The sequence below is a fragment of the Bradyrhizobium sp. NBAIM03 genome, from assembly GCF_020194055.1.
GTDB classification, from domain to species: domain Bacteria; phylum Pseudomonadota; class Alphaproteobacteria; order Rhizobiales; family Xanthobacteraceae; genus Bradyrhizobium; species Bradyrhizobium yuanmingense.
This window is the reverse complement of record NZ_JADYVS010000003.1, coordinates 112652-169177: the sequence shown is the minus strand read 5'-3', so window position 1 is coordinate 169177 and position 56526 is coordinate 112652. Positions and strand designations below refer to the sequence as shown.

51 protein-coding genes and 3 pseudogenes (1 of these 54 running past the window's edge) are annotated in these 56526 nt (G+C 64.7%); 34 read left to right on the top strand and 20 right to left on the bottom strand.

Translation table 11 applies throughout. The annotated features are described in order from the left end of the window. Positions 1 to 56: 56 nt before the first annotated feature. Both I6F21_RS05695 and I6F21_RS05690 read left to right on the top strand, forming a co-directional pair. Positions 57 to 665: a S24 family peptidase gene (locus tag I6F21_RS05695; protein ID WP_036045323.1), complete on the top strand. Its 609-nt coding sequence runs from the start codon at positions 57 to 59 to the stop codon at positions 663 to 665. A gap of 100 nt (positions 666 to 765) precedes the next feature. After that, positions 766 to 1041: a hypothetical protein gene (locus I6F21_RS05690; protein ID WP_225182876.1), complete on the top strand. Its 276-nt coding sequence runs from the start codon at positions 766 to 768 to the stop codon at positions 1039 to 1041. Between the two features lie 164 nt (positions 1042 to 1205). Here the strand turns inward: I6F21_RS05690 and I6F21_RS05685 are convergent, their stop codons facing one another. Beyond that, the gene (locus tag I6F21_RS05685; RefSeq protein WP_225182875.1) at positions 1206 to 2180 is read right to left on the bottom strand and encodes a quinone oxidoreductase; all 975 of its coding nucleotides are present in this window, start codon (positions 2178 to 2180) and stop codon (positions 1206 to 1208) included. A 223-nt stretch (positions 2181 to 2403) separates the two neighbouring features. Between I6F21_RS05685 and I6F21_RS05680 the strand changes: the two genes are divergently transcribed. From I6F21_RS05680 to I6F21_RS05670, 3 genes are all read left to right on the top strand, one after another. Further along, positions 2404 to 2604: a hypothetical protein gene (locus I6F21_RS05680; RefSeq protein ID WP_036007702.1), complete on the top strand. Its 201-nt coding sequence runs from the start codon at positions 2404 to 2406 to the stop codon at positions 2602 to 2604. Between the two features lie 147 nt (positions 2605 to 2751). Next, on the top strand, positions 2752 to 3693 hold the full coding sequence (locus tag I6F21_RS05675; RefSeq protein WP_192893127.1) for a MoxR family ATPase: 942 nt from the start codon (positions 2752 to 2754) through the stop codon (positions 3691 to 3693). Positions 3694 to 3698: 5 nt separating this feature from the next. Continuing rightward, positions 3699 to 5078 (top strand): VWA domain-containing protein, encoded by a 1380-nt coding sequence (locus I6F21_RS05670; RefSeq protein WP_036007773.1) that lies wholly within the window; start codon positions 3699 to 3701, stop codon positions 5076 to 5078. Positions 5079 to 5097: 19 nt separating this feature from the next. On the opposite strand, the gene I6F21_RS05665 is transcribed toward I6F21_RS05670, so the two are convergent. Then, positions 5098 to 5274: a hypothetical protein gene (locus I6F21_RS05665; RefSeq protein ID WP_192893126.1), complete on the bottom strand. Its 177-nt coding sequence runs from the start codon at positions 5272 to 5274 to the stop codon at positions 5098 to 5100. A gap of 351 nt (positions 5275 to 5625) precedes the next feature. Here I6F21_RS05665 and I6F21_RS05660 point away from each other — a divergent pair, with 351 nt between their 5' ends. The 3 genes and pseudogenes from I6F21_RS05660 to I6F21_RS05650 all read left to right on the top strand — a co-directional run. Then, positions 5626 to 5847, top strand: a complete 222-nt coding sequence (locus I6F21_RS05660; protein ID WP_225127624.1) for a hypothetical protein — start codon at positions 5626 to 5628, stop codon at positions 5845 to 5847. A 135-nt stretch (positions 5848 to 5982) separates the two neighbouring features. After that, the gene (locus tag I6F21_RS05655) at positions 5983 to 6996 is read left to right on the top strand and encodes a formamidase (RefSeq protein ID WP_036007710.1); all 1014 of its coding nucleotides are present in this window, start codon (positions 5983 to 5985) and stop codon (positions 6994 to 6996) included. A 39-nt stretch (positions 6997 to 7035) separates the two neighbouring features. Further along, positions 7036 to 7169, top strand: a pseudogene (locus I6F21_RS05650) (C4-dicarboxylate transporter DctA); the annotation flags it as partial. An 11-nt stretch (positions 7170 to 7180) separates the two neighbouring features. Here I6F21_RS05650 and I6F21_RS05645 read toward each other — a convergent pair. Both I6F21_RS05645 and I6F21_RS05640 read right to left on the bottom strand, forming a co-directional pair. Beyond that, positions 7181 to 8554 (bottom strand): hypothetical protein, encoded by a 1374-nt coding sequence (locus I6F21_RS05645; protein ID WP_036007712.1) that lies wholly within the window; start codon positions 8552 to 8554, stop codon positions 7181 to 7183. 107 nt (positions 8555 to 8661) lie between these two features. Next, entirely contained in the window at positions 8662 to 9918 is a 1257-nt protein-coding gene (locus I6F21_RS05640; RefSeq protein WP_225152358.1) for an allantoate amidohydrolase, read from the bottom strand. 384 nt (positions 9919 to 10302) lie between these two features. On the opposite strand from I6F21_RS05640, the gene I6F21_RS05635 reads away from it, so the two are divergent. From I6F21_RS05635 to I6F21_RS05590, 10 genes are all read left to right on the top strand, one after another. Next, positions 10303 to 11415 (top strand): BMP family ABC transporter substrate-binding protein, encoded by a 1113-nt coding sequence (locus I6F21_RS05635; protein ID WP_225182874.1) that lies wholly within the window; start codon positions 10303 to 10305, stop codon positions 11413 to 11415. Next, complete coding sequence (locus I6F21_RS05630) at positions 11412 to 12524, top strand: ABC transporter permease (RefSeq protein ID WP_225182873.1); 1113 nt, start codon at positions 11412 to 11414, stop codon at positions 12522 to 12524. The genes I6F21_RS05635 and I6F21_RS05630 overlap by 4 nt, the downstream gene beginning before the upstream one ends. A gap of 1 nt (position 12525) precedes the next feature. Further along, positions 12526 to 13452: an ABC transporter permease gene (locus tag I6F21_RS05625; RefSeq protein ID WP_225182872.1), complete on the top strand. Its 927-nt coding sequence runs from the start codon at positions 12526 to 12528 to the stop codon at positions 13450 to 13452. Positions 13453 to 13469: 17 nt separating this feature from the next. Continuing rightward, the gene (locus tag I6F21_RS05620) at positions 13470 to 14153 is read left to right on the top strand and encodes an isochorismatase family cysteine hydrolase (RefSeq protein WP_225182871.1); all 684 of its coding nucleotides are present in this window, start codon (positions 13470 to 13472) and stop codon (positions 14151 to 14153) included. Further along, positions 14150 to 15682 carry an ABC transporter ATP-binding protein gene (locus I6F21_RS05615; RefSeq protein WP_225182870.1) on the top strand — a complete coding sequence of 511 codons (1533 nt, stop codon included), beginning with the start codon at positions 14150 to 14152 and terminating at the stop codon, positions 15680 to 15682. The genes I6F21_RS05620 and I6F21_RS05615 overlap by 4 nt, the downstream gene beginning before the upstream one ends. An 11-nt stretch (positions 15683 to 15693) precedes the next feature. Then, entirely contained in the window at positions 15694 to 16179 is a 486-nt protein-coding gene (locus I6F21_RS05610) for a nucleoside deaminase (RefSeq protein WP_225111995.1), read from the top strand. Between the two features lie 358 nt (positions 16180 to 16537). Further along, entirely contained in the window at positions 16538 to 18109 is a 1572-nt protein-coding gene (locus I6F21_RS05605; RefSeq protein WP_225182869.1) for an ABC transporter ATP-binding protein, read from the top strand. Further along, a complete protein-coding gene (locus I6F21_RS05600; RefSeq protein WP_225182868.1) occupies positions 18093 to 19187 on the top strand; it encodes an ABC transporter permease in 1095 nt (364 codons plus the stop codon). The genes I6F21_RS05605 and I6F21_RS05600 overlap by 17 nt, the downstream gene beginning before the upstream one ends. Further along, positions 19174 to 20091, top strand: coding sequence for an ABC transporter permease (locus I6F21_RS05595; protein WP_036007791.1), 918 nt, complete (start codon positions 19174 to 19176; stop codon positions 20089 to 20091). The genes I6F21_RS05600 and I6F21_RS05595 overlap by 14 nt, the downstream gene beginning before the upstream one ends. Before the next feature lie 76 nt (positions 20092 to 20167). Beyond that, positions 20168 to 21244, top strand: a complete 1077-nt coding sequence (locus tag I6F21_RS05590; protein ID WP_225182991.1) for a BMP family ABC transporter substrate-binding protein — start codon at positions 20168 to 20170, stop codon at positions 21242 to 21244. Positions 21245 to 21344: 100 nt separating this feature from the next. Here the strand turns inward: I6F21_RS05590 and I6F21_RS05585 are convergent, their stop codons facing one another. Then, complete coding sequence (locus I6F21_RS05585) at positions 21345 to 22694, bottom strand: 8-oxoguanine deaminase (RefSeq protein WP_225182867.1); 1350 nt, start codon at positions 22692 to 22694, stop codon at positions 21345 to 21347. A 146-nt stretch (positions 22695 to 22840) separates the two neighbouring features. On the opposite strand from I6F21_RS05585, the gene I6F21_RS05580 reads away from it, so the two are divergent. The 3 genes from I6F21_RS05580 to I6F21_RS05570 are packed head-to-tail and all read left to right on the top strand — an operon-like array spanning position 22841 to position 27810. Next, the gene (locus I6F21_RS05580; protein WP_225182866.1) at positions 22841 to 23668 is read left to right on the top strand and encodes an FAD binding domain-containing protein; all 828 of its coding nucleotides are present in this window, start codon (positions 22841 to 22843) and stop codon (positions 23666 to 23668) included. Beyond that, positions 23665 to 26388, top strand: coding sequence for a molybdopterin cofactor-binding domain-containing protein (locus I6F21_RS05575; protein ID WP_225182865.1), 2724 nt, complete (start codon positions 23665 to 23667; stop codon positions 26386 to 26388). Before I6F21_RS05580 ends, I6F21_RS05575 begins: the two co-directional genes overlap by 4 nt. Before the next feature lie 24 nt (positions 26389 to 26412). Beyond that, positions 26413 to 27810: a nucleobase:cation symporter-2 family protein gene (locus tag I6F21_RS05570; RefSeq protein ID WP_225182864.1), complete on the top strand. Its 1398-nt coding sequence runs from the start codon at positions 26413 to 26415 to the stop codon at positions 27808 to 27810. Between the two features lie 98 nt (positions 27811 to 27908). On the opposite strand, the gene uraD is transcribed toward I6F21_RS05570, so the two are convergent. The 4 genes from uraD to I6F21_RS05550 all read right to left on the bottom strand — a co-directional run bounded on the left by uraD (position 27909) and on the right by I6F21_RS05550 (position 31785). Continuing rightward, positions 27909 to 28796, bottom strand: a complete 888-nt coding sequence (gene uraD, locus I6F21_RS05565) for a 2-oxo-4-hydroxy-4-carboxy-5-ureidoimidazoline decarboxylase (protein WP_057028791.1) — start codon at positions 28794 to 28796, stop codon at positions 27909 to 27911. A 4-nt stretch (positions 28797 to 28800) separates the two neighbouring features. Next, positions 28801 to 29736 carry an allantoinase PuuE gene (puuE, locus tag I6F21_RS05560; RefSeq protein ID WP_109142962.1) on the bottom strand — a complete coding sequence of 312 codons (936 nt, stop codon included), beginning with the start codon at positions 29734 to 29736 and terminating at the stop codon, positions 28801 to 28803. Next, complete coding sequence (locus I6F21_RS05555; protein ID WP_036045261.1) at positions 29737 to 30150, bottom strand: DUF3830 family protein; 414 nt, start codon at positions 30148 to 30150, stop codon at positions 29737 to 29739. Between the two features lie 1224 nt (positions 30151 to 31374). Further along, on the bottom strand, positions 31375 to 31785 hold the full coding sequence (locus tag I6F21_RS05550; protein ID WP_225182990.1) for a hypothetical protein: 411 nt from the start codon (positions 31783 to 31785) through the stop codon (positions 31375 to 31377). Positions 31786 to 32075: 290 nt separating this feature from the next. Here I6F21_RS05550 and I6F21_RS05545 point away from each other — a divergent pair, with 290 nt between their 5' ends. Then, the gene (locus I6F21_RS05545) at positions 32076 to 32327 is read left to right on the top strand and encodes a DUF2798 domain-containing protein (protein WP_036042074.1); all 252 of its coding nucleotides are present in this window, start codon (positions 32076 to 32078) and stop codon (positions 32325 to 32327) included. Between the two features lie 6 nt (positions 32328 to 32333). On the opposite strand, the gene I6F21_RS05540 is transcribed toward I6F21_RS05545, so the two are convergent. From I6F21_RS05540 to I6F21_RS38970, 3 genes and pseudogenes are all read right to left on the bottom strand, one after another. Further along, complete coding sequence (locus tag I6F21_RS05540) at positions 32334 to 34121, bottom strand: chloride channel protein (protein ID WP_057026746.1); 1788 nt, start codon at positions 34119 to 34121, stop codon at positions 32334 to 32336. A gap of 13 nt (positions 34122 to 34134) precedes the next feature. Next, a complete protein-coding gene (locus I6F21_RS05535; RefSeq protein ID WP_225182863.1) occupies positions 34135 to 34788 on the bottom strand; it encodes a class II aldolase/adducin family protein in 654 nt (217 codons plus the stop codon). A gap of 129 nt (positions 34789 to 34917) precedes the next feature. After that, a pseudogene (locus I6F21_RS38970) lies at positions 34918 to 35004 on the bottom strand (MarC family protein); the annotation flags it as partial. Between the two features lie 252 nt (positions 35005 to 35256). On the opposite strand from I6F21_RS38970, the gene I6F21_RS05530 reads away from it, so the two are divergent. The 6 genes from I6F21_RS05530 to lon all read left to right on the top strand — a co-directional run bounded on the left by I6F21_RS05530 (position 35257) and on the right by lon (position 41155). Next, positions 35257 to 36075, top strand: coding sequence for a gamma-glutamyl-gamma-aminobutyrate hydrolase family protein (locus tag I6F21_RS05530; RefSeq protein ID WP_244608944.1), 819 nt, complete (start codon positions 35257 to 35259; stop codon positions 36073 to 36075). A 3-nt stretch (positions 36076 to 36078) separates the two neighbouring features. After that, entirely contained in the window at positions 36079 to 37266 is a 1188-nt protein-coding gene (locus I6F21_RS05525) for a carboxylate-amine ligase (RefSeq protein ID WP_225182862.1), read from the top strand. 86 nt (positions 37267 to 37352) lie between these two features. Continuing rightward, positions 37353 to 37559: a hypothetical protein gene (locus I6F21_RS05520; protein ID WP_036007833.1), complete on the top strand. Its 207-nt coding sequence runs from the start codon at positions 37353 to 37355 to the stop codon at positions 37557 to 37559. A 103-nt stretch (positions 37560 to 37662) separates the two neighbouring features. Continuing rightward, a complete protein-coding gene (locus I6F21_RS05515) occupies positions 37663 to 38229 on the top strand; it encodes a ferritin-like domain-containing protein (protein ID WP_036007836.1) in 567 nt (188 codons plus the stop codon). Positions 38230 to 38384: 155 nt separating this feature from the next. Continuing rightward, on the top strand, positions 38385 to 38768 hold the full coding sequence (locus tag I6F21_RS05510) for an Hsp20/alpha crystallin family protein (RefSeq protein WP_024342525.1): 384 nt from the start codon (positions 38385 to 38387) through the stop codon (positions 38766 to 38768). Between the two features lie 8 nt (positions 38769 to 38776). Further along, entirely contained in the window at positions 38777 to 41155 is a 2379-nt protein-coding gene (lon, locus tag I6F21_RS05505; protein WP_225152334.1) for an endopeptidase La, read from the top strand. Between the two features lie 231 nt (positions 41156 to 41386). Here the strand turns inward: lon and I6F21_RS05500 are convergent, their stop codons facing one another. The 4 genes from I6F21_RS05500 to I6F21_RS05485 form a co-directional block, all read right to left on the bottom strand. Continuing rightward, positions 41387 to 41689: an HU family DNA-binding protein gene (locus I6F21_RS05500; RefSeq protein ID WP_018320691.1), complete on the bottom strand. Its 303-nt coding sequence runs from the start codon at positions 41687 to 41689 to the stop codon at positions 41387 to 41389. A gap of 345 nt (positions 41690 to 42034) precedes the next feature. Further along, complete coding sequence (locus I6F21_RS05495; protein ID WP_225112010.1) at positions 42035 to 43267, bottom strand: acetyl-CoA C-acetyltransferase; 1233 nt, start codon at positions 43265 to 43267, stop codon at positions 42035 to 42037. A 248-nt stretch (positions 43268 to 43515) separates the two neighbouring features. Then, entirely contained in the window at positions 43516 to 44976 is a 1461-nt protein-coding gene (locus I6F21_RS05490) for a GH1 family beta-glucosidase (protein ID WP_225112011.1), read from the bottom strand. A 157-nt stretch (positions 44977 to 45133) separates the two neighbouring features. Next, on the bottom strand, positions 45134 to 46087 hold the full coding sequence (locus tag I6F21_RS05485; RefSeq protein WP_225182861.1) for a LysR family transcriptional regulator: 954 nt from the start codon (positions 46085 to 46087) through the stop codon (positions 45134 to 45136). A gap of 79 nt (positions 46088 to 46166) precedes the next feature. On the opposite strand from I6F21_RS05485, the gene I6F21_RS05480 reads away from it, so the two are divergent. After that, the gene (locus I6F21_RS05480; RefSeq protein WP_036007869.1) at positions 46167 to 46742 is read left to right on the top strand and encodes a nuclear transport factor 2 family protein; all 576 of its coding nucleotides are present in this window, start codon (positions 46167 to 46169) and stop codon (positions 46740 to 46742) included. 75 nt (positions 46743 to 46817) lie between these two features. Here the strand turns inward: I6F21_RS05480 and I6F21_RS05475 are convergent, their stop codons facing one another. After that, complete coding sequence (locus tag I6F21_RS05475) at positions 46818 to 47225, bottom strand: hypothetical protein (RefSeq protein WP_225112013.1); 408 nt, start codon at positions 47223 to 47225, stop codon at positions 46818 to 46820. A gap of 61 nt (positions 47226 to 47286) precedes the next feature. After that, on the bottom strand, positions 47287 to 47454 hold the full coding sequence (locus tag I6F21_RS05470) for a hypothetical protein (RefSeq protein ID WP_192893123.1): 168 nt from the start codon (positions 47452 to 47454) through the stop codon (positions 47287 to 47289). 382 nt (positions 47455 to 47836) lie between these two features. On the opposite strand from I6F21_RS05470, the gene I6F21_RS05465 reads away from it, so the two are divergent. The 3 genes and pseudogenes from I6F21_RS05465 to I6F21_RS05455 all read left to right on the top strand — a co-directional run bounded on the left by I6F21_RS05465 (position 47837) and on the right by I6F21_RS05455 (position 51364). Further along, complete coding sequence (locus I6F21_RS05465) at positions 47837 to 48790, top strand: sugar-binding protein (protein WP_036007875.1); 954 nt, start codon at positions 47837 to 47839, stop codon at positions 48788 to 48790. A 33-nt stretch (positions 48791 to 48823) separates the two neighbouring features. After that, positions 48824 to 50342 (top strand): annotated as a pseudogene (locus I6F21_RS05460) (sugar ABC transporter ATP-binding protein). Then, positions 50339 to 51364, top strand: a complete 1026-nt coding sequence (locus tag I6F21_RS05455; protein WP_225182860.1) for an ABC transporter permease — start codon at positions 50339 to 50341, stop codon at positions 51362 to 51364. The pseudogene I6F21_RS05460 and the gene I6F21_RS05455 overlap by 4 nt, the downstream one beginning before the upstream one ends. A gap of 4 nt (positions 51365 to 51368) precedes the next feature. Here I6F21_RS05455 and I6F21_RS05450 read toward each other — a convergent pair whose 3' ends face one another. Continuing rightward, positions 51369 to 53837, bottom strand: coding sequence for a TonB-dependent receptor (locus I6F21_RS05450; RefSeq protein ID WP_225182859.1), 2469 nt, complete (start codon positions 53835 to 53837; stop codon positions 51369 to 51371). 164 nt (positions 53838 to 54001) lie between these two features. Then, complete coding sequence (locus I6F21_RS05445; RefSeq protein WP_192893121.1) at positions 54002 to 55354, bottom strand: histidine kinase; 1353 nt, start codon at positions 55352 to 55354, stop codon at positions 54002 to 54004. 201 nt (positions 55355 to 55555) lie between these two features. On the opposite strand from I6F21_RS05445, the gene I6F21_RS05440 reads away from it, so the two are divergent. Further along, entirely contained in the window at positions 55556 to 56176 is a 621-nt protein-coding gene (locus tag I6F21_RS05440; protein ID WP_225182858.1) for a response regulator transcription factor, read from the top strand. 69 nt (positions 56177 to 56245) lie between these two features. Next, positions 56246 to 56526, top strand: the start of a protein-coding gene (gene fghA / locus I6F21_RS05435) for an S-formylglutathione hydrolase (protein ID WP_225182857.1). Its footprint extends 565 nt past the window's final position; the window shows 281 of its 846 coding nt (coding positions 1-281); its start codon is at positions 56246 to 56248; the stop codon falls past the right edge of the window.

Here is a 56526-nt window from a genome sequence, read left to right as displayed (position 1 = left end):
CAATTCCGAATTTCGGATTACAAGAGGCGAGACGGTGCGCAATCGAGGGAATCACCATGTTGGACGTAGCAATGATCGAGCGGGGCCTGGAGAAGACGGGCAAGAGCAAGGGCGGCCTGGCTGCGGCCATGGGCGTGCGGCCCGGCGCGGTCTCGGAGATTCTCGGCGGCGAGCGCCTGGTGAAGGCCTCGGAGATCATTCCGATCATGGAATATCTCGAGCTCAATCTCGCGCCGATCATGGGGCGCGTCGGAGCCGGCGCCGTGATCGAGCCGGACTACGAACAGGTTCCGCCGGAAGGTCTCGGCGACGTCGCGTTGCCCTTCCCGATCATGGAAGAGACGATCGCATTCGAGATCGTGGGCGATTCGATGCTGCCCAAATACGAAAGCGGCGACGTGATCGTCGTCTACAAGGACCAGCGCCACCCGCTGTCGAGCTTCTACGGCGAAGAGGCAGTGGTCCGCCTCAAGACCGGCGAGCGCTATCTGAAGACCATCGAGCGGGGCAAATCTCCCTCAGTGGTCAACCTCACGAGCTTCAATGCCAAGCCGATCGTCGGCGTCAAGCTTGACTGGGTCGGGGAGATCTGCCTGTCCATGCCCAAGGGACAGCTTGAGCGGCTGCGTGCGAAGTCGGCGCGGCCGCGCAAGAAGGGCAAATGAGAGCCGCCGCTTCTGATTAATAGAAATCACACTTGACATAGTTCCGATTTTCGGAAATAATGTGCCGCGTCCCGACCATGGGGCGCGGCAGGGTCGTTTCATGCAATACTTCGTCGTGATGATCGATTACGGACGGCGGGGCCGCGAGGCGGTCGTCGATCCCGAAATCACCCGGCGCGAGGTCATTTCCCGCCTCGCCTCGGGTGAGTATCGGAACGTCTCGTTCATCCACGAGATCGTGGAGAACTCGGTCGAAGATGTCACCGCGGCCATCCTGGCCGAGGCGGCCCTCCCACGGATCGAGCCCGAGGACGTCGATCTCGAGGCGATCCGCCTCGATCACGTCCGCGATCTGCGCAAGCACGAGAGGACGTGACGCAGGCCTAGAGCATGATCCGGACCTGAAGGGCCGCGTTAGCGCAAAGTGTGCAGCGGTTTTCCGAAACGATCATGATCAATCAACAGCCTAAAGCGCGATGACGTGACGATTCATCCTAATCGCATCGCGCTTTAGAGCTCGCGCCACCGTCCCGTTGGGCATTACACCAGGAGAACGGTCGATCCCGTGGTCTTGCGTGCCGCAAGATCGGCATGCGCCTTGGCGGCGTCCTTCAGCGGGTAGGTCTGGTGCACCTCGATCTTGACCGCGCCGGACTTGACGACGTCGAACAGCTCATTCGCCATCGCCACCAGATTTTCGCGCTTGGCGGCGTAGGTAAACAGCGTCGGACGCGTGACGTAGAGCGAGCCCTTCTGGGCGAGCAGGCCAAGATTAAGCGGCTCCACCGCGCCGGAGGACTGGCCGAACAGCGCAGCGACGCCGAGCGGGGCGAGGCAATCCAGCGATTTCAGGAACGTGTCCTTGCCGACGGAGTCGTAAACCACTGGCACTTTCTTGCCGCCGGTGATCTCGTCGACCCGCTTCACGAAATCTTCCCTTGTATAGATGATGACATGGTCGCAGCCATGCGCCTTGGCGAGCTTCGCCTTCTCGTCGTTGCTGACGGTGCCGATCACGGTCGCGCCGAGATGCTTGGCCCACTGGCTCAAGATCAGGCCGACACCGCCGGCGGCCGCATGCAGCAGGATGGTATCGCCGGCTTTCACCCGATAGGTCTGGCGGATCAGATATTGCGTGGTGAGCCCCTTGAGCATCATCGCCGCCGCCGTCTTGTCGTCGACGCCGTCGGGCAATTTCAACAGCCGGTCGGCGGCGATCAGCCGCGCCTCCGAATAGGCCCCGAGCGGCGAGGCGCCATAAGCGACGCGATCGCCCGGCTTCAGATCGGTGACGCCAGGCCCGACCTCCTCGACGACGCCAGCCGCCTCGCTGCCGAGCCCGCTCGGCAGTTGCGCCGGATAGAGGCCGGAACGGTTATAGATGTCGACGAAATTGAGGCCGACCGCGGTGTGGCGGATGCGCGCCTCGCCGGGCCCAGGTTTACCGACGCTGACCTCCTCCCAGACCAGGACTTCCGGACCGCCGGTTTTGTGAAAGCGAATGGCATGCGTCATGGGCGTGCTCCTTTATCGTTGAAATGAAAGTTCGAACACCGGATCGGCCTGTGAAATAGGCATTTGGTCCGCCCGTTACAGTATAGAAGCCGTAACAAGAATGTCACAGCGAACCACAAACAGCCGCCGTTCCGCCTCCGTTCGAAAGAGTTGATGAGGGCCCCGCGGCGACCCGCAGTAGCCTTGCGCGGGGTTTGATGGTCGCCTGCGAAGGAGAGCCGAGATGCCAGCTTACGTTCAGCATCATCAGGACGTCGAAATCGCGCCAGTGAATTGCCCTACCTGTATGGGGTTCCTGCCGATGTATGTGCGCGAGGTCGAGCCGCATTGGAGCCTAGCCAAGATCGACTTCGTCTATGAATGCGCCGATTGCGGCGCCGAGCTGAGGCAGACGATCCGCAAGCCGGAGCTGCTGCGGCACTGATCGCGCCAACAGCGAAGCGCTTAACTATTTGCGCTTAGCGGAAAAAACGCCGTTCACGCGGGTCAGATGTCTCCCAAACGTGGCTTGTCCTTTGCCTGGAACGCAGGCAGAACAAGCCTCACGCAAGACCTTTGGGAGCGCCCTTTCGTGGCTGATCAGAAGACCTCGATCGAGGCAGTGGAGAGCGGCCTCGCCGCGCAGGGCTACATCGCGAGCCGGCAGATCGCGACTGCCGTCTATTTGTCGCAGCAGATCGAGAAGCCGATCCTGGTCGAGGGCCCCGCGGGCGTCGGCAAGACCGAGCTCGCCAAGGCGATCGCGGCTTGGCGCGGCATGAAGATGATCCGCCTGCAATGCTATGAGGGCCTCGACGAGGCCAAGGCGCTCTACGAGTGGAAATACGCCAAGCAGCTTCTCTACACGCAGATCCTCAAGGACAAGCTCGGCGAGGTTCTCGGCGGCGCGCAGACGCTGCATGCCGCGCTCGACCAGCTCCACGATTTCGGCGACGTGTTCTTCTCCAAGGAATTCGTCGAGCCGCGGCCGCTGCTCCAGGCGCTTGAGCAGCCGGGCGGCTGCGTGCTCCTGATCGACGAGATCGACAAGTCGGACGCCGAATTCGAATCGCTGCTGCTGGAAATCCTGTCCGACTTCCAGGTCACGATCCCCGAGCTCGGAACCGTTTCGGCGATCACGCCGCCGACGGTGATCCTCACCTCCAACAGCGAGCGCGACCTCGGCGATGCCCTGAAGCGACGCTGCCTGCATCTGCATATCGGCTTTCCCGAGCAGCGGCTCGAGGAGCGCATCGTCGAAAGCCGCGTGCCCGGCATCTCGCAGACGCTGCGGCGGCAGATGGTCGGCTTCATCCACGAGATCCGCTCGCTCGACCTGAAGAAGCTGCCCTCGGTCAGCGAGACCATCGACTGGGCGCGTGTGCTGGTGCTGCTCCAGGCTTCCGAACTCGATACTGAGATCGTCAAGGACACGCTCAACGTGCTCCTGAAATACGAAGCCGACATCGAGGCCGCGACGCCGCAGGTGACGACCTTCATTGCCAAGGCGGCCCGGTCCAACGTCTTCGGTTGACGCCGATGCGCGAAAATCTCCATCGCTTCTTTCGGGCGGCACGCGGGGCTGGCGTTCACGTCTCGCCGGCCGAAAGCATCGATGCGATGCGCGCCGTCGCGCAGGTCGGCATCTCCGACCGCGCCGTGCTACGCGATGCGCTGCTGCTGACGCTCGCCAAGTCGCAGGACGAGAAGCTCGCGCTCGGCGACTGCTTTGATCTGTTCTTCAGCCAGCCGGAGCCGCGACAGGAGCAGCCTGAGGCTGCCGGCGAAGACGATGCTGCGCAAGGCGAGGATCAGCCGCCCTCCGCCGGCTCGGCGAGCGAGGCGGGCGAAGGTCAGCCTTCCCAGGGCCTGGGTCCCTTGGCGCAGATGCTATTGTCGCAGGATCGCAACGCGATCGCTGCCGCGATTGCCAGCGCCTCCGGCGCGGCCTCCCTGTCCGACATCCGCTACTCCACCCAGCGCGGCATATTCTCCAGCCGCATCCTCGACGCCATGGGCCTCCAGCGCCTGCGCGACGACCTCGACCAACTGACCGCGACCAACCCGTCGCTGGCCGAGCGCCTGCGCGCCGCGCTCGATGCCTTGCGCGAAGCCGTGCGCGATACGGTCTCGCAAGGGCTCGCACTCTATGCCCGCGAGGAGGCCGAAAACCTCCGCAACGAGATCCTGCGCAACGCGCCGCTTGCCCGCATCGAGCGGCGCCAGGTCGCCGAGATGCGTGCCCTCATCCGCCAGATCGCACGCCGGCTGCGCGAGCGCTATTCCAAGCCGCGCAAGCGCCAGCGCCGCGGCCATCTCGACGTTCGCCGCACGCTCCGCCGCAACGCAGCCTGGGGCGGCGTGCCCTTCCTCACGGCATGGAAGCGCAAGCATCGCGACAGGCCGAAGATCGTCGCGCTGTGCGACGTCTCGGGCTCCGTTGCGCAAGTCTCGGACTTCTTCCTGCTGCTGATCCACTCGCTGCACGAGGTGGTCGACGACGTCCGCTCCTTCGCCTTCTCTTCGCACCTGATCGAGGTCAGCGAGATCCTGGAGACGAAGTCGCCGGAGGAGGCGATGTCCGAGATCATGTCCAAGGTCGGTTTCGGCTCGTCGGATTACGGCGCCTCGCTGGTCGATTTCGAGAAGGAGTTCATGAGCGCGCTGACGCCGCAGACCACGGTGATCGTGCTCGGCGATGCCCGCAGCAACAATCTCGACCCACGCGCCGACATTTTGCGCCGGATCTCCGAGCGTTCGAAGCGGTTGGTCTGGCTCAATCCCGAGGGGCGGCTCGCCTGGGGCTTTGGCGATTCCGAGATGCCGCGCTACGCAACCTTTTGCAGCGTCGTGCGCCAATGCGCCACCGCGCAACAGCTCGAACGCGCTGTTTCCGATATTGTGGCGACTTATCAATAAGCAATAACAGCCGCCTCCGTCAGGCGGCGTTCAGCTCGGCCTGATTGCATTCCCGAAAGTGACGCGCGATTTCGTCGAGCGCGCGCTGCTCCCATTCTTCTGCCTGCGCCAGCCAGAACGGCCGGCGCTTCGAATCGAGCGCCGCGCGCTCTCGGCAAAGGAATTCCTGACTGCGAATTTCCACCAGCCTGTTCATGCACTCCACTCCGGCCGTGTGAAGCCATTCCCCGCAGGCCAAGGTAACAGAGTCCTCAATCTCCCGCCTCATCATTTCTGTGCATATCGCGACGCCAAATAGGACAGTGATGCTTGCCGTGCACTGCGGCAGCTCGCATCGCAACATCAAGTGCGGATCATCAATTAGTGATCGGAGAACGTGACGGTGGTCGTGCACTAACGACGTTAACTCTTGTGGCGCAACGAAGTGCCGCAATTTGTGAAGAGATGTTCTAAACAGCTGACCGAATTCCCGACTCATTGTCGTCGCATGGTCTTCATGCGGCGCCGCTAACAGGGGCACGCGAACCGGACGATCGGCTGAGGCACCATGAGCAACGATTTCGACCTTGATCTATCGACCGACCAGTGGGAAGCGCTAAAGGCGCTTCGCAACCCGGTGTCGAACGGTCGCCTCGCGAAGGCCTATCTCGTCGAAAGCCTCGCCAAGCTCGGCCTCGTTGTCATGAATGACGGCGTGCCTGCGATAACATCCACAGGACGCAAGGTGCTGGTGCGCGGCTCATGCCGGCTGCTCGATCTCGTGGCGTGACGAGATCGCCTGCTGCCGCGTAACTGCGCCATCGCCTGAAAAATAACCTTTAGCTCTTCATCGAAATCGGATTTGCTTCTTGCGACAAGATCTGGCGCGCAACGACGCTGCGCCAGACAGGCAAGGGAGCTGATCATGAACGGGCTTGGCGGGCTGAACAAATCCCCCAACGGTGTGGTTATCGGACTTGTGCAGCTGCAGCTGCCTAGCGTGGTGAGCGCGGCCGATCTCGCCAGGCAGACCGAGCGCATCGTCTGGATGGTCGGCAAGGCCCGCCGCAATCTCTCCACCATGGATCTGGTGGTCTTCCCCGAATACTCGCTGCACGGCCTGTCGATGGACACCAATCCGGAGATCATGTGTCGGCTTGACGGACCGGAGGTTGCGGCCTTCAAGCAGGCCTGTGTCGATAACAAGATCTGGGGCTGCTTCTCCATCATGGAGTTCAACCCGCATGGCAATCCCTACAACTCGGGCCTGATCATCGACGATCACGGCGAGATCAAGCTCTACTATCGCAAACTTCATCCCTGGATTCCGGTCGAGCCGTGGGAGCCCGGCGACATCGGCATTCCCGTGATCGAGGGACCGAAGGGCGCGAAGATCGCGCTGATCATCTGCCATGACGGCATGTTCCCGGAGATGGCACGGGAATGCGCCTACAAAGGCGCGGAGATCATGATCCGCACCGCCGGCTACACCGCGCCGATCCGCGAAGCCTGGCGCTTCACCAACCAGGCCAATTCGTTTCAGAATCTGATGATCACCGCAAATGTCTGCATGTGCGGCTCGGACGGCTCGTTCGATTCCATGGGCGAAGGCATGATCGTCAATTTCGACGGCACGGTCCTGGCGCATGGTACGACCGGCCGTGCCGACGAGATCATCACCGCAGAGGTCCGGCCGGATCTCGTGCGCGAAGCCCGCATCAACTGGGGCGTCGAAAACAACATCTACCAGCTCTGGCACCGCGGCTATGTCGCGGTGAAGGGCGGCGCGATGGACTGCCCCTACACCTTCATGCAGGACATGGTCGCCGGCACCTTCCGATTGCCGTGGGAAAATCAGGTCAAGGTCACCGACGGCACCTCGTGCGGCTTCCCGGCCCCGACGCGGATGTTCGGCAAGACGGCGAAGGCGGCGGAATAACCCGGTTCTCCGGTGAAACCGCGACAATCTGGCACCGTGGCCTGCGCGCTCGGCAACCTCGTCGGCAATTGCGTCGCAACCGTCGCGGTCGCGGCCTGGGAAGGCGATCTCGCCCGGCCAAGGCGGCCAAGGTGCTGGAGGGTGGCGAGGTGGTCGACGTGACGGCGGGATAGAGGTTCGGCGATCAATCGTTCCACTGGAGGAGTGGCGTGCCGTAGGCCCTCCTCCAGACCGACAGAAAGCGCGGAAACCACGAGTGGGCCACGGCACCCTTATAGGCCCAGGTGCGATACTTCAGACCCTGCTCCGAAATCAGCTCCTGATAGCCGCCGTGGAGTTCGGTCGCGGCGCGAATGTCCTTCAGGATTCCTTGCGCGCAGGCCCGATAGGTATCGCCACCCGAGAACTCATCGTAATCCAGCATGCGGTCGGCAAATTCGACGTTGAACGTCGGCCAGGAGGAACGCCCCTGATATGCGGGAGCTGCAATCTTGTGGATCATCTTGGTCCGCGGGTTGTCCGCCGAAACCAGGAAGTGGAACGTGCTCGGAATGCGAAACCGTGGCTCGGCGATGATCAGATCCGTCGTGGCCGCGAACAGCGCGCGCTCGCTCGCCTCGCTCATATCCCAGAAGCCGCGATGCACGCTGACGAAATCCAATGCGACCGACGATGCCGGTGAGCTCGCCGGGCCGTCCAGGGAATGCCTGATGTAGCCGTTCTTGCCGAAGAGGCGGAGCAGATCCCTCTTGTACTGCGCAAGGTCGCGCCCGAGCAGCCGCTTCAGCTCGTTCTCGCCGACGATCCCGAGCTGCACGCCCCACACGAAGGTCGTGTAGACGCAGGCATTGGTGACGAAACGCCGGCGCTCGGCGCGGGTATCCGTCGCCGCGGAGCGCGGGCCGCTGGCGTCGCACAGCAAATATCTGGTGCCGTCAGCGTCGAAGGACTCCAGCTCGCTCGCAAGCTTCAGGATCGCGCGCTTCAGGTCTCCGCCATATTCGGCCAACAACAAGCGGCCGGCATGCGCGCATTGCGACATCGCAAGGTAGGACGACGCCCTCTCCTCGGCAGAGATCATCTGCTGCAGACCGGCGAGAATGCCGAGCAGCGTATCCGAGGGTCGCGAAAAATAGTTCACGCCGAGATACCGGCCGCGCCCGGCCGGTACGATGGTCGTGGTGACCACGTCGGCGCGGACGGCCTCCAGCAGCAGGCGCACGCTCTTCTCGAGCAGACGGACCCGTCGCACGGCGTCCTGCGCATCCATGATGGTTTCAGGATCGAGAACGTCGGGATAGAACCAGGCGAAGTCGCGGGGGTAATAGGCCGAGGCGTGCGGTGCGCCGGTGACGAGGAAGGCCTCGGTCACCGAAAAGGCGCTGTCCATCGAGTGCCGATAGAGGTCCTCGATCGCCGACAACGAATGATGCGATTGTCTCAGGAATCGATCACCGAGGAAATTGACCGCCTGAAGGGCGTTGGCGACGAAGGTCGCAGCCATCCCCTGATAGAACCGGTTTTCACGATGTGATGGAAAAGAGATGTCGCTGTTCATGTCCGTCAATCGGCTGATTGTCTCGTGACCCTCGCGATGATGGCCACCGTTTTAAGCATGACTGATTCGTATCTCTACCCGGTGACTTGCGGGTTCGTGACGCTCGCCTAGGCCTTACGCGGCCTGAAATTCTCGATCACCCTGAGCAGCACACGCGCGCCGGCGTCGGCATCGGCGAGCGCGACATGCTCGTCCGGGTGATGGCTGATGCCGCCGCGGCAGCGGACGAAGATCATGCCGACATCGGCGATGTCGATCATGGCCATGCCGTCGTGCCCTGCCCCGCTCGGCAGCTCGAACACGGAGACGCCTTCGGCTTCGATCGCCTGCGCGATCTGCTGCTTCAGCCAAGGCGCACAGGGTGCGGTGCGGTTCTCGTGGGTAACGTCGAGCTGAAGCGCCAGCTGTCGCCGCTTGGCGATCGCCTCGATCTGGCGGACGATATCGGCCACCGCGCGCTTGCGATGCATGTCGGTCGGCGCGCGCATGTCGATGGTGAAAGATACTTCGCCCGGAATGACGTTGGTCGCGCCGGGCCTCGCCTGGATGTAGCCGACGGTGCCGACGAGGCCGCCCTCGTCGGTGCGGCAAAATTGCTCGATCGCATTGATGCATTCGGCCGCACCGGCGAGCGCGTCACGGCGCAGCGCCATCGGCACGGTGCCGGCGTGACCGGCCATACCGGAGAGCCGTGCCGCAAGGCGCGTGGCCCCGGCAATGGCGGTGACGACGCCCACGGGCAGGTTCTGCGCTTCCAGCACCGGGCCCTGTTCGATGTGCAATTCGAGATAGGCAAGCAGTTCGCGCCGCGCGCGCGCGGCCGCATCGACATGGTCGGGATCGAGACCGAACTGCACGAGCGCCTCGCGCATCGACACCCCGTTGCTGTCGCGCGTATTCAACACGCTCTCATCAAAGGTGCCGGCCACCGCACGGCTGCCGAGCAAGGTCGAAGCGAACCGCACCCCCTCCTCGTCGGCAAAACCGATCACCTCGATCGCAAATGGCAGGCGCTTGCCGCGGCGGTTCAGATCAGCGACGCAAGAGATCGCCGTGATCACACCCAGCGGTCCATCCCATTTGCCGGCATCGCGCACGGTGTCGTAATGCGACCCGAGCATCAGGCAGGGCATGCCCGGCCGGTCGCCTTCGTACCGTCCGCAGACATTGCCGATGGCATCGAGATGGGCGCTCATGCCGGCCTCGCGCATCCACCCCATGATGAGGTCCGCGGCCTTGCGTAGCTCCTTGCTGAGGAAGATGCGGGTGAGTTTTTCGGGCTCTTCCGAGATCGCGCCGAGCTCGTTGATCCGGCGAACGATCTCATTGCCGAGCGATGCATCGTGAACGGTACCAGCGCCCATCTCGGCGAGCTTTCCATCTTTGAGGACACGGCGGTCCTGACGACAATCGATACAAGTTCGGTGCCAGCGAACATCCTCCGTCAGCGCGTGGTTAGCATGAATGCGCCTTGCCGGCCGACCGTCCGACGACCGTCATGCACATGCGCGAGCAGGTTCGGGCTGCTCAACTCCACTGCATACAATGCTTTTATATTGCCCATAAATTAGTCTGCCGCCTTCCTCGCCAAGTTCAGCACACTGATTATTTCATATCTATTTCAAGCACTTATCGCAAACTGCATGCTTCATAGTCTCTGGCACGAAGCTTGCGACATCTGACCCCGGCTCCGCCACGCCGGCGCAGCCGTGAGATCAAGGCGGAACATCCGCCAAGGGGAGCGAGCAATGGATTCTGGCAGGATTTCACGACGTCATGTGTTGCAGGGCGGCGCGGCCCTCACCCTCGGCGCGGCAGCGGGCCTGCGCCCGGCCGTCGCGGCCGAGACCACCATCGGCTTCATTTATGTCGGCTCGCGCGACGACTACGGCTACAATCAGGCGCACGCGCAGGGCGCGGCGGCGCTGAAGAAGATTCCCGGCCTCAAGGTGGTCGAGGAGGAGAAGGTGCCGGAGACCGATGCGGTCGAGAAGACGATCGAGTCCATGATCAATCTCGATGGCGCCACCCTGCTCTTCCCGACCTCGTTCGGGTACTACAATCCGCACATGATCAAGATGGCCAACAAGTACCCGAAGCTCCGCTTCGAGCATTGCGGCGGCCTCTGGAGCGAGAAGGACCCCAAGAACGCCGGCAGCTATTTCGGCTATATCGACGAGGCTCAGTTCATCTCCGGCATCGTCGCCGGCCTGACATCGAAGAGCAGCAAGCTCGGCTTTGTCGCGGCCAAGCCGATCCCTCAAGTGCTGCGCAACATCAACGCCTTCACGCTTGGCGCCAAGTCCGTCAATCCAAAGGCCACCACGCAGGTGATCTTCACCGGCGACTGGTCCATGCCGGTCAAGGAGGCCGAAGCCACCAACAGCCTGATCGATCAGGGCGTGGACGTGCTCACCTGCCACGTCGATGGGCCCAAGACCATGGTCGAGAACGCGGCGCGGCGCGGCGCCTTCGTCTGTGGCTATCACACCAACCAGTCGGCGCTGGCACCCAAGGCCTATCTCACCGGCGCGGAGTGGAACTGGGAGGCGCTCTATCCGAAGTTTGTCAAGATGATCGCCTCCGGCGAAGGCATCCCGAATTTCTACCGCGGCGGCCTGAAGGAAGAGATCGTCAAGACCTCGCCCTATGGCGAAGCGGTCTCGGCCGAAGCGCGCAAGGCGGCCGACGAGGCCAAGGCCAAATTCCTGTCGGCAGAAGGCTACGCCATCTTCAAGGGTGGGCTGGTCGACAACAAGGGCAAGACAGTGATCCCTGCCGGCACCGACCGCGGCCAGAAGGATCCTGAACTGGAGAAGATGGACTACCTGGTCGAGGGCGTGCTCGGAGCCACTTCGTGACGACGGAAGCGGCGGATTCCACGGACGCGGTCGGGACAGTCGCCCCGGCCGCCGATCCCGGTTTCCTCCAGCGTCACGGCGGCACGATCGAATATGTCCTGATCCCGGGCGCGGCGCTGGTCGGCGCGCTCGCGGTGTTCGGCATCTTCGTCGCGATGTTCGGCAAGAATCCGCTCGATCTCTATTTCTACATGTATTACGGCGCGTTCGGCACCTGGTTCTCCTGGCAGAACACGCTGACGCGCGCAGCGCCCCTGATCCTCACTGCACTCTGTACCGCGCTGCCGGCGCAGCTCGGCATGGTCATCATCGGTAGCGAAGGCGCGCTGTTGATCGGCGCATTGTCCGCAACCAGCGCCGCACTCGCGCTTCAAGGCATGCCGCCGCTCGTGGTGCAGGTCGCCATGGTCTGCGCCGGCGTGATCGGCGGCGGGCTCTGGATCATGCTCTCGGGCGGCTTGCGGCAATATCGCGGCGTCAACGAGACCATCTCGAGCCTGCTGCTCGTCTACATCGCGCTCGCGATCCTCAACCATCTCGTCGAGGGGCTGATGCGCGATCCCGCCAGCCTCAACAAGCCGTCGACCCGCGAGATCGGCGCCGCCAACATGATCGGCTCCATTCCCGGCACCGACGTGCATTGGGGCCTCGTGTTCGGCCTGATCGCTGCGATCGCCTCCTACATCCTGATCTATCACACTGTGTTCGGCTTCGCCGCGCGCGTGGCTGGCGGCAACATCCGCGCTGCGAAGATCGTCGGTCTCGGCGTCGACAAGCTGATCCTGACCGTATGCTTCCTTGCCGGCGGCGCGGCTGGCCTCGCCGGCATGGTCGAGGTCGCCGCCGTGCAGGGACGCACCAACGCCAACCTCGCCGCCGGCTACGGCTTCACCGGCATTCTCGTCGCCTTTCTGGCGCGGCAAAATCCGCTCGCCATCATCCCCGTCGCGATCCTGCTCGGCGGCATCAGCGCCAGCGGCGGCCTGCTGCAACGCCGCTTGGGGCTGCCCGATGCGTCCGTGCTGGTGCTGCAGGGCATCATCTTCGTCTTCGTGCTCGCCAGCGATGCGCTCTACGGCCGCATCGGATTCCTGAAGGGAAAATCCTGAGATGGCAGACGGATCGATCGGCCTCTGGACCGTCCCGCTCGCCGTCCTCGGCGGCGCCATTCGCGTCTCCACCCCCTTCCTGTTCGTGAGCCTGGGCGAATGCATCACCGAGCGTGCGGGCCGCATCAATCTCGGCCTCGAAGGCACGCTGGTGATGGGCGCGATGAGCGCCTATGGCATCTCCTATGTCACCGGCTCTCCGTGGCTTGGCGTGCTTGCCGCCGGCGTCACCGGCGCGCTGCTGGGTGCGCTGCATGCCGGCATCTGCTCGCTGCCGCGCGTCAATGACGTTGCCGTCGGCATTGCCTTGATGCTGTTCGGCACTGGCCTTGCGTTCTATCTCGGCAAGCCGCTGATCGAGCCGACAGCGCCGCGGCTGCCCGCCATCGACTTCGGCTGGTGGAGCGACATCCCGCAAGTCCAGGCAGCGCTGCGCATCAACGTGCTGTTCCTGATCGGCGTGGCGCTGGCGCCAAGCCTCTATTGGGCCTTCCGCACCACCCGCTGGGGCTTGCTCATCCGCACCGCCGGCGAGAGCGCGGATGCCGCACGCGCGATGGGCCATTCCGTGCTGCTGATCCGCCTGCGCGCCACCATGGCCGGTGGTTTCCTCGCGGGCATCGGCGGCTCGTTTTTGTCCCTGTTCTACCCCGGAAGCTGGAACGAGGGCCTTTCCTCGGGCCAGGGCATTACCGCCGTTGCGCTCGTGATCTTCGCGCGCTGGGATCCCCTGCTCTGCCTGTGGGCCTCGCTCGCCTTCGGCGGCGCGGCGGCGCTGGGGCCGGCGCTGCAATCGGTCGGCGTCACCTCCGGCTATCACCTCTTCAACGCCGCGCCCTACATCCTGACGCTGGCGATCATGATCATCACCTGCTCGCCGAAGCGGACGCTGACCGGCGCGCCCGCCGAACTCTCGATCACACGGTAACACGCACGAGGTCGTCCATGCCCGAGCGCTACATCAAGTCCGAGCCCTATGCCTGGCCCTACAATGGTGATCTCCGCCCCGAGAACACCGCGCTGATTGTCATCGACATGCAGACCGATTTCTGCGGCGTCGGCGGCTATGTCGACAAGATGGGCTACGACCTCTCGCTGACATGGGCACCGATCGAGCCGATCAAGCGGCTGCTCGCAGCGATGCGAAGCCAAGGCTTCCATATCATCCATACCCGCGAAGGCCACCGCCCGGATCTCTCCGACCTGCCCGCCAACAAGCGCTGGCGCTCGCGCCAGATCGGGGCCGGCATCGGCGATCCCGGCCCGTGCGGACGCATCCTGGTGCGCGGCGAGCCCGGCTGGGACATCATCGAGGAGCTGGCGCCGCTGCCGGGCGAGCCGATCATCGACAAACCCGGCAAGGGCTCGTTCTGCGCCACCGATCTGGAGCTGATCCTGCGCGTGCGCGGCATCGAGAACATCGTGTTGACCGGGATCACGACCGACGTCTGCGTCCACACCACGATGCGCGAGGCCAACGACCGCGGCTTCGAATGTGTCCTGCTGCACGATTGCTGCGGCGCGACCGACAAGAGCAACCACGACCATGCGCTGAAGATGATCAAGATGCAGGGCGGCGTATTCGGCGCGGTCTCGACCTCGGATGCTTTCATCGGAGCGATTTCGTGATCATCGGCGAAACGCCACCGCCCTCGGGCGCCTTCGGCGTCGACGCCGTCGCCATGACCATGCGCTTCGGCGACTTCCTGGCGCTGGACAATGTCGAGCTGAAGGTGCGGCCGGGCTCGTTCCACGCCCTGCTCGGCGAGAATGGCGCCGGCAAATCCACCCTCGTCAAATGCATCATGGGCTACTACCACGCGACCGAAGGCGACATCATCGTCGGCGGCCGCGAGCAGGCGATCGCCAACCCGAAGGATGCCCACGCGCTCGGCCTCGGCATGGTCTACCAGCATTTTACGCTGGTGCCGGCGATGACGGTTGCCGAAAACCTCGTGCTGGCGCGCGATGACGTGCCGGCCGTGGTGAACTGGCCGAACGAGATGAAGGAGCTGGAGGCGTTCTTGGGCAGCATGCCCTTCAAGGTACCACTCTCCGCAAAGGTCTCCGACATCTCTGCCGGCGAACGGCAGAAGTGCGAGATCCTCAAGCAGCTCTATCTGAAGCGGCGCTTCCTGATCCTGGATGAGCCGACCTCGGTGCTAACCCCGGCGGAAGCCGACGAGGTGCTCGGCATGCTCCGCGACATGGTTGTGAAGGGCGAGCTGACCATCCTGATGATCACGCACAAGTTCCGCGAGGTCATGGCGTTTGCCGATGACGTCACCATCCTGCGCCGCGGCAAGCTCGCTGGAGCCGGCAAGGTTTCCGAGCTGACGCCGGACGCGATGGCCCGCACCATGATCGGTGCCGAGGAGTTGACGGTGCAGCCGCCGCGCACCGGCGAAGCCGGTCAGGCCAGGCTGGAGCTGCAAAAGCTCCGCGCCCTGGACGATGCGGGCGCCGTTGCCGTGCACGATGTCTCGCTCACCGTTCGCGCCGGCGAGATCGTCGGCATCGCCGGCGTTTCCGGGAATGGCCAGCGCCAGCTCGTCGAGGTGCTGGCCGGCCAGCGCGAGGCCGAGAGCGGGGAGGTGCGCGTCGCCGGCGATCTCTATCACGCAAGCCGCGAGGAGATGCGGCGGCACAGGATGTCGCTGCTGCCCGAGGAGCCGCTGAAGAATGCCTGCGTCGGCGGCATGAGCGTCGCCGACAACATCGCCTTCCGAGAATTCGACCGCGCACCCTTTGCAAGTGGCGGCTGGTGGCTCAATCGTAGCGCCTTCCGGAGCGACGCCAGGAAGAAGATCGGCCAGTACAAGATCAAGACCCGCACGCCCGATACGCCGATCTCGGCGCTATCGGGCGGCAACGTACAGCGGGCTGTGCTGGCCCGCGAGCTCGGCGGCGACGTCGAGGTGCTGATCGCCGCCAATCCCTGCTTCGGCCTCGATTTCGCGGCGGTGGCGCAGATCCATGCCGAGATCATGGCCGCGCGCAACCGCGGCGCCGCCGTCCTGCTCGTCAGCGAGGACCTCGACGAGCTGCTCGAACTGTCGGATAGGCTCGTGGTGATGTTCCACGGCGAATTCGTGTATGAAGCGCGGACCAGCGAAGCCGATCTCACGGTGGTCGGCCGCCACATGGCAGGGCACTGAACGGAGGATCGATGGGCGATGCATCAGGGCGGGACGAGCACTTTCTGCGCCTGTCTTTCGCGGTCGCCGGCCGTTCCCTCACCCATGGCAACCATCCCTTCGGCTGCATTGTCGTCGATGCCGACGGCAAGGTGCTGATCGAGACTGAGAACGGCTACATGCCGGATCGCGACGGCACCGCGCATGCCGAGCGTCTCGCAGCCACCCAGGCCTGCCGTACGCTCGATCGCGAGGTGCTGGCGAAGGCCACGCTCTATTCCTCAGCCGAACCCTGCGCGATGTGTGCCGGCGCGATCTACTGGGCCGGTATTGGCCGTGTCGTCTATGGCCTCAGCGAGCATCGCCTGCGCGGCATCACCGGCAACCATCCGGAAAATCCGACGCTCAACCTGCCATGCCGCGAGGTCTTTGCCAGCGGCCAGCGGCCGACGGAGGTCGTCGGCCCACTGCTCGAAGACGAAGCCGAAGCGCTGCACGACGGCGTTTGGACGAAGTAGCAGCACATCCCAAAGGGGACGACACCGTGGAGTGCCGCATTGAGGCAGCCATTGCGGCCGCTGCGCTCCGCGCGATGGACGACCGACGCGTCCATTGCTCAACATGGCGTCAGGTCTGCACAGCGGGTTCCGATTTGCCTTGGACCGTCACAAATTTGCAACAGGCACCGCTCGCAGACGCGATCGCCCCCACCGTCCAGGTGCTGTTTGCGGGATATGATTGCTCGGAGTCGATGACCGGCGCTGGGCCGAGAGCCTGCCGACGCGTTGAGCAAGGGATGATGCTTTTTCACATCTTACGCCGGGGTTCAAACTGGCCCAGTATTGAGGCACGTCACCCATGCAAGCGCATCAACGAATGTTAGATCCGACATCCAACGGCCAGCATTCCGGCGAGTCCCCGCTCCTGAGGACCATCGGCCTCACCAAACGTTATGGCGATTTCCTCGCCAACGATTGCATCGATATCGAGATCCGACCGAGGGAAATCCACGCCCTGCTGGGCGAGAACGGCGCTGGCAAGTCGACGCTGGTCAAGGCGATCTACGGACTGATCCAGCCCAGCGCCGGCGAAATTCACTGGCAGGGCGAGCGGATCGTGCTGTCCGGTCCGTCCGAAGCGCGCAGCCGCGGCATCGGCATGGTGTTCCAGCACTTCTCGCTGTTCGACAATCTCACGGTTGCCGAGAACGTCGCGCTCGGCCTCGACGGCAAGGAATCATTCAAGGACATGTCGGCCCGGCTGGAACAGGTGTCGAAGACTTACGGTCTGCCGCTCGATCCCAGGCGTGAGGTGTGGCAACTCTCCGTCGGCGAGCGTCAGCGCATCGAGATCGTCCGCGCCCTGATGCAGGATCCGAAATTCCTGATCCTGGACGAGCCCACCGCGGTGCTGACGCCGCAGGAGGCTGACCAGCTCTTCATCGTGCTGGATCGCCTCAAGGCCGAGGGCCGCGCCATCCTCTATATCAGCCACAAGCTGGAGGAGGTGAAGCGGCTCTGCGACACCGCGACGATCCTGCGCGGCGGCAGGAAGGTCGAGACCTGCAACCCGCGGCTCGAAACCGCCGCCTCACTTGCGCGGATGATGGTCGGCGGCGAGGTCAAGGAGGTGAAGGGCGCATCCGGCCGCAAGACCACCGTGCCGCGGCTCGTCGTCAACGATCTCTCGCTGGCTCCCGTCGAAGCGCACGGCGTACGGCTCGAGCACATCTCATTCGAGCTGAAGGGCGGCGAGATTCTCGGCATCGCCGGCGTCGCCGGTAACGGCCAGGACGAATTGTTCGCAGCGCTCTCCGGCGAGCGCCTCGCGAAGGCCCCCGGGACGGTGGTGATCGAGGGCATCGCCGCCGGTCACCTTTCGATCACCCAGCGGCGCAAGCTGGGGGCGGCCTTCGTTCCCGAGGAGCGACTCGGCCACGGCACCGCGCCGCGGATGAGACTGTCGGAGAACGCGCTGCTCACCGGCCATGCCGCCAGCGGCATGGTCCGTCGCGGATTCATCGATACGGCGGCTACGCTGAGAACGGTCGACCGCGCCACCGAAACCTTCGACGTCCGCAAGGCCAAGCGCGATCCCGAGGCCGCCAGCCTGTCCGGCGGCAATCTGCAGAAGTTCATCGTGGGACGTGAGATCCTGCGCAATCCCGCGGTACTGGTGGTGAGCCAGCCGACCTGGGGCGTCGATGCCGGCGCCGCCGCCGTCATCCGTCAGGCGCTGCTTGATCTCGCCACCGCAGGCGCCGCGGTACTCGTGACCAGCCAGGATCTCGACGAGCTCGCCGAGATTGCCGACCGCATCGCCGTGATGTTCCACGGCAAGCTGTCGGCTCCGCTCTCGGCACGCGAAGCAAGCCGCGAGAAGCTGGGCCTTCTGATGGGCGGCAGCAGCCTGCAGCCAAAGGAGATCGCGCATGCAGCTGGTGCTTGAGAAGCGTGCCGAGCGCTCTGGCACGATCGCGCTGGTGTCCCCCCTGATCGCGATTGGCCTCACGATCGTGACCATGGTCATCCTGTTCGCGATCCTTGGCAAGAATCCACTGCTTGCCCTGCACGCCTATTTCATTGCGCCCCTCACCGATGGCTATTCGCTCCAGGAGATCGCGGTGAAGGCGACGCCGCTGGTGATGATCGCGATCGGCCTGTCGCTGTGCTATCTCGCCAACGCCTGGAACATCGGCGCCGAAGGGCAATTCCTGATCGGCGCAGTCGCGGGAAGCTGGATCGCGGTGAAGACGCAAGGTACTGATGCCGGCGCCTGGGTGCTGCCGGCTATGCTCGTCCTCGCCGCCGCTGCGGGCGCGCTCTATGCGCTGATCCCGGCGATCTGCAAGGTGAAATTCGGCGCCAGCGAGATCCTGACCAGCCTGATGCTGGTCTATGTCGCCGACCTCTTCCTCGACTATCTCGTGCGCGGCCCCTGGCGCGATCCGCACGGCTTCAATTTCCCGACCACGGCCGAGTTCGATCCGGTAGCGACCGTGCCGTTGCTGATCGAAGGCGGCCGGCTGCATCTCGGCTCCATCATCGCCCTGCTCGTCGTCGCGGCAGCCGCGATCCTGCTCGGGCGCACCATCAAGGGTTTCGAGATCCGCGTGGTCGGCGCTGCGCCGCGCGCCGCGCGGTTCGGCGGCTTCAACGCCAACCAGCTCATCATCCTGACCTTCGCCGTCTCCGGGGCGCTGGCCGGGCTTGCCGGCATCATCGAGGTGGCGGGTCCAGTCGGACATCTCCAGCCCGGCATCTCGCCAGGCTACGGCTTTTCCGCGATCATCGTCGCTTTCCTCGGCCGGCTGAACCCGCTTGGAATACTAATTGCAGGCCTCTTCCTCGCGTTGACCTTTATCGGCGGCGAGCAGGCGCAGATCGCGATGAAGATTCCGCTTGATGTCACCAAGGTCTTTCAGGGCATTCTGCTGTTTTACGTGCTCGCCTGCGACTCCCTCATTCTCTACCGCTTCAAGCTGGTGTTCCCGAACCGAAAGGTGGTGGCCCGTGGAGCTGGTTGAGGCCATCATCCTGGCGGTGCTTGCCGCATCGACGCCGCTGTTGATTGCGGCGACCGGCGAGCTCGTGGCCGAGCGTTCCGGCGTGCTCAATCTCGGGGTCGAGGGCATGATGATCGTCGGCGCGGCCTGTGGCTTTGCCGGCGCCTGGCTGACCGGATCGATCTTTATCGGCGCGCTGTTCGGCATCGTCGCGGGCACGCTGATGTCGCTCGTCTTCGCGCTGATGGCACTCGGGCTTGCCGTCAACCAGGTCGCAACCGGCCTCGCGCTGACCATCCTGGGTGTTGGCCTCTCGGGTCTGATCGGCGCCGGCTTCGTCGGCGAGCGCATCACGCCGGCCGTGCAACTCGTCATTCCCGGTCTCACTAATGTCCCCCTGATCGGCCGCGTGCTGTTCGGCGAGAATGGCTTCGTCTATTTCTCGATCGCGCTGATCGTCGCGGTGTGGTGGTTCCTGTACCGCACACGGGCGGGATTGATCCTGCGAGCCTGCGGCGACAATCACGCTTCCGCGCATGCGCTCGGCTATCCCGTCCTGCGCATCCGCACCTTGGCCGTGATGTTCGGCGGCGCCTGCGCGGGTCTTGCGGGCGCCTATCTGCCGCTCGCCTATACGCCGTTCTTCATTCCGGGCATGACCGCAGGCCGCGGTTGGATCGCGCTGGCGCTGGTGGTGTTCTCGTCCTGGCGGCCGGGCCGGCTCGTCGTCGGCGCCTATCTGTTCGGCGCGGTGACGATCCTGCAACTGCATGCGCAAGGATGGGGCGTCGGCATTCCCTCGCAATTCATGTCGGCGCTGCCTTATCTCGCGACCGTCATCGTGCTGGTCCTGCTCTCCCGCGCGCGCACGGGCGGCTCGACCGCACCGGCCGCGCTCGGCACGGTGTTCGTGCCCGACCGCTAGATTTCGTTTCCGCAGTGTGCACGATGGGGCGCGCATGCTGCGGATCGTGGCTTCCCCCGAAGTTTGGAGATCGATGATGAGGAAATCACTTCTTGCACTGGCTGCCGGGCTCTTGCTCGCTGGGAGCGTCAGTGCGGCCTCCGCCGCCGACAAGCTGAAAGTCGGCTTCGTTTATCTCGGTCCGATTGGAGACCTCGGCTGGACCTATCAGCACGACCTCGGTCGCCAGGCGCTGGTGAAAGAATTGGGCGACAAGATCGAGACCACTTATCTCGAGAACGTGCCCGAAGGCCCGGACTCCGAGCGCGCGATCGAGCAGCTCGTCCGCGCCGGCAACAAACTGATCTTCACCACATCGTTCGGCTACATGGATCCGACGCTGAAGGTCGCCAAGAAATATCCGAACGTGCATTTCGAGCACGCCACCGGCTACAAGCGCAACCCGAACATGTCGACCTACTCGGCGAAATGGTATCAGGGCCGCTACATTCAAGGCCTGATTGCGGCGAAGATGACGAAGTCGGGCGTGCTCGGCTATATCGGCTCGTTCCCGATTCCGGAGGTCGTCTCCGGCATCAACGCGACGATACTGGCGGCGCAGACCATCAATCCGAACATCAAGGTCAAGATCATCTGGGCCAATACCTGGTTCGACCCAGGCAAGGAGGCCGACGCCGCCAAGGCGCTGATCGACCAGGGTGCCGACGTCATCATGCAGCACACGGATTCGCCCGCCGCCATGCAGATCGCCAGCGAACGCGGCAAGCTGGCCTTCGGCCAGGATTCCGAAATGATCCAGTTCGGGCCAAAGGCTCAGCTGACCTCGATCATCAACAACTGGGGGCCCTACTATATCGAGCGCGTCAAGGCCGAGCTCGCCGGCACCTGGAAGTCCGAGGACACCTGGGGTGGCCTCGACAGCCGCATGTTCGCGATGGCGCCCTACACCAACATGCCTGACGATGTGAAAAAAATGGCTGAGGATGCCCAGGCCGCGATCACCGCGGGCAAGCTGCATCCGTTCAAATGCCCGATCGTTGGGCAGGACGGCAAGCCGGTCGAATGCAAGGGCGGCGGTCACCTGGATGACGGCCAGATCCTCGGCATGAATTTCTACGTGAAAGGCATCGACGACAAGCTGCCGGGCAAGTAGCACGCTTCTTGCATTGACTAAATCACCTGCTCCTCCCGGAGGAGGTTCGGAGGGGGTGGCCAGAAGCACCCGGCACTTGTGGCTGCCCCCTTTCGCCCGGCTATCCAGCCTGCATGGCCCGCGCCGCGGAACTGTGGCGGCGGATGAGGTCTGCCACATCGAGACCCGGGATCGCACCGTCGATCACCGCCCATTTTCCAGCCACCATCACCCGGTCGGCGCGATGCGCCCCGCACAGCACGAGCGCGGCGAGCGGATCGCCGTGGCCCGAGAAGCGCAGCTCGTCGAGCCGGAACAGCGCAAGATCGGCGGCCTTGCCGACGGCGATGTCGCCGAGTTCCGGCCGGCCCACACATGCCGCCGAGCCCTTGGTGGCCCAGCGCAGCGCATCCTTGTGGCTGACCTTCATGACGCCATAACGCGCGCGTTGCAGCAGGAACGCGGCCCGCACCTCCTGCATGAGGTTGGATCCGTCGTTGGAGGCCGAGCCGTCGACACCAATGCCGATCCCGACGCCGGCCTCTTCCATGTCGCACACCGGGCAACAGCCCGACGCGAGCAGCTGGTTGCTGCACGCACAATGGCTGACGGTCGTGCCGGCCTTGCCGAGCCGTCTCATCTCGTCCGGATTGAAGAAGATTCCATGGGCGAGCCAGGTGCGCGCATTGAGCCAACCGCATTGCTCGAGATAGTCGAGCGGACGGCAGCCATACATCTGCTGGCAGAAGCTGTTCTCGTCCTCGGTTTCGGCGAGATGGGTGTGCAGGCGCACGTCGAGCTTGTCGGCGAGATCGGCCGTGGCGCGCATCAGCGACGTCGTCACCGAGAACGGCGAGCATGGTGCGAGCGCAATCTGCACCATCGCATCCGCGCCGCGCTGGTGATGCTTGGCGACCACGCGGGCGCTATCGGCGAGAATGGTGTCCTCGTCCTGCACGACGCTGTCGGGCGGCAAGCCGCCGTCGCGCTGCGACAGGTTCATCGAGCCGCGCGTGAGCAGCACGCGCACGCCGAGTCGCTTCGCCACCGCCACCTCGATATCGACGGCGTCTTCGAGTCCGGCCGGGAAGACGTAGTGGTGATCCGTCGTGGTGGTGCAGCCGGAGAGCAAAAGCTCGGACATCGCCACGGTGACGCCGAGCTCGAGCGCTTCCGGCGTCAGCCTCGCCCACACCGGATAGAGCGCCTGGAGCCAGGTGAACAGCTCGCGGTCCATCGCGGCCGGCAGCGCCCGCGTCAGCGTCTGGTAGAAATGATGATGGGTATTGATCAGGCCAGGCAGCACGACGTGTTCGCCCGCATCGAACACTGCGACATCGGCGGTTGCGGGCACACCGCCCGCCGGCACGAGCTCGACGATCCGGCCGCCCTTCACGACAATGCCGCGCTCGGCCCCGTCGGCGAGGATGGCCAGGGGATCCCTGATCCAGGTCGAACTTGCCTCAGTCATGATCCTGCTTCTCCTCGCCCACGCTGACGGCGGGCCTGCAAGGCCGAGGACGATTGCGTCCTTGCTTCGACTTGTTGTTGCCACTTGGCTCCCGTCTTGCAACACTTCGCTCGGACCATTCAACCGTCGGAAGCGTTGGCGCAGCCATGGACTTGAATACCATCACAGCCGTCGCCCATCCGCAAACGCGCGCGCAGCTGCCCGTTTGGACGGCAGGTGATGCTTGGCTCGCGGGCGGCACCTGGCTGTTCTCGGAGCCGCAAACGCATCTGACGCGACTGATCGATCTCACCGATCTGAAATGGCCGGCACTTGCGATCACAGAGAGCCACCTCTCGATCGCCGCCACTTGCACCATCGCAGAGCTCGATGGACTCGCCTGCCCCTCTGATTGGCTCGCAGCGCCGCTGATCAACCAGTGCTGCCGGGCCTTCCTTGCCTCGTTCAAGATCTGGAAGACCGCGACCGTCGGCGGCAATCTCTGCATGTCGCTGCCGGCGGGACCGATGATCTCGCTGACGTCGGCACTCGACGGCGTCTGCACCATCTGGAAGGCCGGCGGCGGTGAACAGAGGCTTCCGGTCACCGAATTCGTCACCGGCAACCAGCGCAATCGCCTGACGCCAGGCGACCTGCTCCGGCAGATCGACATCCCGCTTCCCGCGCTGAAGCGCCGCACGGCCTTCCGCCAGATCTCGCTGGCGCCCGTCGGCCGCTCCGCGGCGCTGCTGATCGGCAGTCTCGAAGCCGATGATACGCTGACACTCACGGTCACCGCGTCGACGGTGCGGCCGATCCAGCTGCGCTTCCGCAAAGCCCCGGACGCAGGCGCGCTGCGCGCCGCGCTCATGCAGGAGATTACCGATGATCTGTACCACACGGACATCCATGGCGCGCCACTCTGGCGCAAGCACATGACGATGCGCCTGGCCGAGGAGATTCGCGGCGAACTCTCGGGAGCGATACCCGCATGAGCCTGGAGGTCAACGGCAAGGCGTTCTCCCAGGAGCCACGCGCCGGCCAGTGCCTGCGCACGTTCCTGCGCGAGCTCGGCCATTTCGGCGTGAAGAAAGGCTGCGATGCCGGCGACTGCGGCGCCTGCACCGTACTGCTGGACGGCGAGCCGGTGCACAGCTGCCTGATCCCGGCGTTCCGGGCCGAGGGCCGCAGCGTGACCACGATCGAAGGCCTTGACGGCGATCACGGCACGCATCCGATGCAGCAGGCCTTCCTCGATGCGCAGGGCTTTCAATGCGGGTTCTGCACCGCCGGCATGATCCTGACCTGCGCCTCGCTGAACCAGGCGCAGCGCACCGATCTCGGCACGGCGCTGAAAGGCAATATCTGCCGCTGCACCGGCTATCGGTCGATCGAGGACGCGATCCTCGGCAAGACCAATGTCGAGACGAGCGTCGAGGCCGGCGCCGCCTTCGGCCGCAGCCTGCCCGCCCCCGCAGGCCCCAATGTGGTCCGCGGCACGGCACGCTACACCTTCGACACCGCAATCGATGGCTTGCTGCACATCAAGCTGCTGCGCTCGCCGCATGCGCACGCCAGGATCGTCGCTATCGACAAGTGGGACGCGCTGAGCATCCCCGGTGTACACGCCGTGCTGACGCACGAAGATGCGCCGTCCGTCCTGATCTCGACGGCACGGCATGAGAAAGACTGGATGGACCCGGAGGACACCCGCGTCCTGGATGACGTCGTGCGTTTCGTCGGCCAGAAGGTTGCCGCCGTCGTCGCCGAGACCGAAGCCGCCGCGGAGGCTGCGTGCCGCAAGCTGAAGGTCAGCTACGAGATCCTGCCGGCGCTGATCGATCCCGAGCAGGCGATGGCCCCGGGTTCGCCGGTCGTTCATCCCGACCGCACAGCTGCGAACCGCGTTGCCGATGCCCAGCGCAACCTGGTCGCGGAGACGCATGGCGAGTTCGGCGATGTCGCATCGGCGCTTGCAACATCTGCCGCCACCTATGAGGCTACTTTCCACAGTCACCGTGTGCAGCACGCCGCGCTCGAGACCCATGGTGGCCTCGCCTGGCTCGATGATTCCGGCGTGCTCAACGTTCGCACCTCGACGCAGGTGCCGTTCCTGACCCGGCGTGCGCTGTCGGACATCTTCCAGCTCCCCATGGACAAGGTCCGCGTGTTCTGCGAACGCGTCGGCGGTGGGTTCGGCGGCAAGCAGGAGATGTTCGTCGAGGACATCCTGGCGCTTGCCGCGCTGAAGACCGGGCGGCCGGTCAAGCTGGAGCTGACACGCGAGGAGCAGTTCATCGCGACCTCGACGCGGCATCCGATGCGGATCCAAGTCAAGGCCGGCGCCGATGCGGGCGGCAAGCTTACCGCGCTCCAGCTCGACGTGCTCTCCAACACCGGCGCCTACGGCAATCACGCCGGCCCCGTGATGTTCCACGCGCTGGCGGAGTCCGTCGCCGTCTACAATTGCCCGAACAAGCGGGTCGACGGCGTCGCCGTCTACACCAACACGGTGCCGGCGGGCGCGTTTCGCGGCTATGGCCTGCCGCAGGCGCTGATCGCGGTGGAAGCGGCGATCGACGAACTGGCGGAGCAGCTCGGAATCAGCCCCTACGAGATGCGCCGGCGCAATATCGTGAGGCCTGGCGATCCCATGCTGTCGCCGCCGCCGTCCGAATATCACGACGTGCTCTACGGCTCCTACGGGCTCGACCAGTGCCTCGATCTCGTCGAGCGCGCGATGCAGGCCGATACCCCGCAGCCGGAGCTGTCGCCGGATTGGCTGATCGGCGACGGCATCGCGCTGACCATGATCGACACCGTGCCGCCGGCCGGCCACTTCGCCGATGCGACGATCGCGCTCAACGACGACGGCGGCTTCGACCTCACCGTCGGCACGGCCGAGTTCGGCAACGGCACCAGCACCGTGCATCGCCAGATCGCGGCGACCACGCTGGCGACCACCGTCGACAAGATTCGTCTGCGCCAGTCCGACACCGCCCATGGCGGCCACGACACCGGCGCGTATGGCAGCGCCGGCACCTTCGTTGCGGGCAAGGCGACGCATGCGGCCTCCATGCAGCTTGCGAGCGAGCTGAAGGCGGCAGCCGCCGACGCCTGGCTGTGCGATGTGGAGACTTGCGCGCTCGATGCGGACTCCGTCGTCAGCGGCGTCCGCCGCATGCCTTTTACGGAGCTGGCGAAGCTCGCCCGCGAGCGCGGCTGGCCGTTCGCAGGCAGCGGCACGTCCGGCGGCACGCCGCGATCGGTGGGGTTCAACGTGCAGGGCTTTCGCGTCGCGGTGAACAAGGCGACCGGCGAGCTCCGGATTCTCAGGAGCGTGCACGCCGCCGACGCCGGCGTCGTCGCCAATCCCATGCAGTGCCGCGGTCAGGTCGAAGGCGGCGTGGCGCAGGCGCTCGGCGCTGCGCTCTACGAGGAGATGGTGATCGACGCGAGCGGCCGCGTCACCAATCCGAAATTCCGCGACTACCACCTGCCCTCTTTCGCCGACGTGCCGCGCACGGAAGTGTTCTTCGCCGAGACGTCCGACACGATTGGCCCGCTCGGCGCGAAGTCGATGAGCGAGAGTCCCTACAATCCGGTCGCCGCCGCGCTCGGCAACGCGATCGCGGATGCCACCGGCATTCGCTTCACCGCGCCGCCCTTCAAGCCGGACCGGCTGTTTCCGGCGCTCCATGACGAATTCGGCTAGATGCATGTTTCGGGGGATACATCCATGAGCAACGACGTCCATCCCGTCGACGAGGTCCTGCCGGTCCCGCGCCTGCTCGCGCTCGGGCTCCAGCACGTGCTGGTGATGTATGCCGGCGCGGTCGCGGTCCCCCTCATCATCGGCCGCGCGCTGAAGCTGCCGCCGGAGGACGTCGCCTTCCTGATCAGCGCCGACCTGTTCGCCTGCGGACTTGTGACGCTGGTCCAGTGCCTCGGCTTCCCCGGCGTCGGCATCCGCCTGCCCGTGATGATGGGCGTGACCTTTGCTTCGGTCGGCCCGATGCTGTCGATGGCGGCTTCACCGGAAATCGGCCTGCTCGGCATCTACGGCTCCGTGATCGCCGCCGGCCTGTTCGGCATCGTCGTTGCGCCGTTCGTCAGCCGGCTGCTGCCGCTGTTTCCTCCCGTCGTCACCGGCACTATCATTCTCATCATCGGCATCTCCCTGATGCGCGTCGGTATCAACTGGGCCGGCGGCGGCCTGCCGACGCTGACGAAGGTGGTCGACGGCGTTTCCGGCAGCTTTCCCAATCCAGCCTATGGGCAATTGCAGGGGCTCGGCATCTCGCTGTTCGTGCTGCTCTTCATCCTCGGCCTGATCAAATGGGGCAGCGGGTTTCTCGCCAACGTCGCCGTGCTGCTCGGCATCATCGCCGGCGCGGTGCTCGCGAGCATTCTGGGCGTGATGCATTTCGACAAGGTCGCCGCCGCCTCCTGGGGCGCACTCGTGATTCCCTTCCGCTTCGGCATGCCGCAATTCCACCTGGTGCCTGTCATCACCATGTGCATCGTCATGATCGTGGTGATGATCGAATCGCTCGGTATGTTCCTGGCGCTCGGCGAGATCACCGGCAAGGCCGTCGACCGCGAAGCCCTGAGCCGCGGCTTACGCGCCGACGGGCTCGGCACGCTGCTCGGCGGCATCTTCAACACGTTTCCCTATACCTCGTTTTCGCAGAACGTCGGCCTCGTCTCGGTCACGGCCGTGCGCTCGCGCTGGGTGACGGCGACGGCCGGCTGCATCCTGCTCGTGCTCGGGCTGTTGCCGAAGCTCGCCGCGCTGGTGGAAGCGGTGCCGCTGGTCGTGCTCGGCGGCGCCGGCCTCGTGATGTTCGGCATGGTGGCGGCCACCGGCGCACGCATCCTGGCCTCGGTCGATTTCCGCAACAACCGCTACAATCTCTTCATTGTCGCGATCTCGATCGGCTTTGGATTGATCCCGCTCGTTGCTCCGGGTTTTTTCCGCAATCTGCCGCACAATCTGCACCCGCTGCTGGAGTCCGGCATTCTGCTCTGCGCGGTCGTGTCGGTGCTGCTCAATGCCTTCTTCAACGGATTGAGCGGTGGCGCTGCCGCGGAGGCCGACGCGGCGTCAGCCGCCGCATCGGCACAGCATGTCTAAAGCGCGATGCGACTAGGATGAATCGTCATCGCGCTTTAGGTTATTGTTTTGAGCATGATCTTGTCGGAAAACCGCTACGCACTTTTCCGGATCGTGCTCTAGCTGCCGCGATAGGTCGAGTAACTCCAGGGCGTGACCAGCAGCGGCACGTGGTAATGGCTTTCCGGCTCGCTGATCGCAAAGCGCAGCGGGATCTCGTCGAGGAACGGCGGATCGGACAGCGGCACGTTGCGCGCGGCGTAATATTTCGCGACGCTGAAGCGCAGCTCGTAGCGGCCGATCGGCAGCGGACGGCCGCCGATCAGCGGCTGGTCGGTGCGGCCATCGGCATTGGTCACCGTGCGCGCGATGACGCGGTTCTCGCCAAGGCTCGCGAGCTCCACGAGCTCGATCGGGATGCTAGGTGCGGGCTTGCCGATCTGGTTGTCCAGCACATGGGTCGAGAGCCGGCCGTGCACCTTCAGCCTGTCGTCGGCGGCGACCAGCTGGTCGAGCCGCAGCGCCGAGATGCGGCCGATCTCCTCGATCGCACGCCTTATCTCGGTCTTGGCGATGTTGAGCAGCCGCGCCTCGAAGTCGCGCAGCACGGAATCCTTGGTGTGACGGCGCACACAGACGATGTAGGGGAAGCCGAACTTGTCGCGGTAGGCGTTGTTGGCCCGCTCGAACGCGGAATATTCGGCATCCGACAGCCGGTCGAGCCCGGCGCTGTTCTGCTCGTCGGTCGATTCCGCGGTGAGGCCCGCGGCGCGCTGCGTCTTGTTGGCGAGATCGGGATGCGCCCGGATCAGCGCCAGCTGCACGTCAGGCTCGGCACTCTGGATCGCGGCCATCAGCGCGGCGTGCAGCTCGTTGATGCCGGCGAACGGCCGCTTTGCCGCGAGCTGCTCGGCGATCCACGGCGAATATTCGACGACGTTGGCGAGCGCCGCGACGAAGTCGGCCGTGCTTGCAGCGTTGAGATCGGCGAGTGAAATCTGCGACATCATCTCACCCGATCTCGAATGCGTCGGCGGCAAGATGGGCGTGCTTCTCGTGCCAGTGCTGCGCGATCTGAAGCCGCGTCGGCACCCAGACGCGCTCGTGCTTGCCGATATAGTCGAGGAAGCGGATCAAGCCCGCTGCGCGGCCGGGCCGGCCCGCGAGGCGGCAATGCAGACCGACCGACATCATTTTTGGCGCGGTTTCGCCTTCCGCATAGAGCACGTCGAAGGCGTCCTTCAGATAAGTATAGAACTGCTCGCCCTCGGCAAACCCTTGCGGGTTGATGAACCGCATGTCGTTGGCATCGAGCGTATAGGGAATGATGAGCTGCTTGCCGCTGGCGCCCTTGACCCAATAGGGCAGATCGTCGGCATAGGAGTCGCAGAGATAGAGGAAGCCGCCCTCCTCCATCAGCAGACGGTTGGTGTTGATCGAGGAGCGCCCGGTGTACCAGCCGAGCGGACGTGCGCCGGTCGCCTCGGTATGCACGCGGATGGCCTCGGCGATCTCGGCGCGCTCCTGCGCCTCGGTCATGTCCTTGTGCTCGATCCATTTCAGGCTGTGGCTGGCGATATCCCAGCCCGCCTCCTTCATCGCAGCGACAATCTCGGGATTGCGCTTGAGCGCGGTGGCGACGCCGAACACCGTGGTCGGCCAGCTCCGCTCGTTGAACATCCGCCACAGCCGCCAGAAGCCGGCGCGCGAGCCATATTCGAACATGGATTCGATGTTGGCGTGGCGCTGGCCGGGCCAGGGCTGCGCGCCGAGCACGTCGGACAGGAAGGCCTCCGAGGCGCGGTCGCCGTGCAGGATGTTGTTCTCGCCACCCTCCTCGAAATTGACGACGAACTGCACCGCGACCCGCGCGTCACCAGGCCATTGCGGATGCGGCGGGTTGCGGCCGTAGCCGCGGAGATCGCGCGGGTAGCGGGGCTCGGTCACTCAGACTTCCTCGAAGCGGATCGGCAGCGCGCCCTTCCACAGCACGCTCTTGCCCAGCGTTGCGAGGTTCTCCAGGCCCGAGGTCAGCGTGATGAAATGGTTGCCGGCGAGCTGACCCATCTTGCTCGCGAAATGCACGCCGCCATAGGCCAGCAGGATCTCGGTTTCGCTGATGCCGCCGGGATAGAGGATGATCTGGCCGGGGGCGGGATAGCTGGTGTGGTTCTCGTAGCCGACGCCGAAGTCGAGGTCGCCGAGCGGCATCCACACGCCCTCGCCGCTCCAGCGCACATGGATGATGTGGCTTTCGAACGGCAGCGCCTTGCGGAAGGCGGCGACAGTCTTGGGCGCCGCCTGCTCCTCGAAACGGGCATCGAAGGTGAAATCGCCGGCGCGGATAACGAGTTTGCTCATCTCATCTCTCTGGATCGGGGGCGATGCGCCCCGCGGGGAACTTTCAGCAAAAAGCACTCCCGACCGTGTCGCGCAAGTGGCGCGAGAGGCTCTCGTATGAGTTGGGCTCGCCACCCGGCCTGCCCGAACGCCTGAAAGCTCGGTGCCATTGAACCGGATTGCAGGAGGTGAGTCCACCGGCAGAATTGCCGGGCAAAGGGGCGCCGGCGCGGATGCGCTGCGTCCGGGGCACGAGAGCGGAGCGTGGTGCTGCGCTCTGAACGACGAAGATGGGGCGATGGTGCGTTCTCCAAGTAACACTGTCATTCCCCGCCTTGTACGCAATCGCGCACTGGAGCGGGGAATCCAGTACGCCGCGGCCTCTCGATTCAATCACTGGCGTCTCGGAGTACTGGATCGCCCGGTCAAGCCGGGCGATGACACCGAATGTGTGGACGCAGACGTGCGTACTCGGCCTCGCGGCTGCTTCGCCCGAGCTTTGCTTCGTCTCGCCGCCCTCATAGCCAAGAGGGCGCAGGGAAGGCCGGGTGCCGGCGGCACCCGCGGTCCGCTGCGCGAAAAGCACACGCAGGAAGAACCGCACAGCAGCATACAGGTGAAGCCCAACACACGGCCTTCCCTGCGCGATGGTCGGACGGCTTATGCCGCGCTCTCCCGGGAGCCGAGTTCCCTCTGGCCTCCCTCGCTCCCGCGAAAGTCGCCGGCACCGCGCCGGTTGACGCCAATGCCGCATTCGCCAGAGCTTGACCGTAGCAACGACGGCCAGGACCACACGGTTTTGCCGTACGCGCGGTCCGTTGGCGCCGCAGGGTTCGACGGCGTTGTGCACGTTGCCATCGAAATGCCGGCGCGACGAACCTGACAGCGCCGCTCGTCCGTACGAAGCCTCGGGCTCACGGAGAGCAATCCGCCCCGCCCTCAGCTCTCGTACACGACGCTGCCGCGTCCACCGCAAGCCCGGCTCGCGGCAATGACGACCTCATGATCGCCCCTCGAGATTGAGCCGGGATGGGCGATACATACGCCATTTCCGAATTTCGGTAAAGCGGAATATTTTCGCGCGAGCGGGTTGACAGCGCCGCGACACACCTCGGTCCCGTAGCCTGGATGGAGCGCCAGCGTAATCCGGGACAGCGCAAGATGCCGAGCGCGCAGCCCCGGATTACGCTTTCGCTCCATCCGGGCTACGAGAGACGAGATTGAGCTCGTCGAGACCTGGAGAGCTCAGTACGGTGCGTAACGATAGCCCGGATCGTAGTAGTAGCCGGAACCGCCGTAGTAACCAGGGCCGCCGTAGTAACGCGGGCCATAGCCATAATAATAGCGGTTTTCATAATATTCGCGGCGGCGGCTCTCGGCGATCGCGCCTCCGATCAGACCTGCGGCCACGCCCATGAAGGCGAGACCCGCGGCATTCGGCCCGCGTCGATAGTAACGCCGCCGGTGCGAGCTGAAATCGGTGACGTCGGAGGCAGCCTGGCCGGTAACGGCCGCCTTGACAGCCGACTTGGCGGCCGGGCTCCCGGCCGACGCCGCTGCAGACGGGGATGCGGAAGCCGCAATCAGGGCGAGGCCTGCGAGCGCGACCACGATCGTGTTGCGGCCGGCTGCGGAAATCACGGGTCCAATACTCATGTTCGAATTTCCTCTGTTCTCGCCCAAAGAAACATAAGCAAACGATCTATAATCCGCAAACCACTGAAATGGTTTCATGATCGCGGCGATCTGCCACGCTTTGAACGATTGTAAATCCCGAACGATCAGACCCAGCTTGAACCAGCCAACCTGAGCGGTTAATGAACAGCCGCGCCGTTTTCGGCCGCCGTAAGCGTTTACGTGAACCAACGCATCAACCGACGCCGTCGGGATCGATGCCATTTTCCAGGTTCAACGTGATCGACGCGTCCTTTTCCTAGAGAAACCAGATGATTGTGGTTCGCAAACTGCCGGCGCGCTATGCGCCGATCGTGACGCCATTCGTGCTGTCCATCCTCATGACGGCGGTGGTATCGGTCATTTCGACGCTGCGGAGCCTGGGGGCAACGCCGGCGTTCCTGGCGGCCTGGCCGGGCGCCTGGGGACTGTCCTGGCTCGTCGCCTTCCCGACCCTGCTCCTGGTGCTGCCGCTGGTCCGCCGGATCGTGGCCTGGCTCGTCGCAGCACCACCCGGGCGGTAACCGCGCCTACGACAGCGCCCCCAGCACGCCTCTCGTCGCCTTGTCGATTTCCTCGACATAGCGGCGGCGGGCGAAGCTCTCGGTGAGGAAGCCGACCACCTTGCGGCTGTCGGTGGAATCGACCACCGCCAGCATCTCCGCCTCGGCTTCGTCGAACACCGCCATCGCCGACTTCACGTTCATTTCCGGGATCAGCACGATGTCGATCAGGCGGGCGAGCTCGATCACCTGGATGTCGTCGGCGATGGTGTCGAGGTCGCTGGAGAACAAATCGGGCAGCAGGACGAGGCCGATATATTCGTCAGCATTGTTGACGATGACGATTCCCGGCCGCGAGCCGAGCGCGAACTCGCGGCGCGCGGCGGCGATCGTCGTGGTCGAGGGCACCTTGCCGACGTCCGAGCGCATCAGGCGCTCGACCGTGAGATTGCGCAGCCAGCCGACGTCGTTGGCGCTGCGGATGGTCTCGCCGCGCAGATGCAGGCGCCAGGTCGAGAAGGAATGGCCGAACATGAAGCGCACGCAGATCGAGGTCACGATGCAGCCGGCCAGCACCACGGCGGTGACGTCGACGTTACGTGTCATCTCGAGCACGAGGAACGACATCGTGAGCGGGCCGCCGACGATGGCGACGCCGAGCGTCGCCATGCCGGTCAACATCGCCACCAGCGGATCGATCGCGAAGTTCGGGCTGATGAGCAGCAGCACCGCGGCAAAGAACTTTCCGATCAGGCTGCCGACGAACAGCGAGGCGAAGAACAGGCCGCCGCGAAAGCCGGAGGCGAGCGAGATCAGGCAGGCCGTCACCTTCAAGGCGATGATCAGCGCGATCAGGCCGATCGTCATGTCGTGGAAGAGATCGAGCACCATGGCGCCATGGCCGGCCGCGAGAACCTGCGGCGTGATGATGGCGAACCCGCCGACGATGAGCCCGCCGATCACAGGACGCAGCCAGACCGGCATCCAGGCGAACAGCCGCTCGAACATCGGCGAGGAGCGCATCACGGCGATGCCGACGCCGCTGGTGATGAGGGCGAGCCCGATCAGTGCCAGATATTGCTCGACGCCGACGGCGCTGACCTTGGGTATCTCCAGCGAGTATGGCGCGCCGCCCAGCCATTGCGCGGTCAAGGCGCCCGCGAGGGAGGCGGCGAGGATCGGCGCGGCACTGCCTACGGCATAGACGCCGACGATCAGCTCGCAGGCATAGAAGGCGCCGGTGATTGGCGCGCCGAACGCCGCCGCGATCGCCGCCGCGGCCCCGCAGCCGACCATCAGGCGCAGATCGTTGCGGCGGAGATTGAAGAATTTGCCAATCAACGAGGCGATGCCTGAACCGATCTGGGTGTAGCCCGCCTCGAGGCCGACGGAGGCGCCGCAGCCGTTCGAGATCAGGGTCTGGCCTGCGACCACCCCGCTGTCGCGCATCGACAGATTGCCGCCCCGCAGCGCGTTTGCCTCGATCGGATCGACCGCGTTCGATATCTTCATGCGCCGCCGCGACCATTCCATGATTCCGAGCACCAGCCCGCCGAGCGCAGGCGCGATCAGTGCCGCCCATGGGCTGACGCTCGCGTGGGCCGACAGGTGGACGTCAATGGGAATGCCGTAGATCACGACATGCGCGATCTGCGCGATGTGGGCCATCAGCGTCACGACCGCGCCCGCGAGCGTGCCGATCACGAGCGCCAGCGGGATCAGGTAGAACTCGTTGCTGCGCAGCAGGGCGCGCAGCCGAACCATGGTGCGGTTCGTCTTCTTGCGATCCACGAGATGTTTGATCCGCACTAACACCGTCTGGCCCGCCCTACCCTTCCGACAGGCCGTAGCCGGCCATGCGCTGACGGACCCGCTCGATCTCGTCGCTCGGGAGCAGCGGCGGTTGTCCGATCTGCAGACAGCCGTGATATTGCCGCGCCAGCGTCTCGACCTCGACCGCCAGCCACATCGCCTTGTCCAGGGTCTTGCCGATCGCGATCATGCCGTGATGATCGAGCAGGCAGGCGAGCCGGCCCTCCAGCGCCCGCACGGCGTGCTCGGACAGCTCCGCCGTTCCGAACGTCGCGTAGGGCGCGCAGCGGATGCTGTCGCCGCCCGCCGCCGCGATCATGTAATGCACGGGCGGGATCTCCATGCCCATGATCGCCAGGATGGTGCAATAGGTCGGATGGGCGTGCACGACGGCGTTGACGTCGGGCCGCGACATCAGGATGTCGCGATGAAAGCGCCATTCGCTCGACGGCTTCTGGTCGGGCGCGTGCGAGCCGTCCATGGCCATGAAGACGATCTGGTCCGGACGCATGGCCTCATAGGGCACGCTGGTCGGCGTGACCAGGAGGCCGTCCACATGCCGGACGCTGATATTGCCCGATGTGCCCTGGTTGATGCCGAGCGCGTTCATGCGCCGGCAGGCGTCGATAATGGCCTGTCTCTTGCCGAGCTCGTCCGCTGTCATCGACATGTCGATTTCCTGTCGAGGGCTTATTGGACCGAGTTACGTCAAAGCAACATGACAGTGCAAGCGAAAGCGTCCCGGATCCCGTGACACTCCGGCCGAACGGGATAGCGACAGGTTAACAGATTGTCGCAGCTACTGGGGCAGGCCGATCCGGGCCGACCCGTTGATGCCGAACTGCACGGAATAGGCGGCGAGCAGCATGCCGAGAACGCGCGAGAGCCATAACAAAAGTTAAGGCTGGTGCGGAGGCGTTGAGATCGAACGGTGCAATCGCAAAGCAACCATTCCCGACGATTGCCGTTTCACTGTGCATCGATACACGAACAGAAGCAGCCGAAGCAATTGCACGAGCCCCGTTCCAGAATTGATCCGCACGATCCCGTTGCCTGCAGCCGTTGGGCACTTCGATTAGGGACAAACGTCAGAGAGCTCAAGGCGGCGATTCATCAATTCGGCAGCGCAGCGGATGCCGTGGCGTACGGCCTTCAGCAGTGGCGGCGTAGCGCCTCGCGCGGGCAGTGGCAGGGGCGCAGCGGCGCACCGCAGATCGGCATTCTCTCCGATTCCATGGTCGCGCGCGGCGAACAGCTCGCCGCCGTTTCGATGGTCTGCGTCAATGCGATCGGCCTCGTCGCCGGCGCCGTGCCGCGGATTCTGCCCGCGGCGCCGGAGGCTGACATCGATGCCTATCTGGACAGGCTCGACGGCCTCTTCGTCGGCGGCGGACAGACCAACGTCCATCCGTCCCGCTATGGACAAACGGTCGACGAGAAGCGTGACGGCCCGTTCGACGAATTCCGCGACGAGGTCGCGCTGCGCCTGATCCCGCGGGCGCTGGCGCGGGGCATCCCCGCTCTGTTCATCTGTCGCGGCTTCCAGGAGCTGAACGTCGCTTTCGGCGGCACGCTGGCGAAAGAGCCAGACGATTTGCCCGAGGAGCAACGCCATGGCACGCCCGACGCGGACAACGAGGATGCCCGCTATCGGCTGCGGCAGAAGGTGGCCTTGCGCAAGGGCGGCGTCCTGCAGCAGATCTGCGGCGCGGATTCGATTCTAGTGAATTCGCTGCACAGCTTCCTGATCGCCGATCTCGCACCGGGTCTCGTCGCGGAGGCCGTCGCCGACGACGGCTCGATCGAGGCCGTCAGCGTCGAGGGCGCCAGCGATTTTGCGCTCGGCACGCTTTTCCATCCCGATTATTGGGCGAGCTCCGACCACGCCTCGGCGCGCATTCTGGCGGCTTTTGGAGACGCGGTTCGCCGCCACGCCAAGGCACAAGGGGCGGCGTAGGCGATGCACCGCTACCGCTTCGGCATCGAGGAGGAATATTTTCTGGTCAACCGCCAGTCCGCGGCGCCGCGATCCGAGCTGCCCAAGCCCTACATGGCCGCGGCGCAGAAGCGCCTCGGCGAGCGGCTGACCACCGAGATCCTGCAATCGCAGATCGAGGTGGCGACGCCGCCGCTGACGTCTTCGACCGATGCGCTGGCCGAGCTCGCGCATTATCGCGCGGTGCTCACCGAGGTCGGCAAGGACCACGGCGTCGGCATCATCGCGGCCGGCACACACCCGCTGGCGCAGCCGCAGCAGCAGCGCATGACGCGCAAGCGTCGCTACAGCAAGGTCATCAGCGATCTCGGGATGGTCGGCCTCGGCAACCCGATCAGCGGACTGCACGTCCATGTCGAGGTCCCCGAGCCCGATTTGCGCGTCGAGATCATGCACCGCCTGGTGCCGTTCCTGCCGCTGCTGCTGGCGCTCTCGACCTCCTCACCGTTCTGGTGCGGCTACCCGACAGGATTGCTGGGCTACCGCAATGCCGCCAACGATGCCCTGCCCCGGACCGGCTTTCCCGAGATGTTTCGGAACCTTTCCGAATACGAGACCTACGTGAAGACCTTGGTCGATGCCGGCATCATCCCCAACGCCACCTATGTCTGGTGGGCGTTGCGGCCCTCGCTGCAGCATCCGACTCTCGAGCTGCGCATCACCGATTGCTGCACGGCGATCGCGGATTCGGTGGCGATCGCGGCGCTGTTCCGCGCGCTGGTCCGCCACGCCGTCCACCATCCCGAGCTGAACGCCACCTATTCGGCCGTGCACCGCGCGCTGGTGGAGGAGAATCGCTGGCGCGCCCAGCGCTACGGAACCGACGGCACCTATATCGACCTGGTCTCGTTCGAGCCGGTCTCGTTCAGAAGCTGGCTCGATTCGGTGATCGCCATGGTGGCACCCCACGTCGACCATCTCGGCATCGAAGACGACATCCAGCATCTGAAGTCGATCCCCAAGCGCGGCACGTCGGCCCACCTTCAGCTCGAATATTTTCGCGGCTTGCGCAAGTTCGGCCACTCGCCGCGGGAAGCAATCAGCGACGTGACGAAATGGCTGCGGACTTCCACCGAAGCCGGAGACTTCACCGCCCGGGGCGGCGAGCCGAAAGCGCAAGCGGTGCGGCAACCGCTGACCGACCCGGTCTGACGTCTCCGGCTGCGGTCGCATGGAACGAGGTTTCGACCGCCGACTTAGCTCAGCGTGATAGCAATGGACAATCGTGGAGACCAATCATGAGCGACAGCGGCATTAGCATGCTCCTGGGCCACGCCTCGGCCCAGATGCTCTGGCTCTGGTTCATCGGAGCGTTCGTGCTCGGCGGGGCGCTCGTTTACGGCGTGATGAAGGCGGGCAACTTGCGCCGCAGCGAGCGGGCGCAGCTCGATCGCAACACCGAGGCACGGCAGCGCCAGGAAGATCCCTACAAGCGCCCGACCTAGCTCTCGCGGGTGGCAGTTTGGAACTTTCGTTCATGGAGCGGCTTTGATCGCCCGAGGATTGAGGAGGGCGAGGCCTTCCCGTGTTACCTCATGAGGAGGACGTATGGCTAAACGAGCGAAGAAACGCACGACAAAGAAGACCGCGGCGCGCCGGCCGCGTCAGGCGCCGAAGATGCTCAGCGACCTGTTTCTGGAGACGCTGAAGGACATCTATTTCGCCGAGAACAAGATCATCAAGACCCTGCCCAAGATGGCCAAGGCCGCGAATTCCAAGGAGCTTACGGCCGCCTTCAACAAGCATTTGCGCGAGACCCAAGGGCAGGTCAAACGGCTCGACCAGATCTTCAAGATGCTGGGCAAGCCGGCGCGCGGCAAGCCCTGCGAGGCCATCAACGGCATTGCCGACGAGGGCGCCGAGATCATGAAGGAGTTCAAGGGCGCGCCGGCGCTCGATGCCGGACTGCTCGCGTCAGCGCAGTCGGTCGAGCATTACGAGATCTCCCGCTACGGCACGCTGCGCACCTGGGCCGAGGAGCTCGGCATGCAGGACGCCGCAAGGCTGCTCCAGGAGACGCTGGACGAGGAAGAGGCAACCGATCGCACGCTGACCGAGCTCGCCACCTCCGTGATCAACCTCGAAGCGGAACAAGAGTACCGCGCCGCAGCCTGAGCCCGCGCCCTGCCAATGAACGGAACGTCGCGGCCGCATGCCGCGGCGTTCGCTTGTCTTGATCGCACGGCGGCGCATGGCACGTGCGCGCCACCGTACTGGATTTCCTTGGAACCGGCCCCATATGCAGGCTTTCCCACCCCAGAGCCCGCATCATGCAACCCAAAAATCCCCTCGACTGGATGCTGTCCGAAGCCCTGGACTCGCTGACCCGCGCCGATCGGCTGCGCCAGCAGTTCGGCCGCCAGGAAGCCTGCTGGGAGCCGCCGATCGACGTGCTCGAGACCGAGCGTGAGCTCCTGATCCTGGTCGCGCTTCCCGGCGTCAATCCGGACAATGTCGAGACCGTCATCCATGACGGCGTGCTCGTCATCTCGGGTCAGCGCACCCTCCCGCCGGAGCTTCGCAACGCCCGCATCCATCGGCTCGAGCTGCCGCAAGGGCGTTTTGAGCGCCGCATTGCATTGCCCCTCGGCCGTTACGCCATCAGCCGCTTCGTGATGGACGGCTGCGTCGCACTGCGCCTCGCGAAATCCTGAGGTCGATCATGGCCACCGAACAGATGAACAACGAACAAAGCAATAACGACGTGAAGATCCCCGACGACGCGCTGATCATCGTCCCCGTGCGCGAGATGGTGCTGTTTCCCGGCGCGATCGCGCCGATCACGATCGGCCGGGCGAAGTCCATTGCCGCCGCGCAGCAGGCGCTGCGCGAGCAGCGGCCGATTGGCATCGTCCTGCAGCGCAGCCCCGAGACCAATGACCCCGGGCCGGACGACCTCTACAGGGTCGCAACCATCGCCAACATCGTGCGCTACATCACCGCGCCCGACGGCACCCATCACATCGTCTGCCAGGGCGTGCAGCGCGCGCGCATCCTCGACTTCCTGCCGGGGACGCCGTTCCCGGCCGCGCGCTTCCAGCAGATCCCCGAGCCGACCACGACCTCGCCCGAGATCGAGGCCCGCGCGCTGAACCTGCAGCGCCAGGCCATCGAGGCGATCGAGCTGCTGCCGCAGGCGCCGCCCGAGCTCGCCGCGATGTTCCAGGGCACCAGCGCGCCCGGCGCGCTGGCGGATCTGGCAACGTCGTTCATGGACATCAAGCCGCAGGACAAGCAGGAGGTGCTGGAGACCATCGACCTGGCTCTTCGCGTGGAGAAGGTGTCGAAGCACCTGGCCGAGCGGCTGGAGGTGCTGCGCATCAGCAACGAAATCGGCCAGCAGACCAAGGCCTCCTTCGACGAGCGGCAGCGCGAGGCGATCCTGCGCGAGCAGATGGCGACGATCCAGCGCCAACTGGGCGAAGGCGACGGCAAGCAGGCCGAGGTCACCGAGCTGACGGCTGCGATCGCCAAGGCCAACATGCCGCCGGAGGCGGAAGCGCATGCCAAGAAGGAGCTGCGCCGCTACGAGCGCATGCCGGAGGCCGCCGGCGAGGCCGGCATGGTCCGCACCTATCTGGACTGGCTGATCGAGCTGCCCTGGGCGCTGCCCGCGGAGAAGCCGATCGACATCAAGGAGGCGCGAGCCATCCTGGATGCCGACCATTTCGGCCTGGAGAAGATCAAGAGCCGGATCATCGAATATCTGGCGGTGCGCAAGCTCGCCCCGCAGGGCAAGGCGCCGATCCTGTGCTTCGTCGGCCCGCCCGGCGTCGGCAAGACCTCGCTCGGCCAATCCATCGCGCGCGCGATGGATCGCCCTTTCGTGCGCGTCAGCCTCGGCGGCGTGCATGACGAGGCCGAGATCCGCGGTCACCGCCGCACCTATATCGGCGCGTTGCCCGGCAACATCATCCAGGGCATCAAGAAGGCGGGCGCGCGGAATTGCGTCATGATGCTGGACGAGATCGACAAGATGGGCCGTGGCGTGCAGGGCGATCCGTCCGCCGCGATGCTGGAGGTGCTCGACCCCGAGCAGAACGGGACGTTCCGGGACAATTACCTCGGCGTGCCCTTCGACCTGTCGCGCGTCGTGTTCATCGCGACCGCCAACATGCTCGACCAGATCCCGGGTCCGCTGCTGGACCGCATGGAGCTGATCAGCCTCGCCGGCTACACCGAGGACGAGAAGCTGGAGATCGCGCGGCGCTATCTGGTACGGCGGCAGCTGGAGGCCAACGGCCTCTCGGCCGAGCAGGCCGAGATCGAGCCGGAGGCCTTGAAGCTGATCGTCAAGGGCTACACCCGCGAGGCCGGCGTGCGTAACCTCGAGCGCGAGATCGGCAAGGTGCTCCGCCATGCCGCGGTGCAGGTCGCCGAAGGCACGGCCGCGAAGGTCGTGGTGACGGCAAAGGACATCGCCACCGTCCTCGGCCAGCCGCGCTTCGAGGGCGAGATCGCACTGCGCACCAGCGTTCCGGGCGTTGCCACCGGCCTTGCCTGGACGCCGGTCGGCGGTGACATCCTGTTCATCGAAGCCACGCGCGTGCCCGGCAAGGGCGGGCTGATTTTGACCGGCCAGCTCGGCGACGTCATGCGCGAGAGCGTGCAGGCTGCGCTGACGCTGGTGAAGAGCCGGTCCTCTCAGCTCGGCATCGATCCGCAAGCGTTCGAGAAGAGCGACATCCACGTTCACGTCCCCGCGGGCGCAACACCGAAGGACGGGCCGAGCGCGGGCGTTGCGATGTTCACGGCGCTGACCTCCCTGCTCACCAACCGCACGGTGAGGAGTGACACCGCGATGACCGGCGAGATCTCGCTGCGCGGCCTGGTGCTGCCGGTCGGCGGCATCAAGGAGAAGGTGGTGGCTGCGGCTGCTGCCGGCCTGAAACGGGTGATGCTGCCGGCGCGCAACAAGCGGGACTATGACGACATCCCGAAGAGCGCGCGGGACACCCTCGAGTTCATCTGGCTGGAGCGCGTCGACGAAGCCATCGCCGCGGCGCTCGAGCCGGCTGAAGCCAAGGAAGCGGCGGAGTAAAGGCGATGAAGAAACTGCTGGAAAGAGCGAAGCGGTCGCGGAAGACGCAGCGGCTGCGCCAATTGCTCGATCGCGCGATCGACCGGATTCGCGATGGGCTCGCAGGACCCGAGCCGCGGCTTCAGCCTGCTACGGTCCGAGTGAAGCGCCGCAAGGGTTGAGCCCTCCGTCTCGAACCCTCGCGGCAGCCCCAGACAAAAGGCCCCCTCGTTCGAGGGGGCCTTTGCGTTGTTAGCCCACGGCGTCCTTGGCGGCCTTGACCGGGCGGGCGCGGACGATCTTCCGGGCCGGCTTGGCCTTGAACATCATCTCTTCACCCGTGAACGGGTTGGTGCCCTTGCGCGCCTTGGTCGCGGGCTTCTTGATGACCACGAACTTGGCGAAGCCCGGCACCAGGAACAGGCCGTTCTTCTTGAGCTCCTTGTGGCCGACGTCGGTCAGCGTCTCCATGACGTTCTTGACGTCACGCTTGGAAAGCTCGGTGGCGGTCGCAATCTTTTCGATCAATTGCGATTTGGACATCTGGGTCGGCATCGTGTCTCCTCTGATTCGTTGCCGGTTGCATATTAGACCAACCGTTGAAGGCCTATAGCCTTCTGCACAGTTTTGTCGCGAAATTACGGGCTTTTCTGGCCTGCTGTGACAAAAAACCCTGCTTTTTAGCTACTTCCGGAGCGGATGAAGCCTCGGGCAGCAGTTTTTGCCTTGTTTCAAAGGCCCGCACGCAACCTTGCTAGAACTGATTCGCCGCTTTCGACAAGCGACGACCGGCCTCTTTATGAGAGGCCGGTCGTGTTTCACCCTGAAAAATAAGGGTCGGATCGCTGGTCGCCGGTCTTCTTCCCCGTAAAAATGGGGAGAAAGTCAGTGGGCGATTGGCTAGACGCGCTCGATGATGATGGCCGGCGCCATGCCGCCGGCGGCGCACATGGTGACGAGACCGCGCTTGAGGTCGCGCCGTTCGAGCTCGTCGAGCACGGTGCCGATCAGGATCGAGCCGGTGGCGCCGATGGGATGGCCGAGCGCGATCGAGCCGCCGTTGACGTTGACCTTGGCCCGGTCGAGCTTGAGGTCGCGGATATATTTTTCCGCCACCACGGCGAAGGCCTCGTTGATCTCGAACAGGTCGATGTCGTCGATCGTGAGGCCCGCCTTGGCCAGCACCTTGCGCGTTGCCGGCACCGGTGCGTTCAGCATCAGGGTCGGCGAGTCCCCCATGTTGGCCATCGCGACCACGCGGGCCCGGGCTTTAAGGCCATGCGCCTTGGCGTAAGCGGGCGAGGCCAGCAGGATCGCGGCAGCGCCGTCGACGACGCCGGACGAGTTGCCGGCGTGATGCACGAAGTCGATGTCGAGATCAGGGTACTTCTGCAGGATCAGGCCGCGATAGGTCGTGCCCTTGTCGTCGAGCGCGTAGTCCGCGATGGCCGGAAACGCGGGCTTCAGGCTGCTGAGGCCTTCCATCGTGGTCTGCGGCCGTGGGTATTCTTCATGATCCAGCGCCAGACTGCCGTCCTCGCGGTGGACCGGCACGAGGCTGTTCTTGAAGTGGCCGTTCGCGATCGCATGCGCGGCGCGCTTCTGGCTCTCCAGCCCGAGCGCGTCGACGTCGCTTCGGGTGATGCCTTCCAGCGTCGCGATCGCATCGGCGCAGACGCCCTGATGCGACTGCGGATGCCGTGCCCGCAGACGCAGATTGCCGCCGTCCATCATCATCGGACCGCCGCCGCGGCGTCCCTCCATCGACATCATCTCGCAGCCGCCGGCGATGACGAGATCCTCGGCACCGGCCATGATCGAGCTCGCCGCCATGTTGACGCTGGTGATGCCGCTTCCGCAAAAACGATCCAGCGTCACCGCGCTGGCACGCACGTCGTAGCCGGCATCGAGCGCCGACATGCGGCCGAGATCGCCGCTTTGCGTTGCCACCTGCGCGCTGCAGCCCCAGACGATATCATCGACGTCGGAGGTATCGATGCCGGTGCGGTCGGCGAGTGCGCGCAGCACGGTCGCCCCGAGCTGCTGCGGATGAATGCCCGACAGGGCTCCCTTGCCGGCCTTGCCGATGCCCCGCGGCGTGCGGCAGGCATCAATGATCAGCGCGTCAGGCATTGGCGTCGTCCTCTTGTTTATGGGTGTTGAGAACGGTTTTGAATAAGGGGGAGAAGAGAGTCAATGTGCGGCGCTACACGGTTTCTCCCGCCCCTCACTCAGATTTTCCGCTACACGAAAGCCTCAGCGACGTCATGGCCGGGCTTGTCCCGGCCATCCACGCTTGGCTCCGGGCAGGAAGAACGTGGATGCCCGGGACAAGCCCGGGCATGACGATCTCTCAGATGGCTCGACATGGAAGAAAGCCGCTACACCCCCGCCGCGTTCTTCGCGATCACGTTGCGGTAGAAGCTGGCGCTGAGTTTTGCCGTGCGGACCTGGGTGTCGAAATTGACGTGGTACAGCCCGAAACGCTTGTTAAGGCCGTACACCCACTCGAAATTGTCCATCAGGCTCCAGAGGAAATAGCCGTGCACCGGCACGCCTTCGTCGGTGGCGCGCTGGAGCTGGGCGAGATAGTTGCGCAGATACATGATGCGATCGGTGTCGTAGATCTTGCCGTCGGGCGACACCACATCGTCGCCGGAGGTGCCGTTCTCGCTGATATAGATCGCATCCGTCTTCCAGATCTTCGCCGCCAGCTTCGGCACCCAGTAGATCGTCTCGGGCCCGACGCGCAGCCAGTCCGAATTCATGTGCGGGAACGATTTCGGGATCGGCAGCGGCTTGAAGCCCGCGCCCTGGTCGGACGCCACCACGTAGTTCTGCGGCGCATAGATGTTGAGACCGAGAAAATCGACCGGCGAAGAGATGATCTTGAGCTCCGCATCGGTGTATTTCGGCGCGTTGGACCCGGCGTATTTCAGGAAGGCGTCGGTATAGCGGCCCGTCATGATGACGTTGAGATAGCCGGCATTCATCTCGCGCAGCGCGGTCTCCGCGGCCCGCACGTTTTCCGGCGTGTCGAAGGCAGGCGCGCAGGCATCGATGTTCTCCGCCGGCCCCACCCTGGTGCCGCGGCGGCCATGGGCTCGCACCGCCTGCACCGCGAGCCCGTGCGCCAGCGCACTGTTGTGCCTGATCTGATTGACATCGGCTTGCGGCAGCTTCAAGCCCGGCGCGTCGATGCCGACGCCGTAACCGAAATAGACGAAGCGCCCGCTCTCGTTCAACGTGAACACGTTCCTGACGCGGTCGGTGAGGTGCGCGGCGATATAGGCCGCGTAGTCGCCGAAGATCTTGCAGGTCTCGGTCGAACGCCAACCGCCGAACCGGTCCTGGAGCGATTGGGGCAGGTCCCAATGATAGAGGGTCAGCCACGGCTCGATGCCGTTCTTCAGCAGCTCGTCGACGAGACGGTTGTAGAAGTCGAGCCCCTTCGGATTGGGCTTGCCGTCGCCGTCCGGGAACAGCCGCGGCCAGGCCACCGAGAAGCGATAGGCCTTGCAGCCGAGCTCCTTGATGAGGGCGATGTCCTCCTTGTAGCGGTGATAGTGCTCGTTGGCGCGGTCGCCGTTGGTGCCGTCCTCGATCTTGCCGGGGATGCGGACGAACTTGTCCCAGATCGAGGCCCCTCGCCCGTCCTCCTCGACCGCACCCTCGACCTGATAGGACGAGGTCGCCGTGCCCCAGAGAAAGCCCGCCGGAAAACCGGCTGCATTGCGCGGCGGCCGCGCCGGCTTGGCTTCGGCGACAAGCGGACTCGCAATCCCGGCTGCGGACAATCCCGCCAGCTTGGCAAACCGGCGGCGCGAGACCCCCTCCGTCATTGATGCTGCTCCACTTCTTTTCGTTTCGGGCCGGCACAATGGACAGTTCCGGGCGATTTGAGAAGCGGGTGCAGGAGGTCCCAGATCCGCCACCGCAGGCGCGGCAGCACAATGCTTCCCTTGCCGAGATGAACGCCTATTGAGTTCAAACCGGATTCTAGCTTCGGCCTGCTCCGATTGAACCGACCACAATCTGCATCAGCCACGCGATGCCCGCGTCTTTCATAGCCGCTTTGGTCGCGATGGCCCGGATCGTATCCGGTTTGCGCGCGAAAGGCAGCTCGACCAACACGAGGCCGAAACGGCTGGCGTGCTGCTCCACCAGTCGGCGCGGCAATGCGGCGATCAAATCAGACCCGGAAAGCTGGGCAAGCGCCATCATGAAATTCGGAACAGTCAAAGCGATGCGGCGTTCGAGGCCGCGCTTTGCCAACATCTCATCAACGAAACCGCGCGGTTCCCCACTGAGAGAGACCAGCAGGTGCTGTGATCGCGCGAACGCAGCATGGGTTGGCGCTTTTGCGAAGGGATGTCCCTTGCGCATGGCCAGCACGAACTCCTCCTCGTAAAGCCTGCGCGCCTCGAAACGCGGTGATACCGCCGGCAGCGGCAGCATTGCGATATCGAGCTCGCGTCGTTCGAGCATGTCTAGGCTTTGCTGCCAAGGATCTCCGATTGCGCCACCGCGCGGCGCAGGCATCAGGTGGATCAGCCCGATATCAATGTGGGGCGCCGCAGTCGCGATCGATTGCAACAGCGGACCGATCGCTGAGACCAGTACGGCATCGGGAGCGCCAATCGTAAATCGACGGCCACTTTGCTCCGGGTCGAACGGTGTGGCCGAGCCGATCAGCTGTTCGACGCGCGCGATGATCTCGGCCACCGGCTCTCCAAGCTCCAAGGCCCGCTCCGTTGGAACGACCCCCTTCGGGGTCCGCAGAAACAGCGGATCGTTCAGTAGAAGACGGAGCCGGCCAAGCGCATGGCTGACAGCCGACGGCGTCAGGCTCAGCCGAGCGGCTGCACGCGCGACATGGCGCTCTTCCAGGACCACGCGGAAGAGCACGAGGAGATTCAGATCAATCCTGGATAGATCAATTTGGTTCAGCATGTTGCTGAAATCATATCGCTGGATTCATTAGGATCAAGGCTTCATGCATGGGCCTCGTCGTTCGATCAGGAGCTGAGAAATGACCAACAAACCGTCCGGGCTGAACAGGTGGCCATGCGAGCAGGAAAAGATATCGCGGCGCTCGATGATGGCCGCTACCGCAGCAATTCCCCTGTCCGGTCAGCTTTCGGCCGATGCGGCCGCTGGAAGCGACGCGATAGCAGGCCTCGTCGAACGCGCCCGCGAGAAGAATGCCGCCTTCATGCGTGGCGATGTGGACCGCTGGTCCCAGCTTGTCCGCATCGCGCCCGATTTCACGCTGATGCAGCCCTTTGGCGGGCCTACGAGTCGGGGATTCGACGCTAGTCCCCAGCGTCTGGCTGCCCTCTCCCGATACTTCAGGGAAGGCCAAACCGAACTTGAGGTTTTGCAAACCTATGCATCCGACGCGCTCGTCGCTCTCGTCATGGTCGAGCGCCAGCGCGCCGAGGTGGGCGGGTTGCCGGCTCAAGACTGGTCGCTGCGCGTGACCGAAGTCTACCGCAAGGACGGCACGGATTGGCAACTCGTGCACCGTCATGCGGACCCGCTGGTCCGAAGCATCACCTTGCAACAGGCGGCGATACTCGCCCGGGGATGGCCGGAGGAAAAATGACGAAGCGCTGCAGATGAGCTGGATTCGGAGCCGGCCGGCGGCCAGTCGAGACGACGTGCGATTTCGTCGCGATGATCAGCGCGAGCGCTTCGGCAATTTCGGCAGCTTGTCGGGATTGAATGCCGGCGTCTGCCCTGGTGGTTCAGGTGGGGGCGGCTGTTGTTCCCTGAGGATGAGCGTTCCGTGGAGGATCATGCCCGGCGCCTGAGGTGCTGTCGCGGTGTAGGTCGCGATCTTGCCAGGGCAGCTTCCCTCGATCGTCAACGTCAGCTCTTGATCGTTGCCGAACACGGTGGCGCGTCCGTCGGTGTGACGCTTCGTCAATACGGTTGCGGTGAAGCGATCTCCATCGATTTGGCAGGTGCCGTGATAGGTCATCAGGCTGTCACGGCCCCAGATCTGGCCGTCTGCGACATGGACGATCCCGGTACCCTGGTCGATGGGCGTCTTGTACCAAGCGGCGTAGGTGCCGTCCTTCAGCATGGGAGCAGCCTCCCCTGGTATTCCCACGCCGACAATTGGCATCATTAGCGCCAACAAACGGTTAATGACCGGGCCCGTGCCAATCCGGCCTTTCCTTGCGCAGCTCGGCCTCGAGCTCCTCGATGATGCTGTGAAGCAGACACGCTGCAAGCGGATCGGTCACCTCGCGCTCCAGATGCCGGTACCGCGCAATCTGGAATTCCTGCTCTCTCAACTGCTGCTCAGTCATCACGGGCCCTCCGGCGAACCGACGCGGAGACGGCCGGAGAGTTTCGTTACAATTTTCAGATCATTTGCGATGGTTTCCAATCGGTTAAAGGCGCAAGCGGGCTGCGGATTGCCCGAAAAGGCTGCCGCGGGACCGGCGACACCAGCCTGAGCGCGGCGGTTGACGTCCAGACCGTTGCTTCCAATTGCGTGCGCGGCGGGCTTCTGCTAGCTTGAGGTACGTGCCTCATTTCACCTCGCCGGCCGGGTCGGTGACCCGCCTCTGCCGCAACGATGCGGGTAGCGGCTGATTGCCGTGCCGCTGGGGGTGAGGCATGCGCCCAATCTGGGCTCAAGCAGAGTTGGCCATCAAAAAGGGCCGACCGCCTTAGGGGAGGAATGATATGCAGCGTCTCTTGGTTGCAGGTGTGTCTGTTGCCTTCGCGATCGCAGCGGGTGTCGGCCCGACGGATGCGGCGGACAAGAAGGTTCTGGCCTTCGTCGTCAACGGGGCGTCCGACTTCTGGAAGATCGCCGAGGCCGGGATGAAGAAGGCGCAAGGCGAGCTGCCCAACTACGAGCTCCAGTTCAAATATCCGGAACAGGCTGCGGCCGCCGTGCAGCAGCGCGTGATGGACGACCTCGTCGCCGCCGGTGCCGCCGGCATCATGGTCAGCGCGGTCGATCCAAAGAACCAGACCGAGCATCTCAACAAGGTTGCGTCCCAGACGGTGCTGTTCACCACCGACAGCGACGCGCCGAAATCCAAGCGCGTGGCCTATATCGGCTCCTCCAACACCGACCTCGGCAAGGAGGCAGGAAAGCTGATGGTCAAGGCGCTGCCGAACGGCGGCAAATGCGTCGGCTTCGTCGGCCTACCCGGCGCCGACAACGCACGCGAGCGCATCGAAGGCGTGAAGGAGACGCTCAAAGGCTCGAAGGTCGAGCTCGTCGACGTTCGCGGCGACGAGATCGACCAGACCCGCGCCAAGCGCAACGTCGAGGACATCCTCGCCGCCATGCCCGATGTGAGCTGCCTCGTCGGCTTCTACTCCTACAACACACCGCGGATCTACGAGGTGCTCAAGGAGGCCGGCAAGCTCGGCAAGATCAAGATCATCGGCTTCGACGAGGATCCGATTACGCTCGGTGGCGTCAAGGAAGGCAGCATCGTCGGCACGGTGGTGCAGCAGCCGTTCGAATGGGGCTATCAGGGCATGAAGCTGATGGCGAACTACATCGGCGGCAACAAGTCCGGCATTCCGGCTAACGGTATCATCATCGTGCCCGGCAAGGTCATCGAAAAGGCGAATGTCGACGAGTTCATGGCCTCGATGAAGCAGATGCTGAAGAAATAGGAGAGATCCGCGCTGCCCGCCGTGCAGCCTGCCATGCCAGAACCGTTTCTCGAACTGGTCGACATCAGCAAGAGCTATCCAGGCGTGGTCGCTCTCGACCACGTCGGTCTCCAAGTGTCGCCCGGCGAGGTCGTTGCGCTGATCGGCGAGAACGGCGCCGGCAAGTCGACGCTGATGCGCGTGCTCGGCGGGGTCGTGGAGCCCAGCGGCGGCTTTATTCGTGTCGATGGCGCCGCGCGATCTTCGCTCACCGTGGCGGATGCGATCAAGGCGGGCATCGCCTTCGTCCATCAGGAACTGAACCTGTTCGACAATCTCGATGTCGCCGGCAACGTCTTCATCGGCCGCGAGCCCGTGCACGGCGGGCCCTTGCGGCTGATCGACCGCAAACGGATGTATGCCGATGTCGCGCCGCTGCTGGAGCGGCTGGGCTGCGATTTCGCGGCCGATGCGCCGCTCGCCGACCTGTCGCTGGCGCAGCGCCAGCTGGTCGAGATCATGAAGGCGCTTTCGCTCGACGCTCGTCTCGTCATCATGGACGAGCCGACCTCGAGCCTGACGCTCGCCGAGACGGACCGCCTGATGCGCACCGTGGCCGGCCTGAAAGCCCACGGCGTCAGCATCATCTTCATCACGCATCGGCTCAACGAGGTGATGCAGTGCGCCGACCGTGCGGTCGTGCTGCGCGACGGTCGCGTGGTCGGCGCGCTGACGCGTGCGGAGCTCTCTCCGGCGGCGATGATCCGCTTGATGATCGGCCGCGACCTGAAATCGCTCTACGTTCCGCCGGCCGCGCCGCCCGGCGACAGCGTGCTGGAGATCGTCGATGCCGTCACCGACACCTATCCCGGCCGCGCCGTGAGCCTGTCGGTCCGCCGCGGCGAGATCCTCGGGCTTGCCGGCCTCGTCGGGTCCGGCCGCACCGAGCTCGCCCGCGCCGTCTTCGGCATCGATCCACTGCGTGGCGGCACGATACGACTCGATGGCGAGCCGATCCGTATCGCAAGCCCACGGGCCGCCATCGAACAAGGCATCTATCTCGTTCCGGAGGACCGCAAGGGCGCAGGCCTGCTGCTCGACGTCTCGATCGCCGAAAACATCTCGCTGCCGGATCTGGCGTCCTATATGGCGCTTCTGGCTGGTAGATACGGATCGCGAGAACGAGAACGCGGTGCGTCAGCGGGAGCGCCTAAAAATCCGCGCGCCCGACGTCAAGACCGCCGTCGGCTCGCTGTCGGGAGGCAACCAGCAGAAGGTCGTGCTCGCCAAATGGCTGTCGATGCGGCCGAAGGTGCTGATTGTCGACGAGCCGACGCGTGGGGTCGACGTCGGAGCCAAGCAGGAAATCTACGGCATGCTGCGCCGCCTGACCGATGCCGGGGTGGCGATCCTGATGATCTCCAGCGACATGGAGGAGGTGATCGGGGTCAGCGACCGGCTCGCGGTGATGCATGAAGGCGCGATCTCGGGCTTCCTTGATCGCAGCCAGTTCAGTGAGCACAATGTGCTGCAGCTTGCCGTTGGCCACACAATCACGGCGGAGGGACCTTGAGCAAGAAAGACCTGAGCCTTCTCGTTCTGATTCTGATGGTCGGGACCGTTGTCGCCCTGATCAATCCGAGATTCCTGTACGTCGGCAATCTCTCGAACACCGCCAACCAGATCGGGTTGTTCGGCATCTTCTCCATCGCCGAAGCCTTCATCATCATCATCGGCGGGATCGAGCTGTCGGTGGGTTCGGTGATCGCACTGCTGGGCGTCCTGTTCATCGACCTGATCGTCAATCACGACGTCAACTGGGTCGTAGCCCTCGCGATGATCGTCGCGGCCGGGCTCGTGATCGGCCTGGTTCATGGCACGCTGGTGACCAGGATGCGGATCCAGGCTTTCGTGGTCACGCTGTGCGGCCTCCTGATCTACCGCGGCGCGGCGCGCTATTACACCGAGGACGCGACGGCGGGCTTCGGCTTCGGCGCGAGCTTTCCGATGTTGGAATGGCTGGCCGCCGGCCGCACCAACGTGCTCGGATTCCCGCTGCCGCACAGCGTGGTGGCGCTCGCCGTGGTGGCCGTGATCGCCTCGGTGGTGCTTCACCGCTCGGTGTTCGGCCGCTATCTCCTTGCCGTCGGCAAGAACGAGGAAGCGGCACGGTACTCCGGCATTCGCACCAACCGCGTGATCATCTCGGCCTATGTCATCTGTGGCGGGCTGACTGCGTTTTCGGCGATCCTGATCGCGATGTACACCCGTTCCATTTCGCCGGCGGTGCACGGCTCGTTCTACGAGCTCTACGCCATCGCCGCCGCCGTGCTCGGCGGCTGCTCCTTGCGCGGCGGCGAAGGCTCGATCATCGGCGTCGTGCTCGGCACCGTGCTGCTCCAGGTGCTGCAGAATCTCGTCAACCTGCTGGGCATTCCGAGCTCGCTCAATTTCGCGGTGATGGGAACGGTGATCCTGGTCGGCGTGCTCGGCGATCAATATCTGGTGCAGCGACGCCACCGCGCGAGTGCGGCCAAAGGCCGGGAGCAGGCGAGCGTCGCTGCGGCTCCGCTCGAGCGCGTGAAGGTGGAGTGAAAATCTAGAACGTCACCCGCAACCCCGCGTAAAACGCGCGCGGCCTTGCCGGGCTCAGCGAGCGCGGGTCGGTGAAATCCGCGCCGCCATTGGTGAAGTTGGGCAAGGCGTCGCGGTCGAAGAACTGGCCGTAGGTCACGTAACGCTTGTCGAAGATGTTGTCGACGCGGCCGTAGAGCTGGACGTTCTTCGCGATCTGATAGGAGGTGTGGAGATTGAACACCGTATAGGACGGCAGCTTCGCGAACTGGTTGGACTCGTCGCCGACCAGATACTGGCTGGAGACGAACAGCGCGTTGCCGCCGACCTTCCAGACGTCGGTCACGGCATAGTCGACGCCGACCTTGACGCGGTGGCGCGGGACTGCCGGGATCTGGTTTCCGGGCCTGACCTGAATGGTCTCGGAGGTATCGTCGGCAAACGGGCTTTCCGAGCCGAGCTCGAGCGGATCAAGGAAGCGGGCATCGACGAACGCGTAACTCGCCTGGAACTGCAGCGTCGGAGACTTGATGTTGACTTCGGCTTCGAGCCCCTGCCGCCGTGTGCGGCCTACGTTCGAAAAATAGCCGAAACCAGTCCGGCCAACGACCGGCACCGCCATGATGTCGTCGTGGTTGGTGGCGCGAAAGCCGCCGATCTTCCATCCGAGGGTGCCGATGTTCAACTCCTTGGTGCCCCGGAAACCGGCCTCCACGGTCTTGGAGACGACCTGCTTCAACGGTGGATCCGCAACCAGGAAGGCCGCGATGAGACAGGGCCTGGCGGGATCGGCGCAGCCGAGCTCGAGCGGTGTCGGCACGCGGTTGGCCTCGGAATAGCCGGCATAGGCGGTCAATTCCGGCGTGATCCTGTAGGTGCCGCCGATGATCGGATTGAAACGCGTGAAGGTGTGATCGCCGTTGAGCGCAGTCCCAAGCTGATCTTCCAACGTGATCCGCGCCGCATTGAAGCGGCCGCCCCCCGTGATGGCGAAGGCTTCCGTGACGTTGAACGTATCCAACGCGTAGAGGCCGTTATACTGATTGACGGTCCGCAGCGAGACCGGGCCGGCGACGGGGTCCGCCACAGGAGTCGGTCCCAGGAAAACGCCGCTGCCGCTGACGACGTAGTTCTCTCCCATCGAGCCGATTTCGGAGGAGGCGTTGTAGCGCGTGACGCTGGCGTCATAGGTTGCGCCCACCACGAAGCGGTTGTCATGACCGAACAACTGGTCGGTGTTGGTGGCCTGCCCCGACACGCCGAACGTGGTCGAACGGATCGAGCCGCGGTCGATCGCGCCGAGGATCGTGCCCGGCGCAAATGGGTTGGCAAGCTGCACGCCGCCCGCGCCGTAGGCGGGTGAGGTGTCGTCGCCAAAGCAGAGCAGCGCCGGATCTGCAGCGCACTCCTCCACATCGGTCGGGTTGCCGTCGACCACCTTTTGCTCGTACCTGCGCACACGCGCGATGCCTTCGAGCGTCCAGGTCGGCGTCGCGTCGACCTTGCCGGTCAGGTTGAGATAGCCGACGCGATTGGAGGTGGTCTGCGGCGTGGTGTAGGTCGCGCCCCAATATCTGTCGAGCAGCTCGGCCGGGACCGTGGCGCTGGCGCCGAAATCGTTCTTGGCCACGCCCATATTGGCGTGGAATTCGCTGTCGCCGGCCCTGTAGCCGACATCGCCGTAGAAGCGCCGCACGGTCGATTGGGAAAAATTGCGGAAGCCGTTGTCGCGCAGTCCTTCGAGCGCACCGTAGACGGCGAAGTTCTGGTCGACCTGCTTGCCCCATTGCGCCGAGCCCTGGATGCGGCCGAACGATCCGCCCATGAGGTCGAGCTCGGCGCCCTGATAGGTGAAGCCGTCCTTCATTTGCAAGTTGATCGCGCCGCCGAGTGCATTGAGGCCGAAGGCCGGATTGTTGGTCACCAGCGTCACCGACCTGATCGCGGCCGTCGGAATCAGGTCCCAATTGACGGCGTCCGAGAAGGCCTCGTTGATGCGGACGCCGTTCTGGTACACCGCAAGGCCTTGCGGCGTGCCCGTCACGGGCGAAGCGACGAAGCCGCGGAATTCGACATCCGGCTGGAACGGATTGCCGGTGACTTCGCTGATGTTGATGCCGGCGATGTTGTCGCGCAGCGCGTCCGTGACGTTCAGCGAACCGGTGCGCCTGATCTGGTTGGCATCGACGGCATTGATCGCCGACGGAACCTTGTCGACATCGAGACCCCGGCCGGTGCCCGGCGAGGTCGGATAGACGTAAAGGCGTGTCCTCGGCGCGGCCGATCCCGGCGCCCCCACGCGCGCAACAGGTCGCGACGGCGCCGCGCGCCGCGCCGAAGGTGGTGCGGTCACCTCGACCGGCGGCAGGTTCTGGACGTTGGTCTCCTCGTCCGGCGCGGCCCCGGCAGGGGTCGCATAGACCAAGCCCGATACCAGCCCGGTCGACACCGAAGCCATCAACAAAGCACGCTTGAACGAAACAACCTTGCCCATCCCCGCCTTCCCATCCGTGACCACCGAATGTTTTGATGTTCCGCCGATTGGTCGGGACGAGTTTATTCGGCCGCAATGGGGACGCCAGCCACAAAAGGTCGGACCCTATCCACACCCATTTTCCCGACCAAATCGGGAATTTTTCCCGATCGCTTTGGATGCGATCAGGTTGCCGCTGTCGGCACCAGCGCTTCCACGGTCACACCGCCCTCACCCGAGACCACATTGAGCGTGCCGCCGAGCGCCAGGATCCGCTCGCGCATGCCGACGAGGCCGAAGCCGAGCTTCTGGCCTGGCTCCATGCCGCGGCCGTCGTCGCTGACCCGCACCCGGGCGCAGAAGCGGCCGCCGGCCTGCTCGACCGGCTCGATGACGACACTGACCGAGGTCGCGCCGGCGTGGCGGAACACATTGGTGAGCGCCTCCTGCACGATGCGATAGATGGTGAGATCGGCGGTCTCGCCGGTGGGGCCCAGCGCCGGCGAGATCGAGGTCTCGATCGCAACGTCGGGATGCGACTCCCGCCACAGCCGCGACAGGGATTCGAGCGCCTGGCGCAGGCCGAGCTCGGCAAGGCCCACGGGCCGAAGACGCTCCAGCACGCGGCGATTGAACTGCTGGAGTGCATTGATCTGCTCCAGCATGGCGCTGCCATGTTTGCGTACGGCATCGGCACTCGGCTCGCGTCCGTCCGCCTGCTTCGCCAACGCGCTCGCATGTGCGCGCAGCGAGAACAGATAGGGCCCGAACTCGTCATGCAATTCGCGCGCGATCTCCTTGCGCTCGATGTCCTGCAGCGACACCGCGCGCTCGGCGAGGCGCCGCTTGTCCTCGACCGCTTCACCAAGCGTCGCGGCAAGATGGTTGAGCCTGGTGCAGATCGCCGCGAGCTCCGGCGCGCCGCCCGGCGCGACGCGGGCCTCGTAATGTCCGCTTTCGAGCTTCCCCATGGCGTCCGCCAGCGACTGTAACGGTGCCAGGGCACGGCCGACCACCTTCATCATCAGGAAAAACAGCGCAAGCGCGATCACCGAGCCGACCTCGAGCTGGGTCACGATGCCGTCCCAGATCTCGGCGATCTCGTCGTCGGGATGCGAGGTGATCACGAGCGAGCCGGGCTTGCCGCGGATCGAGACCGGCACGCTGACCGCGGTCTGCTCCGGATGGACCAGGCTGACGAACCAGGCCGGCGGGGCACGCGTGTCGACATCGGAGCCAAGCCGGCGGGGCGTCAGCGGGTTCCCACCGGAATCGTGCAGCGCGATGCTGACATGGCGCAGGCGGCTGAGATCGCGCGCGATCTGGTTCAGCCTGGCATCAGGATCGGGTGCCTCGTTGAGATCGGCAACGATCATCTCGATGAATTCGCGCGCGAGGCGGATCACGCTCTGGTCCTCGGCCTGCACGCGCGGGCCGGCCTCGGCGATCTGCCGGCCGATATTGACCGCGAGCCCCAGCGCCAGCAGCAGCGCCAGCAAGAGATTGATGCGCCCGCGCAAGGAAAGATTCTGCCACATTGGTCTCGCTCGTGCCTCGCGAAGGGTTGGCGCCTGTCCGACGACGTTGACAGAGGCGAACCGCCCGATATCTAATCGGAAGCGTACAGCAATCCCAGCCGGGTTGCATGAGCCGACACGAGACGCGCGTCTTGCTTGGTCAGTCTCATGCGGCGCAGAACAGGCAAGCTCCAAGGGAACGGGCTGTTGCGGGGAACGCCTATGCGCATTCTGATCGTCGACGATCATCCCATCGTCGCCTCCGGCTGCCGTGCCGTGCTGGCCGACGAAGGCGAGATCGAAATCTTGGAAGCCGCCGATGCCGAGGACGGCGAGTGCGTCTTCATCGTCGAACGTCCCGACCTCTGCATCATCGACATCAATCTGCCGACCGTCTCCGGCTTCGAGCTCGCGCGCCGCATCCTCGAGCGCGCCCCTGAGGCCCGCATCATCATGTTCAGCATGAATGACGACCCCGCTTTCGCTGCGCGCGCGATCGAGTGCGGCGCCAAGGGCTACGTCTCCAAGACCGGCGACCCCGACGACCTCGTCGAGGCGATCCGCGCCGTCGGAAGCGGCGGCACCTATCTTCCGACCGCGATCGCGCGCAGCATCGCCTTCGCCGGGCCGACGCTGGCGCAAAGCCCGCTGTCGAAGCTGAACGCGCGCGAGATGGAGATTCTGCGGCTGCTCAGCGCCGGCAAGAGCCTGTCCGAGATCGCGTGGCTGGTGCAATCGTCCTACAAGACGGTGGCCAATACCTCGTCCATCATGCGCCAGAAGCTCGGGGTGAAGACCTCGGTGGAGCTGGTGCGGCTGGCGATCGACAGCGGTGTCGCCTAACCACGCCACGAATTCGGTCACACAAGCGTTGCAATCTTGGTGTGGTGAGACGCCACGGAGCTCTTAGGCATGACGATTCAGACTGTCTCGACCAACAAATCCCATGGCGGCGTGCAGGGCGTCTATCGCCATGCCAGCCAGGTGACCGGAACCGACATGGTGTTCTCGGTCTATATCCCGCCGCATGCGGACGGGGCCAAGCTGCCCGTGGTCTGGTATCTCTCCGGCCTTACGTGCACGCATGCCAACGTCACCGAGAAGGGCGAGTTCCGCAAGGCCTGTGCCGAGCTCGGCCTGATCTTCGTCGCGCCCGACACCTCACCGCGCGGGCCCGATGTGCCGGGCGATGC

What these genes read in the sequence shown, in the direction of transcription:
- I6F21_RS05695 (WP_036045323.1), top strand. Translation starts at nt 57, where the DNA reads ATGTTGGACGTAGCAATGATCGAGCGGGGCCTGGAGAAGACGGGCAAG.
- I6F21_RS05690 (WP_225182876.1), top strand. Translation starts at nt 766, where the DNA reads ATGCAATACTTCGTCGTGATGATCGATTACGGACGGCGGGGCCGCGAG.
- I6F21_RS05685 (WP_225182875.1), bottom strand. Translation starts at nt 2,180, where the DNA reads ATGACGCATGCCATTCGCTTTCACAAAACCGGCGGTCCGGAAGTCCTG.
- I6F21_RS05680 (WP_036007702.1), top strand. Translation starts at nt 2,404, where the DNA reads ATGCCAGCTTACGTTCAGCATCATCAGGACGTCGAAATCGCGCCAGTG.
- I6F21_RS05670 (WP_036007773.1), top strand. Translation starts at nt 3,699, where the DNA reads ATGCGCGAAAATCTCCATCGCTTCTTTCGGGCGGCACGCGGGGCTGGC.
- I6F21_RS05665 (WP_192893126.1), bottom strand. Translation starts at nt 5,274, where the DNA reads ATGAACAGGCTGGTGGAAATTCGCAGTCAGGAATTCCTTTGCCGAGAG.
- I6F21_RS05660 (WP_225127624.1), top strand. Translation starts at nt 5,626, where the DNA reads ATGAGCAACGATTTCGACCTTGATCTATCGACCGACCAGTGGGAAGCG.
- I6F21_RS05655 (WP_036007710.1), top strand. Translation starts at nt 5,983, where the DNA reads ATGAACGGGCTTGGCGGGCTGAACAAATCCCCCAACGGTGTGGTTATC.
- I6F21_RS05645 (WP_036007712.1), bottom strand. Translation starts at nt 8,554, where the DNA reads ATGAACAGCGACATCTCTTTTCCATCACATCGTGAAAACCGGTTCTAT.
- I6F21_RS05640 (WP_225152358.1), bottom strand. Translation starts at nt 9,918, where the DNA reads ATGGGCGCTGGTACCGTTCACGATGCATCGCTCGGCAATGAGATCGTT.
- I6F21_RS05635 (WP_225182874.1), top strand. Translation starts at nt 10,303, where the DNA reads ATGGATTCTGGCAGGATTTCACGACGTCATGTGTTGCAGGGCGGCGCG.
- I6F21_RS05625 (WP_225182872.1), top strand. Translation starts at nt 12,526, where the DNA reads ATGGCAGACGGATCGATCGGCCTCTGGACCGTCCCGCTCGCCGTCCTC.
- I6F21_RS05620 (WP_225182871.1), top strand. Translation starts at nt 13,470, where the DNA reads ATGCCCGAGCGCTACATCAAGTCCGAGCCCTATGCCTGGCCCTACAAT.
- I6F21_RS05610 (WP_225111995.1), top strand. Translation starts at nt 15,694, where the DNA reads ATGGGCGATGCATCAGGGCGGGACGAGCACTTTCTGCGCCTGTCTTTC.
- I6F21_RS05605 (WP_225182869.1), top strand. Translation starts at nt 16,538, where the DNA reads ATGTTAGATCCGACATCCAACGGCCAGCATTCCGGCGAGTCCCCGCTC.
- I6F21_RS05600 (WP_225182868.1), top strand. Translation starts at nt 18,093, where the DNA reads ATGCAGCTGGTGCTTGAGAAGCGTGCCGAGCGCTCTGGCACGATCGCG.
- I6F21_RS05590 (WP_225182991.1), top strand. Translation starts at nt 20,168, where the DNA reads ATGAGGAAATCACTTCTTGCACTGGCTGCCGGGCTCTTGCTCGCTGGG.
- I6F21_RS05585 (WP_225182867.1), bottom strand. Translation starts at nt 22,694, where the DNA reads ATGACTGAGGCAAGTTCGACCTGGATCAGGGATCCCCTGGCCATCCTC.
- I6F21_RS05580 (WP_225182866.1), top strand. Translation starts at nt 22,841, where the DNA reads ATGGACTTGAATACCATCACAGCCGTCGCCCATCCGCAAACGCGCGCG.
- I6F21_RS05575 (WP_225182865.1), top strand. Translation starts at nt 23,665, where the DNA reads ATGAGCCTGGAGGTCAACGGCAAGGCGTTCTCCCAGGAGCCACGCGCC.
- I6F21_RS05570 (WP_225182864.1), top strand. Translation starts at nt 26,413, where the DNA reads ATGAGCAACGACGTCCATCCCGTCGACGAGGTCCTGCCGGTCCCGCGC.
- uraD (WP_057028791.1), bottom strand. Translation starts at nt 28,796, where the DNA reads ATGTCGCAGATTTCACTCGCCGATCTCAACGCTGCAAGCACGGCCGAC.
- I6F21_RS05555 (WP_036045261.1), bottom strand. Translation starts at nt 30,150, where the DNA reads ATGAGCAAACTCGTTATCCGCGCCGGCGATTTCACCTTCGATGCCCGT.
- I6F21_RS05550 (WP_225182990.1), bottom strand. Translation starts at nt 31,785, where the DNA reads ATGAGTATTGGACCCGTGATTTCCGCAGCCGGCCGCAACACGATCGTG.
- I6F21_RS05545 (WP_036042074.1), top strand. Translation starts at nt 32,076, where the DNA reads ATGATTGTGGTTCGCAAACTGCCGGCGCGCTATGCGCCGATCGTGACG.
- I6F21_RS05535 (WP_225182863.1), bottom strand. Translation starts at nt 34,788, where the DNA reads ATGTCGATGACAGCGGACGAGCTCGGCAAGAGACAGGCCATTATCGAC.
- I6F21_RS05525 (WP_225182862.1), top strand. Translation starts at nt 36,079, where the DNA reads ATGCACCGCTACCGCTTCGGCATCGAGGAGGAATATTTTCTGGTCAAC.
- I6F21_RS05520 (WP_036007833.1), top strand. Translation starts at nt 37,353, where the DNA reads ATGAGCGACAGCGGCATTAGCATGCTCCTGGGCCACGCCTCGGCCCAG.
- I6F21_RS05515 (WP_036007836.1), top strand. Translation starts at nt 37,663, where the DNA reads ATGGCTAAACGAGCGAAGAAACGCACGACAAAGAAGACCGCGGCGCGC.
- I6F21_RS05510 (WP_024342525.1), top strand. Translation starts at nt 38,385, where the DNA reads ATGCAACCCAAAAATCCCCTCGACTGGATGCTGTCCGAAGCCCTGGAC.
- lon (WP_225152334.1), top strand. Translation starts at nt 38,777, where the DNA reads ATGGCCACCGAACAGATGAACAACGAACAAAGCAATAACGACGTGAAG.
- I6F21_RS05500 (WP_018320691.1), bottom strand. Translation starts at nt 41,689, where the DNA reads ATGCCGACCCAGATGTCCAAATCGCAATTGATCGAAAAGATTGCGACC.
- I6F21_RS05495 (WP_225112010.1), bottom strand. Translation starts at nt 43,267, where the DNA reads ATGCCTGACGCGCTGATCATTGATGCCTGCCGCACGCCGCGGGGCATC.
- I6F21_RS05490 (WP_225112011.1), bottom strand. Translation starts at nt 44,976, where the DNA reads ATGACGGAGGGGGTCTCGCGCCGCCGGTTTGCCAAGCTGGCGGGATTG.
- I6F21_RS05485 (WP_225182861.1), bottom strand. Translation starts at nt 46,087, where the DNA reads ATGCTGAACCAAATTGATCTATCCAGGATTGATCTGAATCTCCTCGTG.
- I6F21_RS05480 (WP_036007869.1), top strand. Translation starts at nt 46,167, where the DNA reads ATGACCAACAAACCGTCCGGGCTGAACAGGTGGCCATGCGAGCAGGAA.
- I6F21_RS05475 (WP_225112013.1), bottom strand. Translation starts at nt 47,225, where the DNA reads ATGCTGAAGGACGGCACCTACGCCGCTTGGTACAAGACGCCCATCGAC.
- I6F21_RS05470 (WP_192893123.1), bottom strand. Translation starts at nt 47,454, where the DNA reads ATGACTGAGCAGCAGTTGAGAGAGCAGGAATTCCAGATTGCGCGGTAC.
- I6F21_RS05465 (WP_036007875.1), top strand. Translation starts at nt 47,837, where the DNA reads ATGCAGCGTCTCTTGGTTGCAGGTGTGTCTGTTGCCTTCGCGATCGCA.
- I6F21_RS05450 (WP_225182859.1), bottom strand. Translation starts at nt 53,837, where the DNA reads ATGGGCAAGGTTGTTTCGTTCAAGCGTGCTTTGTTGATGGCTTCGGTG.
- I6F21_RS05445 (WP_192893121.1), bottom strand. Translation starts at nt 55,354, where the DNA reads ATGTGGCAGAATCTTTCCTTGCGCGGGCGCATCAATCTCTTGCTGGCG.
- I6F21_RS05440 (WP_225182858.1), top strand. Translation starts at nt 55,556, where the DNA reads ATGCGCATTCTGATCGTCGACGATCATCCCATCGTCGCCTCCGGCTGC.